This window comes from Streptomyces odonnellii, from assembly GCF_000981895.1.
GTDB lineage: Bacteria > Actinomycetota > Actinomycetes > Streptomycetales > Streptomycetaceae > Streptomyces > Streptomyces odonnellii.
Genome location: NZ_LATD01000021.1, coordinates 1 through 46,189 on the forward strand (window position 1 = coordinate 1; position 46,189 = coordinate 46,189).

A 46,189-nucleotide genomic window follows, 5' to 3' on the forward strand; every position below is an offset into this window, starting at 1 on the left:
GCGGCGGTGGGGGCGGCGGGCGCGGCAGGGGGTTCGGGGGCGGGGGCGGGTCCAGGGGTGATGCCGGAAGCGGCCGGCTCGCTGACGACGGTCCCCGGCACCGGCGGCCGGTGCCGGCCCGAGACCACCTGGCAGGCGTTCTGGAGCGGGGCCTCGATCGCCCCGGCCAGCGCGGCGAAGCCCTCCAGGGCCAGCGGCGGGTCGGCCTGCGCGTCCTCGATGGCGATACGGCCGTCCTGCACCACCGCGAGCACATCGATCCGGGCGCCGTCCGCGAAGGTCAGCCGGATATCGACCCAGGGCGGCAGGATCTCGCGCCGTGTGGCACCGTCGCGCGGGTCGCCGGCGCCGGTGACGGTGCCGTGTCCCTGCACCTCCCACACCGGCCATTCGTACGCTGCGCGCTCATGTGGTTCCTGGGCGGAAATCCATTTATGTTCCGACACATTCGCCACTTAATCAGGCAATCCACCCTTATTGTCATGGCGCGCACGGACCGGGCCCGCACGGCACCCTGTCGGCGCATCGCCCCGGGGTCGGGCGTGGGACCCGAGACGCCGGCACGGCGACCGGGTCAGCCGTCGCCGAGCCGCCGGGCCTGCGCGTCGGCGGCGCCGAGGACGCTGTCGAGCAGACCGGGGAAGAGCGCGTCCAGGTCATCCTTGCGCAACCCGCTCATCTTGGCCGTTCCCCGGTAGATCTGCCGGATCAACCCGCTCTCACGCAGTACCCGGAAGTGATGCGTGGTGGTGGATTTGGCGACGGGGAGGCCGAAGTGCGAGCAGGCCAGCTCGCAGTCCGCGGCGGCGAGCTCCCGCACGATACGCAGACGGATGGGGTCGGAGAGCGCGTGCAGCACCCCCTCCAGGCGGATGTCCGTGCGCGGGGGGTGTGCGAGTTCGCGCGTACTGGTCGCGGCGGTCACAGCGGCTCCACTCCTCGGGGGCTCCCATTGTACGGTCGTTCGAGGGTCATCGTAGTTTGACATTCACCGTACTACGATGGGTACCGTACGAAGCGGAGAACGCCGGTCCCCGGACCGCCGGGCCGGTTGCCCCGCCCCGCTCCGCCCGTCCCGTCTGCCCTGTTCCGCCTGAATGGAGTTCCCCTGTGAGCGCGCTGTTCGAGCCGTACACCCTGCGGTCGCTGACCATCCCCAACCGGGTCTGGATGGCCCCCATGTGCCAGTACTCCGCGGACGAGACCGGTCCGGACGCGGGTGTCCCGAACGACTGGCACTTCGCCCATCTCGCGGCGCGCGCGGCGGGCGGCACCGGGCTGATCCTCACGGAGGCCACGGCCGTCAGCCCGGAGGGCCGGATCAGCCCCGCCGACCTGGGTATCTGGAACGACACCCAGGTCGAGGCGTTCCGCCGGATCACCCGCTTCCTCGCCTCGCAGGGCACGATCGCCGGCATCCAGCTCGCGCACGCCGGGCGGAAGGCCTCGACCGACCGGCCCTGGAAGGGCGGCGCTCCCGTCGGGGCCGAGGCCAACGGGTGGCAGCCGCTGGCGCCGAGCCCGGTGCCCTTCGCGGACGGCCACCCGGTGCCCGCGGAGCTGACCGTGGCGCAGATCGAGGAGATCGTCGGGCAGTTCGCGGCGGCGGCCCGGCGGGCGCGGGAGGCGGGCTTCCAGGTGGCCGAGGTGCATGGCGCACACGGCTATCTGATCGGCGAGTTCCTCTCCCCGCACAGCAACCGGCGTACGGACGCCTATGGCGGCTCCTTCGAGAACCGCGCGCGGTTCGCACTGGAGGTCGTGGACGCCGTACGGGCCGAGTGGCCGGACGACCTGCCGGTCTTCTTCCGGATCTCGGCCACCGACTGGCTCGACGAGGGCGGCTGGACGGCCGACGACACCGTGCGGCTCGCGGACGGGCTTCTGGCGCACGGCGTGGACCTGCTGGACGTCTCCAGCGGCGGCAACGCCGCGGGGGTACGGATCCCGCTCGGCCCCGGCTATCAGGTGCCGTTCGCGGCCCGGGTCAGGAAGGAGACCCGGCTGCCGGTGGCGGCCGTGGGTCTGATCACCGACGCCGAGCAGGCCGAGAAGATCGTCGCCAACGGTGAGGCCGACGCCGTGCTGCTGGGCAGGGAACTGCTGCGCGACCCGTCCTGGGCCCGCCGTGCCGCCGGGGCGCTGGGCGCCTCCGTACAGACCCCGCCGCAGTATCACCGGGCCTTCTGACCTGCGCGGACGTTCACTTCAGGCGTCATTGTCAGTGGTCGGGTGCAGACTGGCCCATATCCGTGACAAGGGCGTCCTGGAGGGACAGGCGATGACCGAGGTACTTCTCACCGTAGGCACCCGCAAGGGGCTCTTCATCGGCCGCAGGCGCGGCGGCCGGTGGGAGTTCGACGGACCGCACTTCAACGCGCAGGCGGTCTACTCGATCGGAATCGACACGCGTGGCGGCGGGAAGGCACCGCGGCTGCTGGTCGGTGGCGACAGTCTGCACTGGGGCCCGTCCGTGTTCCGCTCGGACGATCTGGGCGCGAGCTGGACGGAGCCGAGCCGTCCCGCGGTGAAGTTCCCGAAGGACACGGGGGCGTCCCTGGAGCGGGTCTGGCAGCTCCATCCTGCGGGGCCCGCGGCCCCGGGTGTGGTGTACGCGGGGACGGAGCCCGCCGCGCTGTTCCGCTCCGAGGACGGCGGCGAGACCTTCGAGCTGGTCAGGCCGCTCTGGGAGCATCCCACCCGGTCGAAGTGGGTGCCGGGCGGCGGCGGTGAGGCGGTGCACACGGTGGTGACCGACCGGCGGGATCCGGCCGCGGTGACCGTCGCGGTCTCCACGGCCGGGGTGTTCCGCTCCCGGGACGGCGGCGAGAGCTGGGCGCCGTCGAACCAGGGGGTGTCGGCCGTCTTCCTGCCCGATCCGAATCCGGAGTTCGGCCAGTGCGTCCACAAGATCGCGCAGGACGCGGGCGATCCGGACCGGCTGTATCTCCAGAACCACTGGGGGGTGTTCCGCAGCGACGACGCGGGCGACCGGTGGAGCGACATCGGCTCCGGCCTGCCCTCCGACTTCGGCTTCACGGTCGCCGCGCATCCGCACCGCGCGGATGTGGCCTATGTCTTCCCGATCAACGCCGACGCGGACCGGGTCCCGGCCGGGCGCCGGTGCCGGGTGTTCCGTACGCAGGACGCGGGCGGAAGCTGGGAGCCCCTGTCGGCGGGACTGCCCGACGGCGACCATTTCGGCACGGTACTGCGTGACGCGATGTGTACGGACGGCTCCGATCCCGCGGGGGTCTACTTCGGCAACCGCAATGGCGAGGTGTTCGCCAGCGCGGACGACGGCGACACCTGGCAGCAGCTCGCCTCGCACCTTCCGGACGTACTCTGTGTTCGTGCGACCACGCTCGCCGGATAGCCGGGAGCGGCGCGACTGGAATGCTGGGCGGCCGGTCAAATGCCATGCGATGAAGGTGCGTTGACGGGTGCGGGCGGAGCTGTGCCCTGCGCACCAGTAGAGTGGCGCTCCGTGACAGCAAGACCGTTGAATGAGATTGTCGAGCCCGGATGGGCGGACGCGCTGGGCCCCGCGGCAGGTCGTATCACCCAGATGGGTGATTTTCTGCGGGCGGAGATCGCCGCCGGGCGCACCTATCTGCCGGCCGGACCGAATGTGCTGAGAGCCTTCCAGCAGCCCTTCGACGAGGTGCGGGTCCTGATCGTCGGCCAGGATCCCTATCCGACGCCCGGGCACGCGGTGGGGCTGAGCTTCTCGGTGGCCCCCGAGGTCCGTCCCCTGCCCGGCAGTCTGGAGAACATCTTCCGGGAGCTGCACACGGATCTGGGTCTGGCCCGGCCCTCCAACGGTGATCTGACGCCCTGGACGCGCCAGGGGGTCCTGCTGCTCAACAGGGCGCTCACCACCGCGCCCCGCAAGCCCGCCGCCCACCGCGGCAAGGGGTGGGAAGAGGTGACCGAGCAGGCGATCAAGGCCCTGATCGCCCGCGGCAAGCCGCTGGTGTCCATCCTGTGGGGCCGTGACGCCCGCAATCTGCGGCCGCTCCTCGGCGAGTACCCCGCGATCGAATCGGCCCACCCCTCCCCCATGTCGGCGGACCGGGGTTTCTTCGGTTCGCGTCCGTTCAGCCGGGCCAATGACCTCCTGGTCCGCCAGGGCGCACAGCCGGTGGACTGGCAGTTGCCATGAGCGGCCGGGTCCGGCGATGAACGAGGTGCCGCGATGAGCTGGGTGCTGGGCGTGGACTCGGGCGGCTCCGGCCTGCGCATCGCGCTCGGCTCCACGGCCGGGGGCCAGCCCGCCGGGGTCAGGACGGTCGGCACCACCGCCTCGGCCGAGCCGGTGCGCACCGGGCCCACGGGCATCGACGCCGGGCATCTGCTGTCCCAGCTCCTGCCCGCGGTGGAGACACTGCTGGCCCGGGCCGGTACGGACACCCTGGCCGCGGCCGCGATCGGCGCGGCCGGCATGGCGACGCTCGGCGGCGGGCTCAGGGCCGAACTGCCCGGTGCACTGGAGCGTTCGCTGGGGGTACGACGGCTGGCGCTGGCCGCGGACGCGGTCACCGCGTACGCGGGAGCGCTCGGACAGCGCCCCGGGGCGGTCGTCGCCGCCGGTACGGGAATGATCGCGCTCGGCACGGATCTGAAGGGCTGGCACCGCGCCGACGGCTGGGGCCATCTGCTGGGCGACTGCGGCGGCGGTGCCTGGATCGGGCGGGCGGGGCTGGAGGCGGCCATGCGCGCGCACGACGGACGGCGTGGCGGTTCGCCCGCACTGCTGTCCAGGGTGGAAGCGGTTTTCGGACCGGCGGGCGAGCTGCCGGGGCTGATCTATCCGCGTACGGACCGGCCCGCCGTGCTCGCCTCGTTCGCACCGGAAGTTGCCCGCTGCGCGCCCGGCGATCCGGTCGCGGCGGACATCCTCGCGCAGGCCGCGCGCCATATCGCGGAGTCGGCCGCGGCGGTCTGCCCGGCCTCCGGATCCCCCGAAGTCGCCCTCACCGGGGGCCTGTTCAAGCTGGGGGACCCACTGCTCGCACCGATGAGGGCCGAGCTGTCCGAGCAACTCCCGCACGCCACCGTCGTCTCGGCCGCGGCCGATCCGCTGAGCGGGGCGCTGCGTATCGCGGCGGAGCTGGCGACGGACTCGCTGCGGCTGCCGCCCGACGGACGACTCCTCCACGTCCCGACACATCAGGACAGATAAGGGGAAAAATACCTAACGGATAAATAAGGGCAGATGGTTCGCGAGCGGCCCCTCCCCGAACAGCCGCGCCCACAAAACCAGTAGCATTCGACGGCATGAGCACCCCCACTGGGCCCGCATCCGGCCTGCCTGTACGAATGCCGCGACCCCGACAGTCGGGGCGCCACCGCCGCCCCGAGCCAGTGGCGGCTCCCGAAGGTGCGCCCGCGCTTGTTCTCGCCGTTCCCGGCACCCCCTCCAGCGCCGTCCGTGGACTGGCCGAGGAGATTGTCAGCATCGCCCGCTCCGAGCTGCCCGGCCTCGACGCCGTCATCGGCTTCCTGGAGGGTGACGGCGACGAGTACCCCACGCTGGCGACCGCCCTGACGGGAACCGCCGCGCTCCGTACCGAACGCTATGAACTGGCCAAGGCCGCGGGCCGGGAGGCCGCCGAGCCCGAAGGCCCCGCCGCCGTCGTCGTACCGCTGCTCGCCGGTCCCGACAGCGGACTGATCGCCCGGATACGCCAGGAGGTCGGGGACAGCGGTGCTGTCGCGGAGCTGACCGACGTCCTCGGTCCGCATCCGCTGCTCGCCGAGGCCCTGCACGTACGGCTGTCGGAGGCCGGTCTGGCCCGTGCCGACCGCGCCAGGCTGTTCACGGTCGCGACGGCCGCCGACGGCATCATCCTGGCCACGGTGGGCGGCGAGGAGGCGGTCCAGACGGCGGGGATCACCGGGATGCTGCTCGCCGCGCGCCTCGCCGTACCGGTGATGGCCGCCGCGCTCGACGAGGAGGGCTCGATCACCGCGATCGCGGAGCAGTTGCGCGAGTCCGGTTCGACGCAGCTCGCGCTCGCGCCGTACCTGGTCGGTCCCGAGCTGCCCGAGGGGCTGCTCGACACGGCTCTCAAGGAGGCCGACTGCGCCGCCGCCGAGCCGCTGGGTGCCTATCCGGCGATCGGCAAGCTGGTGCTGTCCAAGTACACGACGGCGCTGGGCATCCCCGCGCAGCCGCAGGGGACGCCCGCTTCCTGAGCCGCCGCGCCGACGGATGCCCCTGGGTACGGGTACGGGACGGCAGCGTCCCCCGTACGCATGGAAAGGGCCCGCACCGGAACTCTCCGGGGCGGGCCCTTCCGCGATCTCCCGAACGCGGCTTCGGCCAAAGCAAGTCAAATCCAGTCAAAGCCCCGCCGAAGCCAGTCAAAGCCCAGCCGAAGCCGGTCGGGGTCGGTCAGCCGAAGATCACGCAGGAGGCGGCCGGGGCCTGAAGGGAGCCCGCGCGGACCGGGACACCCGTCTCCGGGTCGATGTCGAACCAGGTCACATCGCCGGAGTGCTCGTTCGCGGCGTACAGACGGCGGCCCGCCGGATCGAGCGTCAGATCCCGCGGCCAGCGCCCGCCGCACTCCACGGCGGTGACCAGTTCCGGCTTCTCGTACGTCTCGTCGAGCGCGAGGACGGCGATGCTGTCGTCGCCGCGATTGGCCGCCCAGACGAACCGTCCGTCCAGGGACACCACCACTTCCGAGGCGTAGCTCTCGGTGTCCACGCTGTCGGGCAGGACCGGGGTCTCACCGAGCGGTTCGAGCACGCCCCGCTCCGCGTCCCAGCGGCAGACCGTGAGAGTGGGAGTCAGTTCGTTGAGCACATAGGCATGGCCGCCGGCCGGGTGGAAGGCGAGATGGCGCGGTCCGGAGCCGGGGCGCAGCGCCGTCTCGCCGTGCGGTGCCAGCTCGCCGGCGGCGGTGTCCAGGGCGGAGATCCGTACGGAGTCGGTGCCGAGGTCGGTGACGAGGACCCAGCGCCCGGTCGGGTCGGTCACCACCTGGTGCGCGTGCGGGCCGCGCTGCCGGTCCGGGTTCGGGCCCGCGCCCTGGTGCTGGAGCACCCCTGCGGCGGCCAGCAGCCCGCCGTCGGCGCCGACCGGCAGGACCGTGACGCTGCCGGAGCCGTAGTTGGCGGTGAGCAGATGCCCCTGGGTGAGCGTGAGGTGGGTGGGGCTGCTCCCGCACACCGGTACGGGGTCGCCGATCAGCCGGGGCCTCCCGCCCCCGGTGTCCGCGACAGGCACGCCGAAGGCCGCCGCCGCGCCCTCGTCCGTCTCGGAGACCGCGTACAGCACGGATCCGTCCGGCGCGAGCGCGAGGAAGGACGGATCGGCCACGGCGTCGGTCACTCCCCGCTCCATCAGTGCGCCGGTGTCCGCGTCCACGGCCGCGTGGATGATGCCGCGACCGCCCGCCGAAGTGAACGACCCGATGAAGGCCCGCCCGTTGTTCCTGCCGCTCACAGTCCCTGTCCCCTCTTCGGCTGAACCTCAACGCCCGATCCGTGAATGCCCGGCCGACGGTAGCAGGCGGTCTGGACCAATCACCGGGGACCGCCACCCCGGCCGACGAGCGGAGCCGCTGCTTCGCTGGGCATGCTGGGGCGTATGAGCGCCTCACAGCTTCCGACAGTCATCTTCGATCTCGACGGAACACTTGTGGACAGTGAGCCCAACTATTACGAAGCCGGACGCCAACTGCTGGCCCAGTACGGGGTGACCGGCTTCGACTGGGAGCATCACACCCGGTTCATCGGCATCGGCACCCGGGAGACCCTGGAGACGCTGCGCGCGGAGTACGGGATCGACGCGCCGGTCGACGATCTGCTGGCCGAGAAGAACCGGCTGTATCTGGAACGGGTGCACGCCTCGACGGAGGTGTTCCCGCAGATGCGGAAGTTCGTGGAGCGGCTGCACACCGAGGGCGTGCCGATGGCCGTGGCGTCCGGCTCCTCGCGTGCGGCCATCGACATGGCGCTGTCGTCCACCGGCCTGGACGCGTACTTCACCGCGACCGTCTCCGCCGAGGAGGTCGCCCATGGCAAGCCGGCACCGGACGTCTTCCTCGAGGCGGCACGCCGGCTGGGTGCCGCGCCCGCCAGGTGCGTGGTCCTGGAGGACGCGGGGCCCGGTGTGGTCGCGGCGAACGCCGCCGGGATGCGCTGTATCGCGGTTCCCTATGTCCGGGCCACGGCCGACGACCCGGCGTTCGCCACGGCCGGGCTGCTGTTCCCGGGCGGGCAGCGCGAGTTCACGGCGCAGGCCGCGTACACCTGGCTCTTCGAGACGGGTGGCTCCGGGCCGGACGGAGGCGTCCGGCGGCCCGGAGCCCGATGACACCGGAGTCGCCCGACGTGCGGGACCGCCCGCCGCGCGCACGGCAGCGCACGGCGGGCGTGCGACGGGCGGCCCCGTGTCCGTCGGCGGCCCCGTGTCCGTCGGCAGGCCTGGCGTCCGTCAGCGGACCACGTCCACGAACACCGGGTTGGTGTACATCCAGGTGTCGGCCCACGGGTCGCCGTTGCCCGGCTCGTGGGGAACCGGCCCGTGCGGGTCGATCGCCGCGCCCAGGTATCCGTCCCCGTGGCGCTTGCCGTCACTGCCGCGCAGCCGCAGGTAGAAGGACTCCTCGGCCCTGCCCACCGGGATGCGGAGCGTGTACCGGCCCCGACGGCCCCGCACGTCCGCGGTGTGCGCCACCCGGGTGTCGGGCGCACGCCAGGTGTCACGGTCCTGGACCGGGCCCCGTACCGCGCCCCGGATCACATCGAGGTGCGCCAGCCGCGGCACCTCTCCGTGCTGGTTGGGCCGGGACGCCGTGGTCACGGTGACGTTCAGGACGACCCGCTCCCCGCGCCGTACGCGCAGCCGCCCGCCGAGGGTGACCCCGCGCCCGGCGCCGTGCTCGGTGTGCACCCGTACGTCGATGCCGTCCAGGAGCTGGCCGTGGTCGACCCACACACGTCCGGCCCGAAGCCCCTCCATGACCTGCCGGTAGCCGTACCGCGTCACACCGACATGCGTCCGGCTGAACTGGCCCGGCCAGAAGTCGCCGCCCGGCTGCGGCTCGGTGGTGTTGACGGGGTCGGGGAGATGGCCGACGTCGTCGAAGTTCTGGCCGGGCAGCCAGTCCCCGTTCTTCCAGGTGTCGAACGCGACGCGGTGCACATCGGAGTTGGAGGTGATGGAGAACAGCCTGCCCTCCGCCAGCATCGAGTCCCACAGCCCGCCGACCGTCGCGGTCGCCCAGTCGAAGCCGCCGTACGTGACATACGCCGCCGTCGGATACCCCGGCCAGGAGTCCGCCGACGGGGAGTTGACGTACTCGCCGCGGATACTGTTCGGCCCGGCCCAGCCGGGGAAGGCGCCCGCCTGGGCACCCGGTGCGCCCTCCATGCCGATCATGATCTCCGGGGCGGCGTCCCGCCAGGCGCGGATCTCGTGCGGGGAGTCGATGCCCAGGCGCAGGGGGTGGTTGGCGAGGACGAGGACATCGTCGACGTATCCGGTACGGCGCTGCCGGTCGAGCCACTGGAGCGCCTGGACGGCGTGCGCCTCGTTGCGCGGGGTGTCGGGGTGTCCGGGGGCGCCAGCCGTATAACCCAGCAGCTTGCCGTCGTACGCCTGCTCGAAGCTGGTGAGCAGATCGACCTCGTGGCGTCCGGGCGGGGAGAAGACCGTACAGTGCTCCGCGCCCGGGACGTACCACTCCAGGCCCTGGAAGATCAGCATGCGGCGGTTCTCGGCGCGCGCCCTGGCTATCTCGCGGTGCTCGGCCGCGGCGCCGCCGGGCAGGGAGTGGCCGATATTGCTGTGCTCGGTCAGGACCAGCCAGTCCAGACCGTAGGTGGACGCGGCCCGGGAGAGCTGGGAGAAGGTGTATTTGGCGTCGTGGCTGTAGATCGAGTGCACATGGTGATCGCCGACCAGATAGGCGAGTTCGGGGTCGCTCTGGTTGCCGTGCCCGCGCTTGTGCCCGGCTGCCGTACCGGTGGTCGCGCCGGTCGTCGCCCCGGCCGGGGACGGCGCGAGCGCCGCCGCGCCGCCGGCGAACGCGGCACCGAACAGGCCTGCCGTACGCAGGAGTCCGCGCCGCGAGAGGCCCTGGGGGTCCAGCGAGCCGGCGGGTACGGCGGGGTCGGCCCAGTGGGGCAACTGCTGGGCATCGGGAAGGGGTTCGTGCGTGGGGTCGTGCATGGGTGAGGGGTCTCCTTGGGGCTCGGCGGTTCAGGCGTTCATGAACTCGCGTACGGACAGGGCTCGTTCCACGACGCGGACATCGCCGACCCAGCCGTAGAGGAGCTGGTCGAGCGTCCCGCCGTACTCGTAGCCGCCGAGCAGCCAGGGCAGACCGAGCGTCGCGAGTCCCGTGGTGCGTGTGGCGGGGTTACGGGCGACGGGGCAGCCGTCGACGTACATCGTGGTGTGCTTCCCGTCGTTGACGACGGCGAGGTGCCACCACTTCTCGCGCTCCAGCTCATGGCCCCAATTGGTGACCAGGGACGGCTGGTTGAGCGGCGCCGCCGCCCACTGCGCTCCCGGCCCGTCGGAGAGGGAGAGCGTCGCGACCGGCTCGTTGGGGTCGCCCTCGGTCTTGCCCGCCGCACCCGCCGTGCCCCGGCGGCTCAGCAGCGAGGACCAGGCGTTGTGCCCGGCGGCCCAGTCACCGGGGACCTTGCAGAAGACCTCGATGGTGTAACCGGCGCGGAAGGTGTGCGAGTTGAGCGGCGCGCCGTCGGCCGTACGGAGATACGCGCCGCGCAGCGGGGGCTTGCCGCCGTCGAAGAACAGGCTGCCGTGGCCCGGCTGGTCGGGGTGGTGGCTGTCGGACCAGCGGAGCGCCTCGGGCCCGCTGCCGGGGACGGGCACCCTGGTCAGATCGTTGCGGTGGCCGGACAGATCGCGGATACGAAGGGCCTCGTCGGCGGCCGAACCGTCCTGGCGCGGGCCGTCCTGGTATGGACCGTCGAAGCGCCAGTACGCGACGGTGCCCGGCACCAGCATCCGCGCGGCGGGACGCGGACCTCGCGCGGGAACGGGCGCGAAACCGGCGAACCGGCTCTCGAAGTCGAGCGGTACGGAGAACCGGTCCTGCGGCCCGGTCAGTTCGATCTCGTGCCGCTCCAGCTCATTGAGGTGCTCGCCCGCCCGGCCCAGGATCCACGGGGAGATGGTCTCCACGTCGATGGTGTTCCTGGAGAGGTCGAAGCGGTAGAGGCGGATCATCGCGCTTCCGCCGTAGTAGCGGTTCTGGTAGTTGGTGATGTGCAGATGGACGTCGTTGCCCGCATCGTTGCGGCGGACGGTGCGGGCGGCCGGCCAGAAGTGACCGTTGAGGGTCAGGAAGATCTGGTCGTTCCCGGCGATCAGTTCGTCCCACAGGTGTCTGCCATGGTCGGAGAACTCGGCTTCGTCCCCCGACTCGTCCGCGTACACCAGCTCGTGGGTGGTGAGGACGACGGGCGTCCCGGGATGGTCCGCGATGACCTTCTCCGCCCAGGCCAGACCGGCCGCCGAGGGGCGCCAGTCGAGCGCGAGCACCAGCCACTCGCGGCCGGCGGCGCGGAAGAGGTGGTACGAGTTGTAGCCGTCGGGCGTGGCTCCGCCGAAGGTGGGCAGCCGGCGCATGCGCTGCGGTCCGAACGCGTCCAGGTACGGCGTACGGCCGCGCTGGTCGTCGGTGGAGGACGGGATGTCGTGGTTGCCGGCGACCACGCTGTAACCCACGCGCCGCTTGTCGAGGAGCGTGAACGTATCGCTGAGCGGCCCGAATTCCTCGGCGCGGCCGTTCTCGGTGAGATCGCCGAGATGGGACAGGAAGACGATGTTCTCGTCGCGGCCGTGGTCGAGGATGTAGCGGAGCGATGCCTCGACGGGCGCGGGGTGGATGCTGGCGCCGTCGAAGAGGTACTGGGTGTCGGGCATCACGACGAGCGTGAACCGCGGGCTGTCGGGGTCGGGCTGCCAGGGCGCCGCGCTCCGGGACTCGTCATGGCCGGTCGTGAGCGGGGCCCGCGCGGCAGCGGCGGGAGCGGCGGCGAGTCCGGCGGCCGTGGCGGCGCCGACGATTCCGGTGGCCCTGAGGAAGTGACGACGGCTGGCGGCGGCCGGGAGGGCGCCGTCGGGCCGGTGAAGCGGACTGCACATGTACGTCTCCGCGAAGTTTGTCCGATTGACCGAGGGCAAACTACGCGGGGGCGGCGGGCACTTGGGGGCCGGTACGGCAATGGCTGGGGGAAGAACCCATGAATGGCCGGAACCGCCGCCCCCGCTTGGCGAGGGTCTTCCGTTGGTGCCGAGGGGGCGGGCGGTACGGCTCGGTGCTCGGGACGGTGCGCCTCAGCGCTCCGCCCCCACCGCGGCGGTGTCGGGGCGCAGGAGTGGATCGCGCGCGACCACGCCGGTGGACGGCAGCAGTCCTACGAGGAGGACGGCGGCCGGCAGCAGGGCGGCGAGCAGACGCGCTCGACGGGGGTACGGGACGAGGCCGTCGGCCCGGGCCGGGCGATCCGGCCCGATCGCCGTGCCCGGTACGGCTGTTGGAGCGCTCGTACTCGACGGGCCGCCCCACAGCCGCAGCCAGGGCCTCGCCAGCAGCGGCCACAGCAGCACCACGGCCGTCACTCCCGCCCACCGCGGCCACCGGAGCAGATGGATGTGCGCCATGTCGAGACTGGTGGCGACCGCGGTGAGTGGGGCGTAGTCATTGAGGATCAGGCTCGGGACGGCGAGGACCGTGACGGCCGCCGCGTGCAACAGCAGGGCGATCGGCCCCGCGAGCAGGAGCAGCAGCGGCGCCACCGGCCGGTCCGCGCGCTCGATGAACCAGCGGCGCAGCGCGCGCGGCGGGTGGTACAGCTTGCCGGTCACCCGGCGCGGTCCGGACGCCTTGGTGGCGTCGAGCGCCTCCAGTACGGTACGGGGACCGACGGCGGCCACCGCGTACCGGTCCGCCGCCAACTCCGCGCACCACAGGGCGATGACCGGCACGATCAGCAACTGCGGCAGCCGTGCGACGATCGCGAGCATCTGCCCGGTCATCAGCGACGGCTCGGGGAACGTCTGCGACAGGACCAGCCAGACCACCGGAGCCACGGCGCAGACCAGGAACACCACGGGCCAGGCGCCGACCAGCCCGGTGAAGGGGCTGCCGAGGCCGGTGATCAGATGCTCGCCGCTGGCGAGGTGCGCCACCTCGTGGAGCAGCAGGGCGCGGGCCCGGTCCGGGTCGCGCTTCCACAGCGCGAGGAAGCCGAGGGACACGGCGACCCTCCGGCCGCGCCAGCCCCGCGCGTACACCCTGATCGAGGGGCCGCGGCCCCGCATCGAGACGGTCAGGACCGTCCCTGGCGCGTGGGCGTCGAGCAGCCGCTGTATGTCGTGGAGGGCGGAATTCGCCGGGCCGCTGACGGGCGCGACGAGGTGGTACCGCCACTCCGTGTACCGGCCGCGGAGGTGCGGCAGCAGGACCGCGGCCACCCCGGCCACGGTGAAGAGGATGGGAATGGCCTGGCTGACGAGCATGACGCGCAGCGTGGTGAAGGCGTCGCCGGACACGTAGAGGGGGTACGTCCGGTCCGTCCAGAGGTCCTGGATCTGCTCGCGCCACCAGGTGACGGCGGCCGGCGCGTCGTAGACGTACGTCGCCATGACCAACCAGAGCCAGGGCGGCGGCGGTACCGCCTGCGGCACGCCCGCGCCGGAGGCGGCGTTGCGGCTCACTCGGCGGACCCTCGGCCCGCGAGCCGGGCGGCCAGCCGCCGCCGCAGCCGCGCAACGGCGGACCCGCGCGTACGGCCGGACGCGCCTGGCGGCCGATCGCCCGCGAGGGCACCGAGAAAGTCCCCGGCTCCGTCCCGACGCCCCGTGTACAGCGCGGCAACGGCCTCAGCGGCCACCCGGTCGGCGGCCGGGCGCTCCATGCCGCCGTCCTGAAGACACGAGGACACGTGCACGACGGCCCGAGCGATCACCGCGAGATCGGAGACGGGCACGCCGCCGATCGCGGGCGCGGCGGGCGGGACCCGGCCCGCCGCAGGGGCCGGGCCGGGGTCGTCGGCGGTCGCGCGCATGGGAGCGCCGGAGTCGGCGGAGTCGGCGGAGCCGGCGGAGCCGTCCGGGCCCGGCCCGGCCGCCGTGGCCGCCGAGTCGTCCGTACGGCCGGAGCCCGGCGCGGCGCCCGCACCCGGGCCGGCGGCGTCGGCAACGCCGGACGCGGCAGCCGCACCACCGGCCGTGCCGGCGCCGGCGACCGGCGCCGCGGCGCCCGGACCGGCGCCCGCCGCGGCCATCCCGGCAGCCGGGCCGCCCGTACCGGCACCGGAATCACCGGCCGCCTCCCTTCGTTCCGCTCGCTCCTCCAGGGCCAGCAGCAGCGCGGCCCCCGAGATCGCGTTGGCCGTCGCCGGGGAGGCCAGTGCCGCCATCAGGAACTGGTACGAGGAAGCCAGCGCGTCCCAGAGAGCGGGAAGGAGTGTGGCCAGTTCGCCCCCGGCGCCGCCCGGGGCCGGGGGCGCGGAGCGGAGCAGGGCGCGGCGGCCCCGGCCGCCGTCCGCGTACACCCGGGCCGTGGGGCCCGCGAAGGAGATCTCGTCCGGCGCGACGGCCCCGGCGATCCGCCCGGCCCAGGTGTCGAGCAGTTCCGTACGCCCCGCGGCCGCGCCCGCGCCGGTGGTGTCTCCGGTCGCCCCCGGCCACCGTCCCTCATGACCACTCGACACGGAAGCTCCTGGTCCCGTCGAGCGATGTGCCGCTGAGGGTCAGTGACGCGGAGTCCTCGCTCACCGTTCCCTCCAGGGTCGTGCCCGTCGCCATGCCGTACGGGAAGACCATGTACTGGCTGCACGGCAGGATCGGCTTGGGTACGAACAGCAGGTTCAGCGCGAGCGCCTCGGAGTTGCCGGGGTCGGTGAGGTCTCCGGAGATACCGCCCGAACCGTCCTCGGAGAGGGTCCAGTAATTGACGGACACCGCCTCGCCGTCCAGTGTGTCGGTCGCGTCGAGCGCGGAGGAGACCCCGAACGCCCCCGCCGGTGTCTGGCTGTCGCTGGCCCAGGTGAGGTTGAAGCTGTTGTCCTCCCCGCCGACCGGGTCGGTGATGATCAGCGTCGCGGGCAGCTCGTACGACTCGGACGTCTCCCCGCAGCCGGGATCCGAGAAGTCGACACTGATCCGGGCGGTGCCCGACCACTGGCCCCGCGGCACGCCCGACGAGACGTCGTCACCGGACCCCGAATCGGATCCGGAACCGTCCGACGAGTAGTCGTCCGAGCCCGAGTCGTCGCCGGAACCTGTGTCGTCGGTGGCCGTCTCCGTGGGCTCCTCGACCGGCTCCGACGTCTCCGTCTCGGAGGGCGTGGGCTCAGCCGTCGTTTCCGTCGGCGTAGGCTCGGCCGTCGCCGTGAATCCACTGTCCGAGGGCTCGTCGGACGCGCCTCCGCCGCCCCCGCACGCGGTCAGCGCCAGCAGACCGCCGAGACACACCGCCGCGAGCAGCCTCTGCCGCCGGACCCGGCCCGGCCCCGGTCCCAGCCTCCCGTACCGCACACTCCGCCGCGTTCCCCGAACCGTCATCGTGACCCCCCTGCGGTCCATCCCCCGGACCTCTCCCCTGTTGCCGTACCGTTGTCGTGTCGGCCCGTCGGCCGCCGCATCGGAGGCCGCCGCACCGACGCCCCGTTTCACGATCACGGAACGCCAGTACGACGAGTCCCCCCTGCCCCGCGCCCTCTCCCCGTCCGGCGAGGGCCGTCCCGCGCACGCCCCCCGGCGTGCGCGCCCGCGCGGAAGGCGCTACGTCAACTGCCCCCGTGCACCGCCCGGTTGGGGGTCCCAAAGTAGACGGGCTTTTGTGCCATTCACATCCCAGATGTCTGGGGGTTCGCCCTAGCCTGCTCGCGTGACTTCCGCTTCCCGTCCTCATTCCGAGCAGGACCCCGCCGGTTCCGCTCGTTCCGGCCATTCCGCCGGATCCCAAGACCCCAACAGGCCCGCCATATCGGCCAGATCCAGCAAAACCGGCAGATCGGGTAGATCTGGTGCACGAAACGCCGCGGTCGCCCCTGCCGCCCGTGACGCGCTGGCCGTCGCCCTCGACCGCCGGCTGCGCGGGACCGAATCGCTGGGGGCGCTCGATGTCCTCCAGGCAGGCGCGGACGCCCTGCTCAGCGCCGTTCCCGCCGACATCTGGTGCGTCGTCATGCTCGATCCCGCGACACTCCTCGACACCGGAGGCCTGCACGAGCACGGATTTCCGCGCAGTGTGATGCCCCGGCTGTTCGAGATCGAGCACGCCGCCCAGACCGGTGTCGACAACATCCGCGCCCTCGCCCGCCGTTCCGCTTCCGCCAGTCTGCTCAGCGACTCCATGACCGGCCGGATGGCGGAGAGCGTCTACTACCGTGACGTACTCCAACCCGTGGGTTTGGCCGACGAGTTACGCGTACTCCTGCGGGACGGCTCCCGCACCTGGGGGCTGTTCGTGCTCTGCCGGGCGAAGGGCTCGCCGCCCTTCACCCCGGCCGAGGTGGCCCTCGCAGGCACCGTGAGCGCCCCGGTCACCACCGCGTTGCGCCGCTCTCTCCTCCTCGCGGGCATCGACCGCGACGACGTGCCGGACGCCGCCGGCCTGCTGATCCTCGACGACGATCACGAGGTGCGTCTGTGCACCTCCACCGCCGAGCGCTGGCTCGGCCTCATCCAGGAGGCACACCCCGCCCCCGGACACCGGTTCCCCTTCACGCTCGACGCCCTCACCAACAAGGTGCGCGCCGTCGGGATGGGCGTCCAGGTGCAGTCCCGCGCGATCAGCCGCACCGGCCACTGGGTCACCCTGAGCGCCTGGCGCGAGAAGGCGGAGGACGGCGGGGCCGACGGGACCAGGGAGCCGGAGGCCCTGACGTATGTCTCGCTGGCCCCGAGCCGCCCCGGTGAACTGACGGCCATCGTTCTCGACGCGTACGGTCTCACTCCGCGTGAGCGCGAGGTCGCCCAGCATGTTCTGCTGGGCCGCTCGACCGCCGAGGTCGCGGACTCGCTGCGGATCGGCGAGTACACCGTCCAGGACCATCTGCGGAAGGTGTTCGACAAGGCCGGGGTACGCAGCCGCCGTGAGTTCTCCGGCGAGCTGTTCCAGCGCTGCTATCTGCCGAGGCTGGACGATCCGCCGCTCACGACGGACGGCCGTATGCGCAACGACACCCCGGGCGACGACACTCCGGACCGCCCGCGCTGACCCGTACCACCCCCGCGTCCCCCCGAGCAGCCCGGCCCGGCGTGTCCGCGCTCGCTTCTACCCTGGGGGCGCATGGCGACCGGACCTGCGAAAACCAAGGCGGCGACCACAGGAAGGGCGACCGCGCGGCACGGGGCCGGGCTGCTCGGCGACTATCTGCGGGTCCGCCGTGAGCGCCTGCGCCCCGCCGATGTCGGTCTGCCACCGGGATCGCGCCGCCGGGTGCCGGGGCTCCGCCGCGAGGAGGTCGCGCTGCTCGCGGACATCAGCGTGGAGTACCACCTGCGCCTGGAGCAGGGCCGTGACCAGCACCCTTCCGAGCAGGTCCTCACCAGCCTCGCCCGTGCCCTGCGCCTCGACACCGACGCCGAGGCGTATCTGCGCGAGCTGGCCCGTCCGGCGCGCCCCGCCCCGGGCGGACCGCCCCGGCCCGAGCGGGTCAGCGAGAGCGTGCGGAGCCTGATCGACAACTGGACGACCACCCCCGCCCATGTCCACGGTGACCAGGCTGCTCCATCCCCGCGTCGGTGCCCTCGATCTCCGGTACGAGAAGCTGGCGCTGCCCGGGGCGCCCGGCCAGATGCTGGTCACGTATCACGCCGAGCCGGGCTCCCCGTCCCAGGAGAAGCTCCGGTCGCTGGCCCGCCCGGACGTGGAACCTGCTGTCTCCGACGGGGGCAGGGCCCTGTCGAACAGCGACCGGTCACGAGATATCTTGATGTCGAGCAATGTTGCAGATGTGGAGTTGCAGACGTGGAGCGGAGCGACCGGTGACTGACTCGACCATCATCTATACGCACACCGACGAGGCCCCGGCCCTCGCGACGTATTCGTTCTTGCCCGTGATCGAGGCGTACGCGTCGACGGCCGGGATCACCGTCGAGAGCCGTGACATCTCCCTGGCGGGGCGGATCATCGCCGGCTTCCCCGAGCGTCTTGAGGAGGGCCGGCGGATCGATGACGCGCTCGCCGAGCTGGGGGCGCTGGCCGGGACCCCCGGGGCGAACATCATCAAGCTGCCGAACATCTCGGCGTCGATCCCGCAGCTCAAGGCCGCGATCGCGGAGCTCCAGGAGCAGGGCTACGCGCTGCCGGAGTACCCGGACGACCCGAAGACGGACGAGGAGAAGGACGTCCGCGCGCGGTACGACAAGGTCAAGGGCAGCGCCGTCAACCCGGTGCTGCGCGAGGGCAACTCCGACCGCCGCGCCCCCGCTTCCGTGAAGAACTACGCCAAGGCGCACCCGCACCGGATGGGCGCGTGGACGGCCGATTCGAAGACGAATGTCGCGCACATGGACGCCGACGACTTCCGCTCCACCGAGAAGTCCGCGGTCGTCGCCGAGGCCGGTTCGCTCCGTATCGAGCTGGCGGGGGACGACGGGAGCACCACCGTCCTGCGCGAGTCCGTGCCGGTCCTGGCGGGCGAGGTCGTCGACGCGTCGGTGATGCGGGTGGCGGTGCTGCGTGAGTTCCTCGCGGCGCAGGTCGCCCGTGCCAAGGCCGAGGGCGTGCTGTTCTCGGTGCACCTGAAGGCCACGATGATGAAGGTCTCCGACCCGATCATCTTCGGTCATGTCGTACGGGCCTTCTTCCCGAAGACGTTCGCCGAGCACGGCGACGCGCTGGCCGCGGCCGGTCTGACCCCGAACGACGGGCTCGGCGGCATCCTCAAGGGCCTGGAGTCGCTGCCCGAGGGCGCGGAGATCAAGGCGTCGTTCGACGCCGAGCTGGCCGAGGGCCCCGCGCTGGCAATGGTCGACTCCGACCGCGGCATCACCAATCTGCACGTCCCGAGCGATGTCATCGTGGACGCCTCCATGCCGGCCATGATCCGCACCTCCGGTCACATGTGGGGGCCGGACGGCAAGGAGGCCGACACCCTGGCGGTCATCCCGGACAGCAGTTACGCCGGCATCTACCAGGTCGTCCTCGACGACTGCCGGGCGAACGGCGCGTTCGACCCGTCCACGATGGGCTCGGTGCCGAACGTCGGGCTCATGGCGCAGAAGGCCGAGGAGTACGGCAGCCACGACAAGACGTTCGAGATCCCCGTCACGGGTACGGTCCGGGTCGTCGACGGCTCGGGCAACGCCGTCCTGGAGACCGTGGTGAGCGCGGGTGACATCTGGCGCATGTGCCAGACCAAGGACCTGCCCATCAGGGACTGGGTCAAGCTGGCCGTCACGCGCGCCCGCGCGACCGGCGATCCGGCGGTGTTCTGGCTCGACGAGGGGCGCGCGCACGACGCGAGCCTGATCGCCAAGGTCAGGACGTATCTCGCCGACCACGACACCGAAGGCCTGCGGATCGAGATCATGGCGCCGGTGGACGCGATCGCGTTCTCGCTGGAGCGAGTCCGCCGGGGCGAGGACACCATCTCGGTCACCGGCAATGTCCTGCGTGACTACCTCACCGACCTCTTCCCGATCCTCGAACTCGGCACGAGCGCGAAGATGCTCTCGGTCGTTCCGCTGATGAACGGCGGAGGGCTGTTCGAGACGGGTGCGGGCGGCTCCGCGCCCAAGCATGTGCAGCAGCTCGTCAAGGAGAACTATCTGCGCTGGGACAGCCTGGGCGAGTTCCTGGCGCTGGCGGTCAGTTTCGAGCACCTCGCGCAGACCACGGGCAACGCGCGCGCCCAGGTCCTCGCCGACACGCTCGACCGCGCGACGGCCACCTTCCTGAACGAGGACAAGTCGCCGAGCCGCCGCCTCGGCGGTATCGACAACCGGGGCAGCCACTTCTACCTGGCGCTCTACTGGGCCCAGGAGCTGGCGAAGCAGACGGACGACACGGGCCTCGCGGAGGCGTTCGCGGACCTCGCCAAGACGCTGACCGAGCAGGAGCAGACCATCGTCGACGAGCTGATCGCGGTGCAGGGCTCGCCGGCCGACATCGGCGGTTACTACCGGCCGGACGAGGCGAAGGCCGCGGCGGTCATGCGTCCGTCGGCCACCTTCAACCAGGCGATCGCGACGCTGGGCTGAGCCTCCGGATAAGGCCGCCATATCACAGGCCTCCGTATTACCGGCACCGCCCCGGCCGACCTTCCCGTCGGCCGGGGCGGTGCCGTTTCCGCGTACGGGCGGGCCATTCAGATGCGCCGGGAAGCAGAAAACACCGGACGAGTGCAGCGTATTGAGAGGTGGATTTTTTTCAGAAACTGAACGACGCGAACCGAAAGGAAAACTCCGATGAAGGCGTTCCACGCCATTACCGACGCGATCGCCGCCGAGGGCTTCGACCACTTGTTCGCCGTGATGGGGGACGCGAACCAGGACATCATCGTGGACCTGGGCGAGCGCCACGGAATGACATTCGTGCACGCCCATCATGAATCCAGCGCGGTCGGTATGGCCGACGGGTACGCCAGGTTCAGCGGCAGGCCCGGTCTCGCCTCGGTCACGCAGGGCCCCGGCTACACCAATGCGACGACTTCGCTGGTGTCCGCGCGGCTGCACCGTACGCCCCTGATGGTGCTCGCAGGACACGCCTCGCTCCGTGACCCGTACAACCCGCAGGGAATGGTGGACCAGCCCGCGCTCGCGAAACTCACCACCGAGGCGACCGAACGGCTGGATTCGGTCCACAATGTGGACTACTGCCTGGGTGAGGCATTCCGGCAGATCAAGACACGGAAGGGGCCGTTCGTTCTGAATCTGCCCCAGGACGTCCAGCAAATGGAGATGCCGGACTCCGCGTGGACGTACCGGCCCATGTACCGGTCCAACGCGCTCCAGCCGCCGCGTACGGAAGATGTCGAGGAGGCGGCCAGGCTGCTCGCGTCCGCCCAGCGCCCGACGATCCTCTGCGGACTCGGTGCGGTAAACGCCAGGGCGGAACAGGAAGTCCGGCGACTGGCCGAGCAACTCGGCGCTCCCATCGGGGTGTCCATTCTCGCCTCCGGATTCTGCGCGGACTATCCGCTCTATCTGGGGATCAGCGGCGGACTCGGTTCGGATCTCACGGTGAACACCCTCGCCGACAGCGATGTGATGGTGGTCGTCGGCGCGAGCCTCAACGAATGGACGACCGACTTCGGGAAGCTCCTGAAGAACGGGAAGAAGATCATCCAGGTCGATGACCGGCCGGACGCCTTCGGCTGGTTCGCCCGTGTCGCGGTCGGTATGACGGCCGATGCCAAGACGGCCGTGGCGCAACTGGCCGACCGGCTCGGCGCGACCATGCGGGCGCGCCCGCTCGACAGCGGATTCGCCGACCGGATCAGGAACCAGGAGCTGTGGATCGCGCAGTACGCCGACGGGGACGCGACGGATCCACGCCGGGCGGCCCAGTACCTGGAGGACAGACTGCCGAAGGACGACCGCATTCTGGTGGTCGACGGCGGTCACGCCGCGATGGTCTGTACGAAGATCCTCAGCGTGCCGCGTGCCGGCAACTGGGGCATCTCCTGGGACTTCGGCGCCATCGGCCAGGGCCTGGCACTCGCGATCGGCGCCTGTTTCGCGCGTCCCGGGGAGCGTGTGACACATGTGACCGGCGATTTCTCGTTCATGATGAACGTCGCCGACTTCCGGACCGCCGTACGCCACAGACTGCCGCTCACGGTCTTCGTCATGAACGACAACGCGGTGGGCCAGGAGAAGCACGATCTGGTGCACAAGAAGCTGAACGCGTCGTACGCCGAGATCCGGGAGCCCGATTTCGCGCAACTGGCCGCCGGCTTCGGTGCGAAGGGCTTCTCCGTACGGACGCCCGACGACTTCGGCGAGATCGACAGGGCGCTGGCGGTGGAGGACGGGCCGGTGGTCGTCGACGTACAGATCAATGGCGATGTGGAGCTGGCGGCGAGCTGGGAGATCGCCAAGCATCTGAGATGAGCGGCGGTGCGGGACGGCCGTTGTGACCGCGGTGAACGCGGCGAGCGCTCCCCACCGGATAGGTCCGGTGGGGAGCGCTCCTTCATGAGGGCTTATGCCGGAGCCTCCGCCGAGGCTTCCGTCGAGGCCTAGTTCCAGCCGGAGAGTCCCGCGCCGTAGTGGTACAGCGGGTTGCCGCGGGTCGTCGGCACCGGCTGTCCGGCGTCGATCCTCGCCCGGATCTCCGCGCGTTCGGCATCGGTGGCGCCGAGATCGTACGGAAGGTCCCACTTCTCGTTGGCGTCCCCGAGTACGTCACCGCCGCCGGGCTTCAGGATCTGGTCCAGGCTCCTGGGCAGTTGCCAGGGCAGCTTTCCGCTGGGTGTGTAGTCACCGAAGAGCAGGGAGGCCGTGGCGGGTCCCACTTCCTCACCGCCCCGGTAGGTGACCACAATGGCGTCCGCCAGACCGTTCCAGTCGCTGATCACAATGGGCCGGGGCAGTGTCAGCACCACGACCACCGGAATTCCCTGGTTCTTGAAGTTCCGGATCAGGGCTAGCTGATCGGCGGGGAGATACGGCTCGGTGTTCGGCCACGCCGTGGCATGTGTGTACGACGGCTCGCCGACGGCCACGACCGCCAGCTTCGGCGCAGGGCCGGTGTCCTGGTACACGTTGACACCCGCCGTGGACGCCCTGGCCCGGATGGCTTCCAGGGTGGTCAGCGAACCGTAGTTGGGGTGGAAGTAGCTGGACCAGATGCAGCACGCGGCGCCGTCCGTGGCCCGGGCGCCCGCGACGACGATGTTGTCACCACGGTTGAGCCTGACGGGGAGGACGCCGTTGTTCTTGAGCAGGGTGTTGGACGCGCGGGCGGCCTGGTTGGCCAGCGCGGCATAGCTCGGCTGGTGGAACCGGTACGGGCCGTTGACCGGGTCGCCGTACGGCCGGTCGAAGACACCCAGTTGGAACTTCAGCCGGAGGATCCGCGTCACCGCGTCATTGATCCGGGCGACCGGCACCTGCGCCTGGAAGGTGGCCATACTGAACCCGGTGGCGCCCGGGTCGGCCCCGCCCATCACATCGGAGCCGGCGTTGGCCGCGTTCACCCAGGCGCCCGAGGGCAGCCAGTCGGTGGTGATCAGGCCGGTGTAACCGAGGTTCTGCCGCAGGTACGCGAGGATCTTGGCGCTGTCGCCCGCGCCGGGACCGCCCGGGTCGAGATACGAACTGCCCGCGTAGCCCGGCATGATGTTGACGGCCCCGGCCTCCATCGCCGCCCGGAACGGGATCATGTGGTACTTGATGGTCACCCCGTCGTAGACGATGCCCGCCTCGCCGCCGGCGCCTTCCCCGGGCCAGTGCTTGACGGTCGCGAGGACGGACCGCGGGTTGAGTTCAGGACCGCCCTGGAGACCGGCCACCATCGCGCGGAGCTGGGCCCCCACGGCATCGGCGTTCTCGCCGCCGCCCTCCTGGATACGGGGGTAGAGCACCTTGGTGCCGACCTCGGCGAGCGGTGAGAGCGTTCCCCGGGTGCCGACCTCGAGCTGCTCCTTGCGCTGCATGTCGGCGAGTTGGTATTCGAGCCCGTGGTTCCTCGCCGCCGCCAGGGTGCTCTGGAGCGGGTACGTGGTCTGGTAGCCGGCGGTGGTGTCACCGGCGGAGACCGGCGGGATGCCCAGCCTGGTGGCCGCCGTGGTGAGCAGGGTGTTGTGCAGATCGGCCGGCTGGGCCGGTCCGAAGTGCCAGCCGGACCTGGGGTACGCCTGGACGTTGTAGAACATCTGATAGGCCTTCTCCTCCGGCGTCATTCTGCCGAGGAGATCACTGACCCGTGTCTCGACCGGCTGCCGCCAGTCCTCGTACGGCTCGATGGCCCCGTTCTTGTTCAGGTCGCGGGCGCCGTTGATGACACCGACACCGTCGTTGACAGTCTCGATCTCGGGCAGATAGACGCTGAACGTACGGATGTTGGAGGTGGTCTTCACCCCGGAGCCGCTCACGGCGACGACGAACCACTTGTAGGTCCACCGGTCGGTGATGTCCCAACTCGGTGTGTAGCCCGTACCGGTGGGCTCGGCGACCTTGGTGTAGAGGTCGAGGAGATTGCCCGAGGCGGTGAAGTCGTAGTCGGTACGGCTGACATTGAGCCACAGCTCGTAGCGGACGGCGCCCTGGACGGCCGCCCAGGAGAAGGCGGGCCTGCGGGTGTTGGTGATCAGAGCCCGGTCAGCGGGCGCACTGAGCGCGAACTGGTTCAGGGTCGCCGGTGCCTTGGTGGGTCCGGAGAGCAGGGGCGGGGCGGACGTGGAGCTGTCGACGGACCCGAAGACCTGGAACTCCCAGAGCGAGACACCGTATCCGGTGGCGCGGGTGGTGGCGTAGAGCCGGACGTACCGCCCCTGGCCGGTGATGCCGAGTGTCTCGGTCCCGCCCCGGCCCGTGGTGGTGGAGTGGAGGGTCGACCAGGTCGACGCGTTGTCGGACACCTCGATGCGGTAGCCCGTGGCGTAGGCGGACTCCCAGTTCAGCACGATGCCACTGATCCTGGCCGCACCGCCGAGGTCCACCTGGATCCACTGGTTGTCGGCGAACTCGCTCGACCAGCGGGTGTCGGCACGCCCGTCGAGCGCGGCGGCCGGAGCGTTGGCGCCCTCCCAGGTCGAGGCCGTGACCTGCTTGAACGCGGAGATCGCCGTCCCGGAGGGCTCCTGGCCCGGGCCGCTGCCGGCCGTACCGTAGACCTGGAACTCCCAGAGGGAGTAGCCCCATCCGGTGGCGCGGGCCGTACCGTACATCCGCACGTACCGCCCGGAACCGCTGACGGTGAGCGTCTGATTGCCGCCGGGCCCGGTCGTCGTGGAGTAGATGTCGGTCCAGTTCTGCGCGTCGCCCGAGACCTGGATCTTGTACGAAGTGGCGTACGCGGTCTCCCAGTTGAGGACGACGGAGCTGATCGCCGCGGTGGCGCCGAGGTCGATCTGGATCCACTGCGGATCGGCGGCGGCGCTGGACCAGCGGGTTCCGGCGTTGCCGTCGACGGCCGCCGAGGCGGGCGTTCCCTCGTTCTCGGTCGAGGAGGTCGTGACGGCCTTGCCCTGCGACAGCAGGGTGTCGGCCGCCTGGGCGGTCCCGGCCGACGATCCGACGGCACCACCCATCGCGAGACACATCGCGACGGCGGTGGCGACCAGCGGTCTGCGACGCCGAACGGCTCGGCGTAAGGAGGACAGGAGGCTCATGTACATCTCCACGGGGTGTGATGCCTCTCCACCAGAACCCCGCGGCACGCTCGGCGACGGCGCGGGAAGGGTGGCTGTCGGTGGGTCCGAACTCGACACTCGGCGCTCCACGACGGATCGATCTTGAGGAGAGCGCTCTCCCGAGAGAGTGCTGTAGTGACTGACCACTGTCAACCCTTGCCGCAACTGCTTGTCCGGGCGAACTCGGCCGACCGCGCGTGAGCCCGGTGTCCGCGTGCGTCAGCGCGCGACGCGGACACCGGACCGTACGGGCGGCGGACCGCGTCGGTACCGGACCGTACGGGCGCCGGACCGCACATGCACCCGACCACGTGGGCAGCGGCGGCTACGCGTCGTGCCATCCGCCGTCCGCGCGCAGTGTCGTGCCGGTGATGTACCCCGACAGCGGGCTGGCCAGGAACGCGACGAGGTCGGCGTACTGGCGCGGCCGTCCGATGCGGCCGACGTCGTTCGGCGACAGCGCGCTGATGGCCTTGGGCTCGACCTCCTCCCAGGTCTCGCCCCAGCCGTTCCGCTTGCCCAGGTCGAGGACGTACTCCTGCGCGGAGGAGGTGAGGATGCCGCCCGCCGCGACCGCGTTCGATGTGACACCGGAGTGCTTGAGTTCGCGAGCCAGGGAGACTGCGAGATTGTCCCGGGCGGCGTTGGTCGCGGCGTAGTGCGGCTGGCTCGCCGCGGGGAGGTGGCCGAGGACGCTGCTGATCTGGATCACCCGCCCCCAGCCGCGCGCCCGCATGTCCGGTACGAAGCGCTGGATCGTCCGCACGCTGGAGACGACGTTGGTGTTGTAGATGCCGGCCCACTCGGCGGGTGCGGTGGTGGGCCAGGCGGCCGTCGGGTCGTAGACACCGAGATTGTTGACGAGGATGTCGACCGGCGCGCCGGCGGACGCCGCTCTCACCGCGTCGGCTCCGGCGTCGGTGGCCAGATCGCCGATCGCGACGGTGGCGTCACCGCCGTCCGCCCGGATGGCCTCGGCGACCGCCTTGGCCCGCGCTTCGTCGCGCCCGTGGACGATGACCGCCGCCCCTTCGGCGGCCAGGACCCTGGCTATCTCCGCGCCGAGTCCGCTGCTCGACCCGGTCACAAGCGCCCGCTTGCCGTTCAATCGCAGATCCATTGGATTCACTCCGCTCATGGCCGGTCCATGGCGAGCCCGCCCCGGCCGGGCTTGCTGCCGGGCCAGGGGCGGGCCGGATCGGCCGACTGGACTGTTCGGTCCACAAGTACCTGGTTCAAAATGGACCAGCAAGTCCAATCTCTGCGGCCGTGAATCCACCGGGGCTGTCACCAGGGGCGGCTCGTCACGTACTTGTTGCCGCCGCCGTTGGTGATGGGCCGGGTCGCGCAGCCGCCCACATTCGCCGCGGTCGGCTTGTGGTGCCCCCAGAGCAGAAGCTGAACCCGGACTCCCTTACCGTAGATGTCGGAGCCGAACTTCTTGCCGAAGTACGTGGTCCTGCCCACCTGGTTGTTCTTGAAGACATTGCCCTTTCCGCACACCTCCCCGTCCTGCGGCCGCCAGTCGCTGAAGTCGGCGTAGGAACCGGAACGCCAGAACTTGTTACCGTCGACGATGTTCTTGTTACTGCCGTTCCGCGTACGGACCGGGTCGCCCGTGATGTATCCGAACCGGTTTCCACGGATCACGGTGGAGCTGGTGCGGGTGGCGAGATAGACCCCGTGGATCTCGGCAGGGCTCTCGCTGTTCTCCAGGTTGTAGAACCTGTTGCCGGTGATGGTGAGCCTGGCGGAATCCGTGACGTGAACGGCTCCGTAGCCGGGTCCGCCGGGGTTGGCCTTGTTGCCCAGGTGCTGGAACAGGTTGTTCTTGATGGTCACCCGGCCCGGGCCCTTCATCCCCCGCACCCGGATACCACCATTGGTGTAGTTCTTGATCGTCTTGCCCGAGACGGTGAAGCTGCTGTTGGGCGAGCTGATGGTCATGTAGTAACCGGCCTTCGCCCGCGAGCCGTCCATGACGACCGCACCGGTCCCCGGCACCGCCGCGAAGGTGAAACGGCCGCCCGGCGGGTCGTAGGTCCACTTGATCTCCTCGTCGGGGTAGTACGTACCGCCCGGCGTGAGAATGGTGGCGTTGACGGCGCGCGCGTTCCTGAGGACCTTCTCCGCCTCCGCGAAAGTGCGCACCGCGTTGGTCCGGACGAGGCCGTTGCCGCTCGCCGGAGCGCTGGGGTCCACGTACACCGTGACCGTCCCGGTGGTGACAGCACCGGCCGGGACGGCGGTCAGTGTGCCTCCGGCCATCAGACAGGTGAGCGTGAGTGCCACTGCTGCGGGCCTGTGCATGATCTGTTTCCTTCCCCCGTGCTCGGGGCCGTTCCCCGAGCCCGCCGCCATGGTGCTCACCCGACCTTGCGGAAACCTTGAACACCTCCGCGCGCACCCCCTCTGACCAGCGGCGGGAGGTGCGACGCCGGAAGCGGATCAGTTTCGGCCGGATGTAGGCCGAATCCCTTCCGATGGCGCTGAGCACCCACATGACCAGGAGAAACTACAAGCCGGAGTTGCTCAAATACATTTAGTACGATGAGGTAGCTGTGGTACGCAACAACGACCTGATGGCCGCTTTGCTGGACACCCGGCGGGAGCTGGGTGACCAGCTCCGCGCGGTCGGCGACCGTGTCGACGGCGCGGAGAGGGATCTGCGTCAGGTCGTCACCGCCGAGGTGGAGAGCCTCCGCTCCGACATACACGAGACCCGCAGGAGCGTGGACAACAGGGCCTCGGCCACGACCGAGGTGGCCCGGCGGGTCTCCGCTCTGAGCCACGACGTGAGCGAGATCCGGCAGGCGGTCTCCGAACTTCGCAGTCTCATGAGCGAGCTGGCCGGCCATCAGATCTTTGACACCCCTGCCCCCTGGACCGTTCCCGCCGCCGCGGTGAATGTCCAGGCCGAGCCCGGGGAACAGGCCGCCGAGGCCGCCGTACCGGAGCCCGTGAACTCCGGCCCGGCCGGTCCGCCGTCCGGGAGCACTCCTCAGGAGGAGGCGCCCGAGACGTCCGACCGGCGCAAGCAGCCGGGCGAAGCATTCGACGCGGGCATCGAGCCGAACGAGGAAGCCGACCACGGCGCGCTCCTGCTGAGCGCCGCGCCGATCGCCTCCATCGTGCTCGTCTGCCACCGGGACGCCTGGAACTTCGTCGCGGACCTCGCCTGCGGCCAGGAGCACTTCAACCCCACCCCGGAGATCACCGACGACGGCGACGGCCGCGTACGCATCATCCTCTCCGGCCGCTCCCTCATCGGCGTACTCATCGCCCTGCGCGAGGCACGGGTGAAGGGCAGCGTCTTCGACGGCAGTTGGGCCATGGCCTCCGCCTACTACCAGCGCATGGCCGAGGACCTCCGCAAAACCCGCCGCGCGGGAACCACCCCCTTGACCATCGTCTTCAACGACGGAGTCACCGAAAACAACGAGGCTTCGCCGGAAGCCGGTTGACGGAAAGGCACCGAGTGGGGTCCTTCCGGTAAATGCGCCGGAGAGACCCCGCCGGGTAGCGGGACGCGGTCAGCCGCGTCATCGCAGGCGAAAACCCGGCGACGTCGGCGATCATCCCCGGATACTGGTTACCCATGGATGAGGTCGAAGTCGTCGTCGCCCATTCCGAGCGCGCGACTCTGCGCGTCGGCGACGTGTTCCTGAAAGTGGACGCCGATCAGGCGCGCGTCGACGCCGAGGTCGAGGCGATGTCCCTGGCGCCGGTCCCGACCCCGGAGGTCCTGTGGCGCAAGCCGCCGGTGCTCGCGATCGCCGCACTTCCGGGGACGACGCTCGGGCGCCTCGGCGGGCCGTCGACCGGGTCGCCGGCGGCGTGGGCCGCGGCGGGCGCCGCCATCCGGAAGCTGCACGACGCACCGCTGCCGCCCCGGCCGGGACGGGCCGGCCGGAGCATCGTCGCGCTGGCAGCGGAACTCGACGACGAGTGCGAGCTGCTCGTGACGAACGGCGTCCTGCCCGCCGACCTGGTCACCCGCAACCGCCAGGTCGCCGAGGCCGCACTCCGGCCGTGGACTCCGGCGTTCACACACGGCGACCTGCAGATCGCGCACGTCTTCGTCGACGGCGACGAGGTCACGGGCATCATCGACTGGTCCGAGGCGGGCCAGGGCGATGCCCTGTACGACCTCGCCACCTTCACCCTCGGGCACGAGGAACACCTCGACGACGTCATCACCGGCTACGGCACCGGCATCGACCTCGACGTGATCCACGCATGGTGGTCGCTGCGCAGCCTGCTGGCGGTCCGCTGGCTGATCGAGCACGGCTTCGACCCCTTCGCACCGGGCTGCGAGGTCGACGTACTGAGATCCCGGATGTGAGGCCGCGGGGGCTCATGCCGTCGCGGATCACACAACACCGAAGAGCCCGGCCGCTCTCGCGCCGGGCTCTTCAGCTTGCCGACAGCTCACGCGAGGCCGCCGCTCAGTACTCGTAGGCCCCCACGTCGAAGGGGTTCGATCGCTGCTTGCGGTCGGCGTCGAGCGTGGGGGCTTCCCTGGTCGTGCCCGCGCCGATGGCGGGGGAGCCCGGCTTGAGGTGCAGGTTTCCGGCCGGGTGGTCGACAAAGTACGTCGAGTAGGCCGTACCCACCGTGATGTTGTTGGAGTGCTGGGTGTTGGTCGCGGCACCGGTGTTGAAGGTGCGTGCCAGGTTGTTGCGGATGATGTCGCCGTTCGACGGCGTTCCGTCCTTCTGGTTGGTGAGGCGGATCTCGCTGTCCGTGGCCGGATAGCGCGGGACCACCGTGTTGTTGACGATCCTGCTGTCGTTCATGCCGTACAGGCCCATGGCGAGACCGACCTCCACCTGGACCACATTGTTCTCGATGGTCCAGTTGCGGTAGGGGCCGTCGAAGGCGCCGATGCCCTGGATCGTGTACTTGCCGTTGTACTGGAAGGGGATCTTGGCGTAGCGGGTGCCTGTGCGGCTGATGAAGACGTTTCCGCGCAGCACGACGTCGGTGACCGGGGTGAAGCTGCCGTCGCCGCGGTAGCTCTGGAACATGTCCCGGTGCGGCGGGTCGGCCTCCGTGCCCGCCGGTACGACCGCGTAGCTGTTCACCGCCGAGTTGTACTCGAAGAGGCAGCCGCTGATCTTGCAGCGGAAGGCGTCCTCCCAGAAGTGGTTGACGCTGTTTCCCCTGACCACCGCTCCGGTGGCGCCGGCACCGGCCTGGGACGTACGTTCCAGCATGACGCCGTTGCGTACGTTCCTGATCCGGTTGTCGAGGACCTGGTTGTTGGCGCCGACGACCAGGACGGCCGTACCGCTGCGGCCGACCCAGTCGTTGTTGTACCAGGTGTCCGCCGAGGCGTCGCTCGCGGCTCGTACCTGCGAGTTCTGGAGGACATCATGGGTGGCGCCGGCGTCGAACTGCACGAGGTTGCCCGTCGTGTACGTACCGTCCGCCTCCTGGGGCGAGACGAGCACCCCGTCGACCGTCCAGCGCGTGGCCCCGGACGCGAACCGCAGGGTCTTCATCCGGGGCGTCGCGCCTGGCGCCGCCTTGATGGTCCGTACGCCCGACGCGATGCCCCCGGTGATGACCGGGCTTCCATGGTTTCCGTTGCGCAGATAGATGATGTCCCCGGCGGCGAAGGTCTTCCCCGACGCGAACACCTCCTGCAAGGTCCGCCACGGCCGGTCCGCCGTACCGGGATTGCTCGCCGAACCCACGGCCGGATCGACGTAGTAGGCGGCGGCCGCGGTCGCGGCGGGAGAGGTTCCGGTCCCGAAGGCCGTGGGGTCGGCCTGGAACCCGAGAACCAGCACCGCGCAGGTGAGGAGTGCGGTGCGCCTGGTGGTTCTGCTTATGGACACGGTGACGGCCACGAGGAGACCTCGGCTTCTGGTGAAGGGTGTGGGGGGCGTGGGGGAATCGCGGTGACTCGCGCTGCGCCTGGTGAGGAGTTTGGGTCAAGTCATGCCACGCGTCAACAGATTCATTGGAATGAATAGCAGGTGACGTCCCGTCAGCAGCGGCCCACGACGGGCGGCTCCATGACGGGTAGGGTCGTAAGCTCGTCGCATCGGGCGGGCCGGTGTCGATACAGACCGAAGGGGAGGCGATGAGTTCGTCGCGCGCTCCCGCCGGCACCGCCGTACGGGGACACAAGACCCGCCATCTCGCGGACGAGCTGCGCCGGGCCATCGCCGAACTGCGCTGGCCGGCCGGGAAGCTGCCGACGGAACAGCAGTTGGCCCGCGACCAGGGGGTGAGCCTCAACACCGTACGACGGGCCGTCGATCTGCTGGTCCAGGAGGGCCTTGTCTACCGCCGCCAGGGATCCGGAACGTACATCTCTGCCTCCCGGGCACCGGGTACCGGATACGCCGTCGGCGTCGTCGTGCCGTCGCTGACCTACTACTACCCGCGCGTCATCGCCGGCATCGAACGCGAACTCTCCCGCCACGGCTCACAGATGCTCCTGCGCTGCACCGACTGGGACCCCGGTATGGAGCACGGAGCCGTCGAGGAACTGATCCGGTCGGGCTCCGCCGGGCTGATACTGGTGCCCACGATCGGCGAGGACGGCCCGCGGCACTGGCTCGGGGACGCGGGCGAACTCGACGTGCCCACGGTGCTCGTCGAGCGCGGCATGGATCTGCCGGCGACCTCGCACGAGTTCGTCTGTTCCCACCACGCGGCCGGGGCGCGTACGGCTGTCGAGCATCTGCTGCGGCTGGGGCACACCCGGATCGGCTACATGGAGAGGACCAGTCCGCACACGGCCCCGCAGGTCCGGTCGGGCCTTGCCGTCGGACTGGAGCACGCCGGGCTCGACCCCGCTCCCGTGGTCGCGGTCTCACTGCCCCGCTGGACCGCCGAGGACGCGGACCGTTTTCTCGGCCGTCTGCTGGACGAGGGGGCGACGGCCGCGCTCTGCTTCGCGGACCGTGAAGCGTCCTTGCTGGTCGGCGCGGTACGGCGGCGCGGCCTGAGCGTGCCCGGGGATCTTTCCGTGATCGGCTACGACAATGAAGTGGCCGATCTGTGCGAGGTGCCCCTGACCGCCGTTTCCCCGGCGAAGACGGACATCGGCCGACGGGCCGCGGACATTCTCAGAGCCCGTATCGCCGATCCGGACGCCCCTCGGCGGCAGGAAGCGTTTGTGCCGCACCTTGTCGTACGGGAGTCCACGGGCCCGGCGCCCGGGCAGCGCTGAAGAACGCCGTCGCTCGTCGGCCGCCCGCTCCGGCCCGTCCTCGATTCGGCGGAAGCCGCCGCGCACCAGGCCATGCCCGGCTCCCCCAACACCCGGCCCGTTTCGCCTCGTTGAGAACAAAGTATGGACCGGCACTGCGCCCGTCCATACTCTGGGCGTCGTTCTCGCGCAGAAGTATGCGTGGAGCGCGGCGGAACTCCGCCACCGCACCGCCGGTACGTGTACGAACTCCACTCCGCGGGCGCGGGCCGCCCAGGCCCCGCCCACTCGCAGCCCCCCAGCAGGAGGACGAGTGCAGCCACACGAATACCAGAGCGCCCGCCGCGGCCGACGCGGACCACGGACCATGACCGGTCTGCTCCTCGCCGCCCTCGTGACCGGAGGTCTCGCGGCACCCGCGGCCGGCGCGGAGACACCGGCCGCCGCGGCGGCCAAAGCCCCCACGGAGACACGGATCCCCCTGGACAGGAGGGCCCCCGCGGAGCTGCCGCCCCAGGAACCCGGCGTCACCCTGCGTGTCTTCGACATCCAGTCCCCGCTCAGCGAGCTCTGCGACCTGAAGCCGGCCCAGACCCCCAATGTCGACAAGCTGATTCCCACGGTCGACTGGTCCTCCACCGACGGCTTCGGATTCAGCGACAACTTCATGTCGCAGATCATCGGCAATGTCGACATCCCGGCCGACGGCACGTACGCCTTCCGTCTGATCAGCGATGACGGCTCCCGTCTCTTCATCGGCGACCAGCAGGTCATCGACCACGACGGACTGCACGGCGCCGAGCCCAAGGACGGCGAGATCACCCTCACCCCCGGCTACCATGCGCTCCACATCGATCACTTCGACCGTGGCGGCGAGCAGCAGGTGACCCTCCAGTGGAAGCCGCCGGGCGCCACCGAATTCACGCTCGTCCCGAACTCCGTGCTCAGCACGGACGCCGGCGTGGTCCGCGTCACCGCTCCCGGCCGCAAGGAGTGCGAGGGCACTTACGACACGCCTGGCGACGGCCTCCCGCTGACCTCGGTCAATCCCGGCTACACCCTCACCGATCTGCGCCCCGAGGGCTTCGAGCCGCAGGTCTCCGCCATGGACTGGCTGCCGGACGGCCGGCTCGCCGTGACCACCTGGGGCGGCAGTGACAACACCGTGGGAGAGGTCTACCTCCTCGACGGTGTCACCGGTGACACCGGTCCGGAGAAGGTCGCGTACAAGAAGGTCGCCGGCGGGCTGAAGGAGCCGATGGGCATCAAGTACGTCGACGGAAAGCTGTATGTGTCGGAGAAACACCAGCTCACCGAGTTGTCCGACACGGATGGCGACGATGTCACGGATACGACCCGCAAGGTCGCGGCCTGGCCGTACGGAGGCAACTTCCACGAGTTCGCCTTCGGGCTGCTCTACAGGGACGGGTACTTCTATCTGAATCTCTCGGTCGCCATCAACTACGGCGGTGCGACGACCGATCCGCAGCCGGCCGCGAACCGCGGCACCACCGTCAAGGTGAACAAGGAGACCGGAGAGGTCAGTTATCTGGCGGGCGGTCTCCGCACCCCGAACGGGATCGGGTGGGGTCCGGAGGGCGAGCTCTTCGTCACCGACAACCAGGGTGGCTGGCTGCCCGCCTCGAAGCTCGTACAGGTGAAGCAGGGCCGTTTCTTCAACCATTACACCAACCCGGACGGCCCGTTCGACGACCGTACGGTCACCAAGCCGGTGCTCTGGCTGCCGCAGAACGAGATCGCGAACTCACCGAGCACACCGATGGTGGTCAAGAAGGGCACCTTCGCAGGTCAGTTGCTCTTCGGTGACGTCACGTACGGCGGCCTCCAGCGCGCCGATCTGGAGAAGGTCGACGGCGAGTACCAGGGCGCGGTGTTCCGTCACACACAGGGGCTGGAGGCCGGCATCACCCGGATCAGCACGGGACCGGACGGCGCCATTTACGCCGGCGGCCTCGGCGCGGACGGGAACTGGGGCCAGGAGGGGAAACTCCGCTTCGGTCTTCAGAAACTCGCTCCGAACGGCACGAACGTCTTTGACATCAAGACCATGCGCGCCACCCGCGACGGCTTCGAACTCACCTACACGAAGCCCCTGTCGGAGGAGACCGCCGCCGCCCTGACGGACGGGGGCTACTCCGTGGAGCAGTGGCGCTACGTCCCCACGCCGGCGTACGGCGGCCCCAAGGTGGACGAGGAGAGCCTGCCCGTCGCGGCCGCCCGGATCTCCGAGGACCGCCGCACGGTCCGGCTGAGCATCCCCGGGCTGAAGACCGACCGGGTGGTGCATGTGCGCTCACCCCGCCCGTTCTCCTCGGCCGACGGCGAGCAACTGTGGTCCACGGAGGCCTGGTACACCCTGAACGCACGGCCGGGCCCCGAGGACCCCGTCACGTCGTACGACGCCGAGTCCGCGCGGCTTTCCGGCGGCGCGGACATCGACACCGAGCACGCCGGCTACACGGGCGGCGGCTTCGTCGACGGCTTCGGCGCCCAGGGCGCAACCGCCACCTTCGAGGTCGAGGTCCCCGCCAAGGGCACTTATGACGTGGGCCTGCGTTACGCCAACGGCCCTCACCCCTTCACCGGCACCAAAACGATCGGCGCCGGCGTCAACGGCGGGCAGACACGGCAGATCAGCCTCCCCTCCACCGGCGCCTGGAACCGCTGGTCCACGCGGACCGAGCGGTTCGAGCTCCGCAAGGGCCGTAACACCATTTCGTACACCTACCGGCCCGAGGACACCGGGCATGTCAATCTCGACATGATCGAGGTACGCGCACGCGGCAGCCGTATCGACCTGTTCTCCGGCGGCAGCGTCTCCTCCGCCTGGCAGCACACCGACGGCCGCAGTGTCGAATGGCCGCGCACGGCTGACAACTCCGTCGAGGTGTGCTGCGGCGACATCCGCACCAAGCAGTCGTTCGGCGACTTCAGACTGCACGCCGAGTTCCGGGTGCCGAAGCTGCCGCCGGATGTCACCGGCCAGGACCGCGGCAACAGCGGTGTCTACCTCCAGGAGCGGTACGAGATCCAGATCCTGGACTCGTTCGGAGTGGAGAAACTCGCGGCGAACGAGGCCGCGGCGATCTACAACAAGAAGGCCGCGGACCTGAACGCCGCAACCGCACCCGAGACCTGGCAGACGTACGACATCGTCTTCCGCGCGGCCCGTTTCGACGCCGCGGGGAACAAGACGGAGGACGCCCGAATCACCGTGGTGTGGAACGGCACGAAGGTCCACGACAACGTGGCGGTGGACGGCCCGACCGGCAGCGGCGACGCCGAATCGGCGGCGACAGGGGCGATCCGGCTCCAGGACCACGGCAACAAGGTCCGCTTCAGGAACCTGTGGGTCGAACCGCTGGACTGACCTGAACCGATCTGGACGGGCCCGGACCGGCCTTGGCCGATCCGGACCGGCTTCAGCCGATCTGGACGCGCTTCGGCCGTCCCGGGTCGCGTTCAGCCGATCGCCCCACGGTGCTCCAGCGGTACGCTGACGCTTCCCCCGGCCGGAGTCGACCGGGGGAAGCGTCGTGGGGCTGATCACGCCGCGCCCGGATCAGCCCCGGCCGAGCGCGGCGCAGCCCCGTCAAGCGCGACGTCAGGCCATCGCCCGCGCCAGCCGGCGGTCCACCTGCGACGGCGACATGGCCTGCTCGGCGGCGAGAATCCCCGCCCCGATGACCGCCGCGTTCTCGCCCGTACGGCTCGGCTCGATCCGCAGCACACGTGTGGCCAGCGGATGCGAGCGCCGGTACACCGCTTCCCGTACCCCGGCGAGGAGCTGGTCGTGCACCGCGGCGAGCGCGCCGCCGAGCACCACCGTGTCCGGGTTGAAGAAGTTCACCAGACCCGCCAGGACCTCGCCGACCGCCCGGCCCGCTTCACGCACCATCCGTACGGCGTCCCGGTTGCCGGAGGCCACCAGCCGCACCACATCACTGCCCGACGCGGCGTCCAGTCCCAGACCGGCCAGTTTCGCCGCGAGCGCCGCTCCGCCCGCCACCGCCTCCAGACAGCCGGTATTGCCGCACCGGCACGGCTCCGCCTGGTCCCCGACCTGGATGTGCCCGATGTCGCCGGCACTGCCCTGGGCGCCGCGGTGGAGCCTGCCGTCGGCCACGATGCCGCAGCCGATGCCCGTACCGACCTTGATGTAGAGGAGGTAGCGGGTGTCGGGAAACGCACGGCGCTGCTCGGCCAGCGCCATCACGTTCACGTCGTTGTCGACCAGCGCCCGCACCCCGAAGCGCGAGGCGAAGAACTCCGGGATCGGGTACTGGTGCCAGCCCGGCATGATCGGCGGATCGATGGGGCGGCCGGTCGAGAACTCGACAGGTCCCGGCACCCCGACGCCGATCGAGCGCAGTGTCCGCGGGTCCCGTCCCGTCTCTTTCAGCAGCGCCTGCAGCGTCCGCTCCACCCGGCGCAGCACCGCTTCCGGACCGTCCGCGATCGACAGCGGCTCGTTGTGCGTGGCCAGCATCGTTCCCGCGATGTCCGTCAGCGCCACCGCGCAGTGCGAGGCGCCGAGGTCCACACCGGCCACCAGGTGTCCGGCGGTGCGCAGTTGGAGCCGGCGCGGCGGACGGCCTCCGGTCGAGTCGCCGGGGGCGGGGGCAGATTCGTCGACGAGGCCGTGCGCGATCAGAGCGTCGACGCGCTGGGAGACCGTGGAGCGGGCCAGTCCGGTGATCCGCGCGATGTCCGCGCGTGTCGTCACGGCTCCGGAACTGATCAGCGCCAGCACCTCGCCGGGCGAGTGTGCGGCGGAAACACTGTGGTCCGACGGCACAGGCATGACAGTCACCCTAGGGACGACTTCCGCTGCTCACAAGGCATTCCCCGTTCGCCGGTCGGACTAAGTCCCTGGCAACTCCCCGGAAAACAAAGCCCCTTGGGCCCTTGACAGGTCAAAGGTGAGTCACCACATTGCACTGCAGACCGCTGACCGAGGAGCCGGCTGATGCTGACCATGCAAGGCGTGTCCAAAAGCTTCATGGGGGTGCGGGTGCTCCATGATGTGACGCTCGACCTCGAACCGGGTGAAGTGCACGCGCTGGTGGGCGAGAACGGCGCCGGCAAGTCCACCCTGATGAAGATCCTGGCCGGCGAACACACCCCCGACACCGGCACCATCACGATCGACGGCACCGCGCACGCCTTCACGCATCCGGCGCAGGCACGGGACTCCGGAATCGGCATAATCCACCAGGAGTTCGCACTCCTTCCGTACCGCACGGTCGCCGAGAACGTCTTCCTCGGCCGTGAACCGGTCCGCCGCGGACTCGTCGACCGCAGAGCCATGGAGCGCCGCACCGCCGAACTCCTCGCCGAGATCGACGTGACCGGCATCACCGCGTCCATGCTTGTCAGGGACCTGCCAGTCGCACGCCAGCAGATCGTCGAGATCGCCAAAGCACTCGCCTCCGACGTGCGGGTCCTCGTCATGGACGAACCCACCGCGCCCCTCGCCGACCACGAGAGCGAACGACTCGCGGCGCTCGTACGCAGGCTCACCGCGCGGGGCCTCGGCATTCTCTACATCTCGCACCGTCTGCCGGAGGTCTTCGGCCTGTCCCGGCGCATCACGGTTCTCAAGGACGGCCGCCGCGTGGCCACACTGCGTACCGCCGACACCGACGCCGACGAGGTGGTGCGGAGCATGGTCGGGCGCGAGCTGACCGCCTACTACCCGCCGCGTGCCCGCCCGGAGGAGATCGGCGCGGAACGGCTCACGGTCTCCGGCGGCGGCAATGACCGTATCCGTGACATCGACCTGACCCTGCGGGCGGGAGAGGTCGTCGGCATCGCCGGCCTCCAGGGGTCCGGGCGTACCTCACTGGCGCGCGCCCTGTTCGGCGCGACCCCGTTCACCACGGGCGCCATGACCGTCGGCGGCAGACCGCTGCGGCCCCGCCGCCCGCGCCAGGCCATCCGCGCCGGCATCGCGCTGGTCACCGAGGACCGCAAGACGGAGGGCCTCGCGCTGCACCAGTCCGTACGGGACAACGCGCTGCTCGTCACCCGGGCCGTCCCCCCACGCGGCGGACCGCCCACCGGCCGGGAGATCACGGCGCTCCTCGAACGCGTGCGCCTCCAGGCCCGTGGCGAGGACCAGCAGGCGCTCTATCTCTCGGGCGGCAACCAGCAGAAGGTCGTCATCGCCAAGTGGCTCGCGGCCCGGCCCCAGGTGCTCCTGTTCGACGAGCCGACCCGCGGTGTCGACGTCGGCGCCAAGGCCGCCGTCCACACCCTCGTACGGGAACTCGCCCGTGAAGGACTCGCCGTACTGATCATCTCCTCCGAACTCCCCGAGCTGATCGGCATGAGCGACCGGATCCTTGTGATGTCCGAGGGCCGCCTCGTGGGCGCATTACCCGCCGGCGCGGACGAGGAGAGCATCATGCGGCTCGCCACCGGCGGCCGCCGGGGCGGACAGAAGGACGCCGCGTGACCGCGACCGGTCCCGGGCCGCTCGCCCCGCCCCGGGCCACCGCCCGTACACGCGGATCACGGCTCGGCGATCCCGTCGCCGGTGTCTGGCTCGCGGTGCTGTCCGTCACCGTCCTCGGCTGGATCGTCGTCGCGGCCCGTGGCGGGGACTTCCTCACCACCACCAATGTGGTCACGATCCTGCAGAACAGTGTCGCGCTCGGCCTGGTCGCGGTCGGCCAGTCCGCCGTCATCCTCACCGGCTCGCTGGACCTGTCGGTCGCGTATCTCATCAGCCTCGGCACACTCGTCGCCGCGGAGACCATGGCGAGCGGCGGCGTCGTGACGGCCGTGATCGCCGTCCTCGCCCTGTCGGCCGCGGTCGGGCTAGCCAACGGACTGGTCGTCACCGGCCTGAAGGTCAACGCGTTCATCGCCACGCTCGGCACGGCGTTCATCCTGCGCGGCTGGATCGAGGACAACTACACCGGCCCCGCCGGGAAGGTACCGGCCTCCTTCCAGCACCTCGGCTACGACCGTGTCGGCCCGGTCCCCGTCTCGGTGTTCCTCCTCGCGGCGGTGGCCGGCGCGGTGTGGTTCATCACCCGCCGTACCCGGCTGGGCCATCACATGTACGCGACCGGCGGCGACGAGCACGCCGCCCGGCTCTCGGGCGTACGCACGCGCCGTACCGTCGTCGTCGCGCATGTCATCTGCTCCCTGTGCGTGGGCGCCGCCGCGCTCTTCCTCGCGGCGCGCCTCGGCGCGGGAGCGCCCTGGGCGGGTACGGAGGCCCGCTACGACCTCGAATCGATCGCCGCGGTGGTCCTCGGCGGCACCGCGCTGGCCGGGGGTCGCGGCGGAGTGACGGGGACTCTCGGCGGGGTCCTCGTCCTCGCCGTTCTCGACAGCGTCTTCAACCAGCTCGCCGTCGACCCGTTCTTCAAGAACGTGCTCCGCGGTGTCGTCATCATCGCGGCCGTCGCCGTCTACGCCCGGCCCCGCCGTGCCGCGAAGGGAAGGCCGACCGCATGACCACGGCAACCGTCACCCGCCACGGCAAGCACGTCCTACGGGCGCTGGGCACCGGCGCTCCCGTCTTCGTACTCCTCGCGGTAGTGCTCGCCGCGCTGGCCCTCACCGATCCCGGCTTCTACGAACCCGACAGCTTCCTCTCCTTCGTCAAACGCGCCGCGCCCCTCGTGATCCTCGCCGCCGGCCAGTATCTGGTCATCGTCTGCGGCGAGTTCGACCTCTCCGTGGGGGCGGTCGTCACCGCGGGCGTTGTGGTCGCCGCCGAGTTGTACGGCTCGTTCCCCGACGCTCCCTGGCCGCTCGTCACCGCTCTGCTGCTCGTCGCGGGCGGAGTGATCGGAGGTGTCAACGGGCTGATCACCACAGCTCTGCGTGTGCCGTCGTTCATCACCACCCTCGGCATGATGCTGATCCTGGAAGGCGCGGTCTTCTTCTGGACCGGCGGCTCCCCGCAGGGCGCGCTGCCGGCCGCCTTCCGCCAGCTCGGGCGCGGCTCGGCGTTCGGCTGGCTGCCATGGGCCGTGATCGTCTGCCTTGTCGCCGGTGCCGCGGCCATGCTGCTGATGCGCTCGGACTTCGGCCGTACGCTCGTCGCCACCGGTGACAGCGAACGTACGGCGGCCCTCGCCGGGGTACGTGTCGCCCGGGCCCGGATCATCGCCTTCGTCCTCTCCGGGGTCGCCGCGGCGACCGCCGCGGTCCTGGTCGGCGGCTTCTCGGGGGTCTCCGCCCAGGCGGGCAGGGGCTACGAGTTCGAGGCCATCACGGCCGTGGTCCTCGGCGGAGTCGTACTGGGCGGCGGGCGGGGCTCCATCGTCGCTGCCATGGCCGGCGCCTTCTCGTTGCAGGCGCTGTTCACCCTGCTCAACCTCCAGGGCGTCTCGGGCGCGCTGGAGTCCACCGTCCAAGGATGCATCGTCATTGCCGCCGTCGGGCTGGGAGCCGCCGACTGGTCCCGGCTGCGCCGCCGACGTACGAACCCCTCGGAAGGACAACCCTTATGACAGCGCCCCGCCCCCTGCGCGGACGTCCGCTCCGCGTACGCGCCCTCGTCCCGGCCGCCGCCCTGCTGGCGACGGGTCTCCTCGCGTCCTGTACGAGCGACGCACCACCGGACGCGCCGGCCGCCCCCGGCAGCACGGCCGCCACGGCGGACGGTCCCGGCAGCGGCGGACAGTCGGAGTTCTTCGAACAGGCCGAGTACGAACGTCAGTTGGCCCTCGCGAAGGAGCAGCCGCAGGGACCCGCCGACAAGCCGTGGGAACAGATGCTCCGGCCCGAGTTCACCGACACCACGCGATACAAGAAGGACACGGCGGGCGGTGTCCATCTCTGCTTCTCCAACGCCGGTGTCTTCAACCCCTGGCGCCAGGTCGGCCTGAAGAACATGAGGGCGGAAGTCGGACTGCACAAGGAGATCACCGAGTTCACCGTTCTCGACGCGCAGGGCAAGGACGACAAGCAGATCTCCGACATCCAGGAACTCACCGGCAAGGGCTGCGACGCCCTGATCGTCTCCCCGAACACCACGGCCACGCTCACCCCCGCCGTCGAGCAGGCCTGCGCCGAGGTGCCGGTCATCGTCTTCGACCGCGGTGTGGAAACGGACTGCGCGGTCACATTCGTCAATCCGGTCGGAGGCTACGCGTACGGGGCGGTCGCCGCGGATTTCCTGGTCGAGAAGGTCAAGCCCGGGGGCAAGATCCTGGCCCTGCGCATCTCGCCCGGTGTGGATGTGCTGGAGACCCGCTGGTCGGCCGCGGAGGTCGCCTTCGACAAGAGTGAACTCGACGTCGTCGACGTGAAGTTCACGGACGGTGACCCGGCCAAGACCAAGTCGGTCGTCACCGACGCGCTGACCCGGCACGGCGGCATCGACGGTGTGTGGATGGATTCCGGCGCCACCGCCGTGGCCGCGGTGGAGGCGTTCGAGGACGCGGGTCAGGACGTACCACCCATCACCGGCGAGGACCAGCAGGACTTCCTCCAGGCGTGGCAGGACAAGAAGCTCACCGCGATCGCCCCGGCGTACCCGACGTTCCAGTGGCGTACCCCGGTCATAGCCGCTCTGAAGATCCTTCAGGGGCAGCAGGTCCCCAAGGAGTGGAAGCTCCCGCAGCCCTCCGTCACCGAGGACACCCTCGACGAGTATCTCCGGCCGGGCATGCCTCCGCTGCACTACGCGATGTGCGGCTGCGCGGATCTGCCCGGGTTCCCCGAGGACTGGGGAGGCAAGGGATGACCCGGTTCCCGCTCGGCGCCAACCCCTGGATCTGGCACTCCCCCGTCGGGAACTCCGCCCTCGCCGAGGTCCTTCCGAGGCTGGCCGGCTGGGGTTTCGACTGCGTCGAACTGCCGCTGGAACAGGCCGGGGACTGGGATCCCGCGGCCACCGCCAAGCTCTTGGACGCGACCGGGCTCGCCCCTGCGGCCGTGATCGCGGTCATGCCGCCCGACCGGAATCTCGTACGGACCGATCCGGGAACCGTACGGGCCACCCAGGACTATCTGCGGCGGTGCGTCGACGCGGCCCACGCGGTGGCGGCTCCCGTCGTCGCCGGTCCGGTCTACACGGCTGTCGGACGCACCTGGCGGATGACCGCCGCGGAACGGGCCGCAGCCTGCGCGGAGTTGAGGGAGAACCTCGCGCCCGTCGTCGGCCACGCGCGAGCCGCGGGCGTACGGATCGGGGTCGAGCCGCTCAACCGGTACGAGACCGCCCTGCTCAACACCGTCGGCCAGACCCTCACCGCGCTCGACGGCCTCGACGACTCGGTCATCGGGGTCGCCCTCGACACCTACCACCAGAACATCGAGGAGCGCGGTCTGCCCGATGCCGTACGCGAGGCCGGCTCCCGCATCGTCCACGTGCAGGTGTGTGCCAACGACCGTGGCACTCCCGGAGCCGACCATCTGGACTGGGCCGGGTTTCTCACCGCGCTGGACATGAGCGGCTACCGAGGTGCGCTGTGCATCGAGTCGTTCACCGCGCACAACGACACGATCGCCGTCGCCGCGTCCGTGTGGCGCCCGCTCGCCCCCACTCAGGACGGGATCGCGACCGAGGGCCTGGCCTTCCTCCGCCGGGCTCTCGGCAGTCCCTGACCTGCGCCTCCTCGATCGGTACCGCCTCGATCGGTATCCACCTTGATCAGTACCGCACCCGCACACCGAACCCCCTCCAGAGAGGACCGGTCATGAGCCGTCATGCTCGCGGCATACGAAGGGCGGTCGTCGCCTCGGCGAGCGCGTTACTGCTCGGGCTTGCCGCGATTCCCGCCGGCGCCGCCACCGCCGACAGCGCCGAACCCGCCTTCCGTGCCCTGCTCTTCACCCGCGCCGTCGGTTACGTCCACGGTTCCATCCCCGCGGGCATCAAGATGTTCGAGGAAGAGGCGGCCGAGAACAACTTCGAGATCGTCCAGACCGCCGACCCGGCCGTCTTCGACGACGAGAAGCTGAAGGACTTTGACGCCGTCGTCATGCTGCAGAACTCCGGCATGGTCTGGGACACCGACGCACAGCGCGACGCGATGGAGAACTACGTACGCGGTGGGAAGGGCGTCGTCGCCATCCACAACACACTCGACATGGGCGTCGAGGAACAGTTCCCGTGGTGGGACGAGACCATCAACGGCGGCGTGCACATGCCCGCCCACTCACCCGGTGTGCTCCAGGGAACGGCCAAGGTCGCCGACCGTGTCCACCCCTCCACCAAGGGCCTGCCCGAGCGCTGGGAGCGCCCGGAGGAGTGGTACAACTTCGACCGCAATCCCCGTGGCGACGTGCATGTCCTGGTCACCGCGGACGAGACGACGTACGACCCGGGCGGCTCCGCGATGGGCGCCGACCATCCCATCTCCTGGTGCCGCAACACCCAGGGCGGCAAGGTCTGGGCCACCGCGATGGGGCACGACACCCCGGCGTACAGCGAGGCCTACTTCCGCGACCATGTCATCGGCGGACTGAAGTGGGCCGCGGGCAACGAGGCGGGCGACTGCGGCGGCACCGTCTGGAGCGGCTACGAGAAGGTCACCCTCGACGACAACACCGCCGACCCGATGGAACTCGACGTCGCCAAGGACGGCCGCGTTGTCTACATCCAGCGCAGCGGCGAAGTGAAGATCTTCGACCCCGAGGCCCACTCCACCGTCACCGCGGGCACGCTCGACGTGTACACCGGCGGCGAGGACGGCCTGATCGGCATGGAGCTCGACCCGGACTTCGGCAGAAACGGCTGGATCTACCTCTACCACTCCCCCGCCGGAGCCACGCAGGACATCAACCGTCTCTCCCGCTTCACCATCAAGGGCAACACACTCGACCCGGCCAGCGAGAAGAAGCTCCTTGACGTTCCGGCGTACCGGGACCGCACCTTCCCCGAGCCCGGACACACCGGCGGCGCCGTCGAGTTCGGCCCGGACGGCACCCTCTATCTCGGTGTCGGCGACGACGTACCGCCCAACCTCGACCCCGACTGGCAGGGGTACGCGCCGATCGACTGGCGTCCGGGCAAGGAGATGCTCGACGCCGCGCGTACCGCGGGCAACACCAACGACCTGCGCGGCAAGATCCTGCGCATCAAGCCCACCCGCAGCGGCGGCTACACCATCCCCAAGGGCAACCTCTTCAAGCCGGGCACCAAGAAGACCCGCCCGGAGATCTACGCGATGGGCTTCCGCAATCCCTTCCGCTTCACCGTCGACCCGAAGACCGGATACGTCCATGTGTCCGACTACGGCCCCGACCGCGGCGCCCCCGCCACCGACAGGGGGCCCGAGGGCCTCGTCGAGTACAACGTCATCAAGAAGCCGGGCAACTTCGGCTGGCCGTTCTGCCACGGCGACAACCAGGCGTACGCCCCGTACAACCCGGACACCGGGGCGGTCGGCGTCAAGTTCGACTGCGCGAACCCGGCGAACCCCTCGCCCAACAACACCGGGCTCACCGATCTGCCGGACCTGACACAGCCGGAGCTGTGGTACGGCTACGGCGCCTCCGAGGAGTTCCCCGAGATGGGCTCCGGCGGTTCCGCCCCGATGAGCGGCCCGGTCTACCACTACGACCCGGCGAACCCCTCCACGACGAAGTTCCCCGCGTACTTCGAGGGAGCGAGCTTCTTCTACGAGTGGGCGCGCAACTACGTCAAGGAGATCCGGTTCGACAGCGACGAGAAACTCCTCAAGATCAACGACTTCCTGTCCTCGGTGACGTTCAACAAGCCGATGGACATGACCTTCGGCCCCGACGGCTCGCTGTACGTCCTCGAATGGGGCAGCTCGTTCGGCGGCGGCAACAACGACTCGGGCCTGTACCGCGTCGACTACGCCCAGGGGCAGCGCATCCCGGTCGCCAAGGCCACGGCCTCCGCCACGAACGGGCCGCTGCCGCTCGAAGTCGCCTTCTCCAGCGAGGGAAGCACGGACCCGGACGGCGACACCCTGACCTACGCGTGGGACTTTGACGGCGACGGTACGTACGACTCGGACGAGGCGGCCCCCACGCACACGTACACCACCGCGGGGGACTTCACCGCCCAGCTCAAGGTCACCGACTCCACCGGCAGGTCGGGTTACGCCAACATCCCGGTCACCGCGGGCAACACCGCGCCGAAGGTGACCATCGACTTCCCGGTCAGCGGCAAGCTCATCTCGTTCGGGGACCGCATCCCCTACAAGGTCACGGTCACCGATCCGGAGGACGGGCCGGTCGACTGCTCCCGGGTCACCGTCAACCCGGCCCTCGGGCACGACGACCACGAGCACCCGACCACCGACATCCCGGGCTGCGAAGGCACCGTGGACACCGGTGACCTGGGCGGCCACCCCGAAGGCGCGGACCTCACATACGTACTCAACGCCAAGTACACGGACAAGGGAGCCCCGGGAGCCTCCGCCCTCACCGGCTACGGCCGCGCCGTACTCCAGCCCCGCCACAAGCAGGCCGAGTACTACGACGCGCAGTCCGGCACCCGAGTGGTCTCACAGTCCGGCGCCGAGAACGGGCAGCGCATCGGCGACATCAGCAACGGCGACTGGATCGCCTTTGACCCGATGAGCGTCGAGGGCGTCGACGAGGTCGCCTACACGCTGTCGTCCCCGTACGGTGTCGGCGCGATCGAACTCCGCGCGGACGCCCCCGACGGCGAACTCCTCGCCACCACCCCGGTCCCCGACACCGGCGGCTGGGACACCTACCGGCCCACCC

At 70.4% G+C, this 46,189-nt stretch carries 33 protein-coding genes and 1 pseudogene; 21 read left to right on the forward strand and 13 right to left on the reverse strand.

Annotation, left to right across the window (positions count from 1 at the left end):
- A partial coding sequence (locus WH07_RS36045; protein WP_232788695.1) for a DUF6214 family protein occupies positions 1-383 on the reverse strand: 383 nt, incomplete at its 3' end.
- 191 nt (positions 384-574) lie between these two features.
- Positions 575-925 carry an ArsR/SmtB family transcription factor gene (locus WH07_RS03115; protein ID WP_046494986.1) on the reverse strand — a complete coding sequence of 117 codons (351 nt, stop codon included), beginning with the start codon at positions 923-925 and terminating at the stop codon, positions 575-577.
- Positions 926-1,110: 185 nt separating this feature from the next.
- On the opposite strand from WH07_RS03115, the gene WH07_RS03120 reads away from it, so the two are divergent.
- The 5 genes from WH07_RS03120 (at position 1,111) to WH07_RS03140 (ending at position 6,201) form a co-directional block, all read left to right on the forward strand.
- Positions 1,111-2,190 carry an NADH:flavin oxidoreductase/NADH oxidase gene (locus WH07_RS03120; protein WP_046494988.1) on the forward strand — a complete coding sequence of 360 codons (1,080 nt, stop codon included), beginning with the start codon at positions 1,111-1,113 and terminating at the stop codon, positions 2,188-2,190.
- A 91-nt stretch (positions 2,191-2,281) separates the two neighbouring features.
- On the forward strand, positions 2,282-3,376 hold the full coding sequence (locus WH07_RS03125; protein WP_046494990.1) for a WD40/YVTN/BNR-like repeat-containing protein: 1,095 nt from the start codon (positions 2,282-2,284) through the stop codon (positions 3,374-3,376).
- 111 nt (positions 3,377-3,487) lie between these two features.
- Positions 3,488-4,165: a uracil-DNA glycosylase gene (locus tag WH07_RS03130; protein ID WP_046494992.1), complete on the forward strand. Its 678-nt coding sequence runs from the start codon at positions 3,488-3,490 to the stop codon at positions 4,163-4,165.
- A 33-nt stretch (positions 4,166-4,198) separates the two neighbouring features.
- Positions 4,199-5,185, forward strand: a complete 987-nt coding sequence (locus WH07_RS03135) for an N-acetylglucosamine kinase (RefSeq protein ID WP_046494994.1) — start codon at positions 4,199-4,201, stop codon at positions 5,183-5,185.
- Between the two features lie 95 nt (positions 5,186-5,280).
- The gene (locus WH07_RS03140; protein ID WP_079022904.1) at positions 5,281-6,201 is read left to right on the forward strand and encodes a sirohydrochlorin chelatase; all 921 of its coding nucleotides are present in this window, start codon (positions 5,281-5,283) and stop codon (positions 6,199-6,201) included.
- A 199-nt stretch (positions 6,202-6,400) separates the two neighbouring features.
- Here the strand turns inward: WH07_RS03140 and WH07_RS03145 are convergent, their stop codons facing one another.
- Positions 6,401-7,459, reverse strand: a complete 1,059-nt coding sequence (locus WH07_RS03145) for a lactonase family protein (protein WP_046494998.1) — start codon at positions 7,457-7,459, stop codon at positions 6,401-6,403.
- A 144-nt stretch (positions 7,460-7,603) separates the two neighbouring features.
- Here WH07_RS03145 and WH07_RS03150 point away from each other — a divergent pair, with 144 nt between their 5' ends.
- Positions 7,604-8,332 (forward strand): HAD family hydrolase, encoded by a 729-nt coding sequence (locus WH07_RS03150; RefSeq protein ID WP_106409497.1) that lies wholly within the window; start codon positions 7,604-7,606, stop codon positions 8,330-8,332.
- A gap of 120 nt (positions 8,333-8,452) precedes the next feature.
- Here WH07_RS03150 and WH07_RS03155 read toward each other — a convergent pair whose 3' ends face one another.
- The 5 genes from WH07_RS03155 to WH07_RS03175 form a co-directional block, all read right to left on the reverse strand.
- On the reverse strand, positions 8,453-10,192 hold the full coding sequence (locus tag WH07_RS03155) for a PHP domain-containing protein (RefSeq protein WP_046495002.1): 1,740 nt from the start codon (positions 10,190-10,192) through the stop codon (positions 8,453-8,455).
- A gap of 30 nt (positions 10,193-10,222) precedes the next feature.
- Positions 10,223-12,142 carry a LamG-like jellyroll fold domain-containing protein gene (locus tag WH07_RS03160; RefSeq protein WP_046495004.1) on the reverse strand — a complete coding sequence of 640 codons (1,920 nt, stop codon included), beginning with the start codon at positions 12,140-12,142 and terminating at the stop codon, positions 10,223-10,225.
- A 192-nt stretch (positions 12,143-12,334) separates the two neighbouring features.
- Positions 12,335-13,717 (reverse strand): M48 family metallopeptidase, encoded by a 1,383-nt coding sequence (locus WH07_RS03165; protein WP_046495006.1) that lies wholly within the window; start codon positions 13,715-13,717, stop codon positions 12,335-12,337.
- Positions 13,714-14,715, reverse strand: a complete 1,002-nt coding sequence (locus WH07_RS38610) for a hypothetical protein (RefSeq protein ID WP_046495008.1) — start codon at positions 14,713-14,715, stop codon at positions 13,714-13,716. Before WH07_RS38610 ends, WH07_RS03165 begins: the two co-directional genes overlap by 4 nt.
- Positions 14,699-15,568, reverse strand: a complete 870-nt coding sequence (locus tag WH07_RS03175) for a hypothetical protein (RefSeq protein WP_157877175.1) — start codon at positions 15,566-15,568, stop codon at positions 14,699-14,701. The genes WH07_RS38610 and WH07_RS03175 overlap by 17 nt, the downstream gene beginning before the upstream one ends.
- A gap of 325 nt (positions 15,569-15,893) precedes the next feature.
- On the opposite strand from WH07_RS03175, the gene WH07_RS03180 reads away from it, so the two are divergent.
- The 5 genes and pseudogenes from WH07_RS03180 to WH07_RS03200 all read left to right on the forward strand — a co-directional run bounded on the left by WH07_RS03180 (position 15,894) and on the right by WH07_RS03200 (position 22,072).
- Positions 15,894-17,228, forward strand: coding sequence for a LuxR C-terminal-related transcriptional regulator (locus WH07_RS03180; RefSeq protein WP_157877176.1), 1,335 nt, complete (start codon positions 15,894-15,896; stop codon positions 17,226-17,228).
- Between the two features lie 72 nt (positions 17,229-17,300).
- A pseudogene (locus WH07_RS40780) lies at positions 17,301-17,537 on the forward strand (hypothetical protein); the annotation flags it as partial.
- Between the two features lie 181 nt (positions 17,538-17,718).
- A complete protein-coding gene (locus WH07_RS40785; protein ID WP_046495017.1) occupies positions 17,719-18,006 on the forward strand; it encodes an MmyB family transcriptional regulator in 288 nt (95 codons plus the stop codon).
- Positions 17,999-20,218: an NADP-dependent isocitrate dehydrogenase gene (locus WH07_RS03195; protein WP_046495019.1), complete on the forward strand. Its 2,220-nt coding sequence runs from the start codon at positions 17,999-18,001 to the stop codon at positions 20,216-20,218. The genes WH07_RS40785 and WH07_RS03195 overlap by 8 nt, the downstream gene beginning before the upstream one ends.
- A 207-nt stretch (positions 20,219-20,425) precedes the next feature.
- On the forward strand, positions 20,426-22,072 hold the full coding sequence (locus WH07_RS03200; protein WP_046495021.1) for a thiamine pyrophosphate-binding protein: 1,647 nt from the start codon (positions 20,426-20,428) through the stop codon (positions 22,070-22,072).
- A 128-nt stretch (positions 22,073-22,200) separates the two neighbouring features.
- On the opposite strand, the gene WH07_RS03205 is transcribed toward WH07_RS03200, so the two are convergent.
- The 3 genes from WH07_RS03205 to WH07_RS36050 form a co-directional block, all read right to left on the reverse strand.
- Positions 22,201-25,296, reverse strand: coding sequence for a discoidin domain-containing protein (locus WH07_RS03205; protein ID WP_052744211.1), 3,096 nt, complete (start codon positions 25,294-25,296; stop codon positions 22,201-22,203).
- Positions 25,297-25,642: 346 nt separating this feature from the next.
- Positions 25,643-26,437: an SDR family NAD(P)-dependent oxidoreductase gene (locus tag WH07_RS03210; protein ID WP_046495023.1), complete on the reverse strand. Its 795-nt coding sequence runs from the start codon at positions 26,435-26,437 to the stop codon at positions 25,643-25,645.
- A gap of 167 nt (positions 26,438-26,604) precedes the next feature.
- Positions 26,605-27,627 carry a right-handed parallel beta-helix repeat-containing protein gene (locus tag WH07_RS36050; RefSeq protein WP_157877177.1) on the reverse strand — a complete coding sequence of 341 codons (1,023 nt, stop codon included), beginning with the start codon at positions 27,625-27,627 and terminating at the stop codon, positions 26,605-26,607.
- A 251-nt stretch (positions 27,628-27,878) separates the two neighbouring features.
- On the opposite strand from WH07_RS36050, the gene WH07_RS03220 reads away from it, so the two are divergent.
- The gene (locus WH07_RS03220) at positions 27,879-28,781 is read left to right on the forward strand and encodes a hypothetical protein (protein WP_046495025.1); all 903 of its coding nucleotides are present in this window, start codon (positions 27,879-27,881) and stop codon (positions 28,779-28,781) included.
- 134 nt (positions 28,782-28,915) lie between these two features.
- A complete protein-coding gene (locus WH07_RS03225; RefSeq protein ID WP_046495027.1) occupies positions 28,916-29,662 on the forward strand; it encodes a phosphotransferase family protein in 747 nt (248 codons plus the stop codon).
- A 103-nt stretch (positions 29,663-29,765) separates the two neighbouring features.
- On the opposite strand, the gene WH07_RS03230 is transcribed toward WH07_RS03225, so the two are convergent.
- On the reverse strand, positions 29,766-31,175 hold the full coding sequence (locus tag WH07_RS03230; protein ID WP_046495029.1) for a choice-of-anchor Q domain-containing protein: 1,410 nt from the start codon (positions 31,173-31,175) through the stop codon (positions 29,766-29,768).
- Positions 31,176-31,411: 236 nt separating this feature from the next.
- Here WH07_RS03230 and WH07_RS03235 point away from each other — a divergent pair, with 236 nt between their 5' ends.
- A complete protein-coding gene (locus WH07_RS03235) occupies positions 31,412-32,509 on the forward strand; it encodes a GntR family transcriptional regulator (RefSeq protein WP_046495031.1) in 1,098 nt (365 codons plus the stop codon).
- 346 nt (positions 32,510-32,855) lie between these two features.
- A complete protein-coding gene (locus WH07_RS03240; protein ID WP_046495032.1) occupies positions 32,856-35,879 on the forward strand; it encodes a family 16 glycoside hydrolase in 3,024 nt (1,007 codons plus the stop codon).
- 234 nt (positions 35,880-36,113) lie between these two features.
- On the opposite strand, the gene WH07_RS03245 is transcribed toward WH07_RS03240, so the two are convergent.
- On the reverse strand, positions 36,114-37,313 hold the full coding sequence (locus WH07_RS03245) for an ROK family transcriptional regulator (protein ID WP_046495034.1): 1,200 nt from the start codon (positions 37,311-37,313) through the stop codon (positions 36,114-36,116).
- Between the two features lie 165 nt (positions 37,314-37,478).
- Between WH07_RS03245 and WH07_RS03250 the strand changes: the two genes are divergently transcribed.
- The 6 genes from WH07_RS03250 to WH07_RS03275 form a co-directional block, all read left to right on the forward strand.
- The gene (locus WH07_RS03250) at positions 37,479-38,969 is read left to right on the forward strand and encodes a sugar ABC transporter ATP-binding protein (protein WP_046495036.1); all 1,491 of its coding nucleotides are present in this window, start codon (positions 37,479-37,481) and stop codon (positions 38,967-38,969) included.
- Entirely contained in the window at positions 38,966-39,982 is a 1,017-nt protein-coding gene (locus WH07_RS03255) for an ABC transporter permease (protein ID WP_046495038.1), read from the forward strand. Before WH07_RS03250 ends, WH07_RS03255 begins: the two co-directional genes overlap by 4 nt.
- Positions 39,979-40,986 carry an ABC transporter permease gene (locus tag WH07_RS03260; protein WP_046495040.1) on the forward strand — a complete coding sequence of 336 codons (1,008 nt, stop codon included), beginning with the start codon at positions 39,979-39,981 and terminating at the stop codon, positions 40,984-40,986. Before WH07_RS03255 ends, WH07_RS03260 begins: the two co-directional genes overlap by 4 nt.
- A complete protein-coding gene (locus WH07_RS03265; protein WP_046495042.1) occupies positions 40,983-42,224 on the forward strand; it encodes an ABC transporter substrate-binding protein in 1,242 nt (413 codons plus the stop codon). Before WH07_RS03260 ends, WH07_RS03265 begins: the two co-directional genes overlap by 4 nt.
- Positions 42,221-43,087 carry a sugar phosphate isomerase/epimerase family protein gene (locus WH07_RS03270; RefSeq protein WP_046495044.1) on the forward strand — a complete coding sequence of 289 codons (867 nt, stop codon included), beginning with the start codon at positions 42,221-42,223 and terminating at the stop codon, positions 43,085-43,087. The genes WH07_RS03265 and WH07_RS03270 overlap by 4 nt, the downstream gene beginning before the upstream one ends.
- A 92-nt stretch (positions 43,088-43,179) precedes the next feature.
- Positions 43,180-46,189: ThuA domain-containing protein (locus WH07_RS03275; protein ID WP_046495045.1), on the forward strand; the 3,010-nt coding region annotated here is incomplete at its 3' end.

Excerpts from the sequence above, each read along its gene's own strand:
- WH07_RS03125 (WP_046494990.1), top strand. The coding sequence starts at position 2,282 with ATGACCGAGGTACTTCTCACCGTAGGCACCCGCAAGGGGCTCTTCATC.
- WH07_RS03135 (WP_046494994.1), top strand. The coding sequence starts at position 4,199 with ATGAGCTGGGTGCTGGGCGTGGACTCGGGCGGCTCCGGCCTGCGCATC.
- WH07_RS03140 (WP_079022904.1), top strand. The coding sequence starts at position 5,281 with ATGAGCACCCCCACTGGGCCCGCATCCGGCCTGCCTGTACGAATGCCG.
- WH07_RS03150 (WP_106409497.1), top strand. The coding sequence starts at position 7,604 with ATGAGCGCCTCACAGCTTCCGACAGTCATCTTCGATCTCGACGGAACA.
- WH07_RS03155 (WP_046495002.1), bottom strand. The coding sequence starts at position 10,192 with ATGCACGACCCCACGCACGAACCCCTTCCCGATGCCCAGCAGTTGCCC.
- WH07_RS03160 (WP_046495004.1), bottom strand. The coding sequence starts at position 12,142 with ATGTGCAGTCCGCTTCACCGGCCCGACGGCGCCCTCCCGGCCGCCGCC.
- WH07_RS03175 (WP_157877175.1), bottom strand. The coding sequence starts at position 15,568 with ATGACGGTTCGGGGAACGCGGCGGAGTGTGCGGTACGGGAGGCTGGGA.
- WH07_RS40785 (WP_046495017.1), top strand. The coding sequence starts at position 17,719 with ATGTCCACGGTGACCAGGCTGCTCCATCCCCGCGTCGGTGCCCTCGAT.
- WH07_RS03200 (WP_046495021.1), top strand. The coding sequence starts at position 20,426 with ATGAAGGCGTTCCACGCCATTACCGACGCGATCGCCGCCGAGGGCTTC.
- WH07_RS03205 (WP_052744211.1), bottom strand. The coding sequence starts at position 25,296 with ATGAGCCTCCTGTCCTCCTTACGCCGAGCCGTTCGGCGTCGCAGACCG.
- WH07_RS03210 (WP_046495023.1), bottom strand. The coding sequence starts at position 26,437 with ATGGATCTGCGATTGAACGGCAAGCGGGCGCTTGTGACCGGGTCGAGC.
- WH07_RS36050 (WP_157877177.1), bottom strand. The coding sequence starts at position 27,627 with ATGCACAGGCCCGCAGCAGTGGCACTCACGCTCACCTGTCTGATGGCC.
- WH07_RS03225 (WP_046495027.1), top strand. The coding sequence starts at position 28,916 with ATGGATGAGGTCGAAGTCGTCGTCGCCCATTCCGAGCGCGCGACTCTG.
- WH07_RS03235 (WP_046495031.1), top strand. The coding sequence starts at position 31,412 with ATGAGTTCGTCGCGCGCTCCCGCCGGCACCGCCGTACGGGGACACAAG.
- WH07_RS03240 (WP_046495032.1), top strand. The coding sequence starts at position 32,856 with ATGACCGGTCTGCTCCTCGCCGCCCTCGTGACCGGAGGTCTCGCGGCA.
- WH07_RS03245 (WP_046495034.1), bottom strand. The coding sequence starts at position 37,313 with ATGCCTGTGCCGTCGGACCACAGTGTTTCCGCCGCACACTCGCCCGGC.
- WH07_RS03250 (WP_046495036.1), top strand. The coding sequence starts at position 37,479 with ATGCTGACCATGCAAGGCGTGTCCAAAAGCTTCATGGGGGTGCGGGTG.
- WH07_RS03260 (WP_046495040.1), top strand. The coding sequence starts at position 39,979 with ATGACCACGGCAACCGTCACCCGCCACGGCAAGCACGTCCTACGGGCG.
- WH07_RS03265 (WP_046495042.1), top strand. The coding sequence starts at position 40,983 with ATGACAGCGCCCCGCCCCCTGCGCGGACGTCCGCTCCGCGTACGCGCC.
- WH07_RS03270 (WP_046495044.1), top strand. The coding sequence starts at position 42,221 with ATGACCCGGTTCCCGCTCGGCGCCAACCCCTGGATCTGGCACTCCCCC.